Raw genomic sequence first — 55,921 nt, forward strand, 5'->3', positions numbered from 1 at the left:
AGATCCGGCCGCCGGGCAGCGGGCCGGTCGACCCGCTGCCCTGGTTCCTCTCGAACGGGCTCGATCCGCGCTAGCGGTTCAGACCCTCGCCACGCGGTTCAGAGCTTCTCGACGGGCGCGTAGCGCAGCAGCAGCTGCTTGCGCCCCTCGGTGCCGAAGTCGACCGTGGCCTGCGCCCGGTCGCCGACGCCCGTGACGCCCACCACCGTGCCCAGCCCGAAGGTGTCGTGGGTGACCCGGTCGCCGACCGCGAGCGAGACGGCCTCGCGCTCCACCACCTTTCCGGAGCGCCGCGCCGACTGGCCCCAGCCCGCCTTGGGCTGGGCGGCCGTCGACGAGGAGCGCGAACTCCCGCCCCCGGACGACGACTTGCCCCAGGACGAGCCCGAGGAGAAGCCGCGCTGGACCGGCGCCTGCGCCGCCCCCGTCCGCTTCCACTCGACCAGCGTCTCCGGGATCTCCTCCAGGAACCGCGAGGCCGGGTTGTAGGCCGGCTGCCCCCACGCGCTGCGCAGCACCGAGCGGGTCAGGTAGAGCCGCTCCCGGGCGCGGGTGAGCCCCACGTATGCGAGCCGGCGCTCCTCCTCCAACTCCTTGACCTGGTTGAGCGCCCGCATGTGCGGGAAGATCCCGTCCTCCATGCCGGTCAGGAAGACCACCGGGAACTCCAGGCCCTTGGCGGTGTGCAGGGTCATCATCGTGATGACGCCCTGCCCCTCCTCGTCCTCGTCCGGGCTTCCTTCTCCGGTCCCGTACTGCTTCGCATCCGGGAGCTGGTCGGAGTCGGCGACCAGCGCGACCCGCTCCAGGAAGTCGGCCAGCGAGCCGACCGGCGGCGCGCCCTCCTCCCCGGCGTCCGGCCGCTCGCCCGGGTCCTGCTCGTACTCCAGGGCGACCGAGGCGAGCTCCTGGAGGTTCTCCACCCGGGTCTCGTCCTGCGGGTCGGTGGAGGCCTGGAGCTCGGCCAGGTAGCCGGTCTCCTCCAGGACGGCCTCCAGCACCGCCGCCGGGCCCGCGCCCGACTCGACGACCTGGCGCAGCCCGGCCATCAGGGTGTTGAACTTCTTGACCGCGTTGGCCGAGCGCGCGGCCATCCCGTACGCCTCGTCCACCCGCAGCAGCGCCTGCGCGAAGGAGATCCGCTCCCGCGCGGCCAGCGCGTCGACCATCGCCTCGGCCCGCTCGCCGATGCCGCGCTTGGGCACGTTGAGGATCCGGCGCAGCGGCACGGTGTCCTCCGGGTTGGAGAGCACCCGCAGGTACGCCAGGACGTCCCGGACCTCCTTGCGCTCGTAGAAGCGCACCCCGCCGACCACCTTGTACGGCAGGCCGACCCGGATGAACACCTCCTCGAACACGCGGGACTGGGCGTTGGTGCGGTAGAAGATCGCGACGTCGCCGGGCTTGGCCTCGCCCTTGTCGGTGAGCCGGTCGATCTCGTCGGCGATGAACTGGGCCTCGCCGTGCTCGTCGTCCGCGACGTAGCCGACCACCTTCTCGCCGTGGTCGCCGGCCGTCCAGAGCTTCTTCTCGCGGCGGTTGGCGTTGCGCTCGATGACGGCGTTGGCGGCGCTCAGGATGGTCTGGGTGGAGCGGTAGTTCTGCTCCAGCAGGATCGTGGTCGCGTTCGGGTAGTCCTCCTCGAACTGGAGGATGTTGCGGATGGTCGCGCCGCGGAAGGCGTAGATCGACTGGTCCGCGTCACCGACCACGCACAGCTCGGCCGGCGGCACCTCGGCGAGGTGGGCGGCGGCCGGGTTCACGAAGTCGCCGTCCGCGGTGCGCTTCGGCGCGGCCGCGACGGACCCGCCGCTCAGCTCGCGCACCAGCATGTACTGGGCGTGGTTGGTGTCCTGGTACTCGTCGACCAGGATGTGCCGGAACCGGCGGCGGTAGTGCTCGGCGACGTCGGGGAAGGCCTGCAGCAGGTTCACCGTCGTCATGATGATGTCGTCGAAGTCCAGCGCGTTGGCCTCGCGCAGCCGCCGCTGGTACAGCGTGTACGCCTCGGCGAGCTTCTTCTCCATCGGGTTGGCGGCCTGGTCGGCGAAGGTCTCCTCGTCGATCAGCTCGTTCTTGAGGTTGCTGATCTTCGCGGTGAAGGACTTCGGCGGGAACTGCTTCGGGTCCAGGTCGAGGTCGCGGCAGACCAGCGACATCAGCCGCTGGGAGTCGGCCGAGTCGTAGATCGAGAAGCTGGAGGTGAAGCCCAGCACCTTGGACTCGCGGCGCAGGATCCGCACGCAGGCGCTGTGGAAGGTGGACACCCACATCGCCCGGGCGCGCGGGCCGACCAGCGCCTCGACGCGCTCGCGCATCTCGCCGGCCGCCTTGTTGGTGAAGGTGATCGCCAGGATCTCGCCCGGCTGCACCCCCCGGGCGCCCAGCAGGTACGCGATCCGGTGGGTCAGCACCCGGGTCTTGCCGGAGCCGGCGCCGGCCACGATCAGCAGCGGCGAGCCCGCGTGCAGCACCGCCTCGCGCTGCGGGTCGTTCATCCCCTCCAGCAGCTGCGCCGGGTCCACCACCGTCCGGGCGGCGCCGTTGCGGTACCAGGCGTCCCGCTCGGCCTGGGCAGCGTGGTCGGTCTGGAACAGCCCCTCCGGGATGGCCTCCTCGTAGGCGTCGTACGGGACGTCGTCCTCGTACGGCGGGGGCTCCTCGTCGACGGCGTCGATGGGTGCTGCGGGCTGCTTCGACCCGGCGGCGGGTGCCTCGAAACCGGGGAGCGGGAGGTCGTCAAAGAGGCTACTCATGGCACATCGAGTCTATGGCCACCCACCGACAAGCCCGCCCGGTCCGAGGAATCGGACCGGACGGGCTTGCCCCGGGATTCGAAGACGCCCGGCGCAGCGGCTCAGACCAGGCGGCGGGCGGTGGCCCAGCGGGTGAGCTCGTGGCGGTTGCTGAGCTGGAGCTTGCGCAGGACGGCGGAGACGTGGCTCTCGACGGTCTTCACCGAGATGAAGAGCTGCTTGGCGATCTCCTTGTAGGCGTAGCCGCGGGCGATCAGCCGCAGCACCTCGCGCTCGCGCTGGGTGAGGCGGTCGAGGTCCTCGTCCACCGGCGGGGTGTCGGTGGCGGCGAAGGCGTCCAGGACGAAGCCGGCCAGCCGGGGCGAGAAGACCGCGTCGCCGTCGGCGATCCGGAAGACCGCGTCGACCAGGTCGGTGCCGGTGATGGTCTTGGTGACGTAGCCGCGCGCGCCGCCGCGGATGACGCCGATGACGTCCTCGGCGGCGTCCGAGACGGACAGCGCCAGGAACTTCACTCCTCCCTCCCGTCGCCCACCACCACCCTCGTCCGAGGTGCTGCGCGCCACCCCTCCCGAGCCCATCACGCCGACCGAGCGGCGCAGCACCTCGACGCCGCCGCCGCCGGGCAGGTGGACGTCCAGCAGCACCACGTCCGGCCTGGTCTCGGCGACCACGCGGACCGCCGAGTCCACGTCGTCGGCCTCGCCGACCACGTCGATGCCGGTCACCTCGGTACGGCCGATCTCGGCCCTGACCCCCGTCCGGAACATCCGGTGGTCGTCCACCAGGACGACCCTGACCGTGCGCTCCGGCGCTGCCTCAGTCATTCGTTCTCTCCATCTCCAGCTCGACCTCGGTGCCGCCGCCCGCCGCCGGCCGCACCCGAGCGGTGCCGCCGTGGCGCTTCATCCGGCCGATGATCGACTCCCGTACGCCCATCCGGTCCTCGGGCACCGTGTCGGGGTCGAAGCCGGGGCCGTGGTCGCGGATGAACACCGACACCGTCCTCCCCTCCACCTCGGCGTAGACCTGGACCGGTCCCCCGCCACCGTACTTGGCCGCGTTGACGGTCGCCTCCCTCGCGGCCTGCATCTGTGCCGCGATCTTCTCGTCCATCGGGCAGTCGCCGACGATCACCAGCTCGACCGGGACGCCGTGCCGGTCCTCGACCTCGGCGACGGCGGCGCGCAGGGTCTCCGCCATGGTGTCCGGCGCGGCCTCGGCGGCGGCCTCAGGGCGGTACAGCCACAGCCGCAGCTCGCGCTCCTGGGAGCGGGCCAGCCGGAGCACCTCCTTGGGGTCCTCGGCCCGACGCTGGATCAGGGTCAGGGTGTGCAGCACCGAGTCGTGGATGTGCGCGGCGATCTCGGCGCGCTCCTGGGCGCGGATGCGGGCGGTGCGCTCGGCGCCGAGGTCCTGCCACATCCGCAGGCCGTACGGACCGAGCAGCACCAGCACCCCGGCCAGCACCGCGAGCGAGGCCTCGATCACCGAGCCGAGTGTGGAGCCGCTGCCCTGCATGGCGAGCAGCGCGATGGTGCCGGCCACCGCGAGCAGCACGCCGGCGCCGACCCGGGTGTAGGCGGCGCGCCGCTTCTCGCCCTCCTCGATGCCGAACCAGCGCTGCCAGCGCGAGTCGTCGGCCTGCCGCCAGACCAGCGCGACGCCGACGCCGATCGCCAGCAGCGGCCAGGTGTATGGCTTGGCGGTCTGCCAGCCGAGCACGTTCAGCAGGGCGATCAGGCCGATCACGAGCATGACCAGGGCGGCGAGCTGGCCGATGCCGCCCTGCCCGTTCTTGCCGGCGGGCCGGGCGGCGGTCTCGGCGGCGCCCGCGGCCCCTGCGGCCCCTGCGGCCTCGCCCGGGGCGGCGGGCGGGGTGACCGGCTCGCCCTGGAGGGCGTGCTGGAGCAGTTCGCGCAGCCGGCCGACCCAGCCGCCGCCGGACTTGGTCAGCGGGGTGCCCGGCCGCAGCCAGGGCGAGGTCGGGATGTAGACGCCGTTGACGTTCACCCAGTGCGTGCCGCCGCGCTGCGAGGGCTCGCCGATGCCGATCGGCACCACGAACCAGAACGCGGCGTACAGCAGCGCGCCGATCCCCTGCGCGAAGAACAGCAGGACGAAGGCGAGCCGCACCCAGCGGACCGGCAGCCCGAGGTGCACCGCCAGACCGTGCGCGACGCCGCCCAGCATCCGCCCCTGCGGGCTGCGGTAGAGCCGGCGGTACGGCGGCCGCCCGCCGTCGGGCGCGTTCGGGTCACTGCCGGCCGACGACGCGGTGTCGGGGGCGAGGGGTCGGGGATCGGTACCGGGTGCTGCCACGGCACCGATGGTTCCACGCGGGGGCCCGCGGGCGCATCAGGGTGTGTCCCCCACGCTTATCAGGGACAAGTCAGGGTACGGGCAGGGCCGGACCCGGTTGGGCCGGACCACCACCTGCCGGAAGGATGGTGCCCATGACCGAGGACCACCGCATCCAGGAGGCCGGGCCCGCCGCCCCGCCGGAACCGGACCGCCCGCCGCTGACCCGGGCCGAGCACCACCGCGTGGTGGCGGGCGTCTGCGGCGGTCTCGGGCGGCATCTGGACATCGACCCGGTGGTCTTCCGGGTGGTCACCGTGGTGCTCTGCCTCTCCGGCGGTCTCGGACTGTTCCTGTACGGCCTGGCCTGGCTGATCGTCCCGACCGAGGGCGCCGCCGACGGCAGGGGCCGGGGCGCGCGCACCGAGCTCCAGCGGGTGCTCACCGGCCGGGTCGACGGCCAGTCGGTCGGCGCGGTGCTGCTGACCGTGATCGGCACCGGGGTGTTCTTCTCCTCGATGGGCGACGGCGACCAGTTGTTCCCGCTGCTGCTGCTCGGCGGCCTGGTCTTCCTGGCGGTGCGCTACGACCCGGACCGCCGCCGCGGCCGGATCCGCGGCCGGCGCGGCGGCCCGTACGACCGCCACTTCCCCGAGGGCGAGGGCCACGGCTGGCCGCGCCCGCCGCAGGACGAGGCGGCCCGCGCCCAGCACGCCGCCGACCAGGCCGCCGGGAGGATCCCGGCCGACTCCCCCGCCCCCGGCCCGAGCGGCTACCTGTGGGACCCGCGCCACCCCGAGCGCAACCCGTACGGCGACACCGCCCCCGCCTCCTCGGCCACCACGCCCCCATGGGGGTCCCCCCGGCCGGAGGCTGGGGGAGGCACGAAGGTGCCGCCGCCCGGCAGCCCGGCCCAGCCCTGGTGGCAGCGCGCCGACCTGCCGGAGGGCGACCCACTGCGCAAGGAGCGCCCGGAGCGCCGCCGCGATCCGGTCGTGGTCCGGCACCCCAAGGAGCGCTCGGCGCTCGGCTTCTTCGGCTTCCTGCTGGCGATCGGCGCGGCCACCGCGGCCTGGTCCGCCTCGGTCGGCCACACCGACGTCACCAAGCTGAGCACGGTCGTGCTGGCCACCGGCCTGCTGGTGATCGGCCTGACCCTGCTGCTGGCCGCGAAGTTCGGCAAGGCCCGCAAGCTCGCGGTGCTGGGCCTGCTGGCCACCCTGGCACTGGCCTTCGTCGGCCGCGCCCCGCACAGCGTGCAGGACGCCATCGGCGACCGTTCGTGGACGGTCACCTCGGCCGCCGACCTGAAGGACCGCTACAACCTCGGCGCCGGCGACATCCGGCTGGACCTGGCCGGGCTCGACCTCACCGGGAGCACCCTCACCACCAAGGTCGACCTCGGCGCCGGTCAGCTGACCGTCACCCTGCCGCCGGACGTCACGGTGAACCTGGTGGCCCGGGTCGGCCTCGGCAGCATCAACGTCCCCGGCGACCGCGACAGCAGCACCGGGCGGCACACCTACGTGCTCGACCCGCCGGCCGGTCATCAGTCCAAGGGCACGCTCGACCTCGAACTCGGCATCGGCATCGGCGACATCAAGGTGGTCCAGCAGTGAGGAAGCACCGGCTCGACCTGTTCTCGCTGATCGCGGGCGGACTGTTCACGGTGATCGCCGTGCTCTACCTGGTGGCGGCGCTCAACGACCAGTCGGTGAACGGACGGATCGTCGTCCCGGTCACCTTCATCGTGCTGGGCGTGGGCGGCCTGGCCGGCGCGGTGGTGGCGGTAGCCCGGCGCAACCGGCCCGACCGCGAGGACTAAGGCCTGTCCGGCCCAGCACCCGTCCGGCGGATCTTGCCGGGCCCGGCCCTCAGCTCTGCAGCGGGCCCAGGGTCAGCTTGTCCCCGTCCTTGCTGACGGTGTACTTGGGCAACGGCTTGACCGCCGGTCCGTTGACCACCGCGCCGGTCGCGGCGTCGAACCGGGAGCCGTGACACGGGCAGTACAGCTGGCCGTTCTTCGGCGCGTCCACCGCGCAGCCGGAGTGGGTGCACACCGAGGAGAGGGCGCAGTACTGGCCCGCCTTGGGCTGCACGATGTAGACGGCGTCCCCGGTGGCCGGGTCCTTGACCTGCGCCGAGCCGCCGACCGGCACGTTCGCCACGGGCACCGAGGGGCCGTGCGCCGAGGGGGCGGGCGCCGTCACGGCGGAGGCGGGGGCCGCGGACTGCTTGGGGGCGGTCTGCTTCCTCCGGCCGAAGGTCCGGGTCAGCGAGCCGGTCAGCAGCCCGGCGCCGCCGATCGCGACCGCCGCGATCCCGCCGTCCACCAGCGCCCGGCGCTTGACGTGGCCCTCGGCCAGCCCGCGCTCCCGGTCCCGCCCCGCCCGGCGGGCCAGGTAGCCGTCCACCGACAGGCACGGCGTGCCGGCCAGCAGCAGCGGGGTCCAGGCCATCAGGTAGCCGAGGTCGTTGCCGAGGTAGTACGGCGAGACGCTCCAGCTGACGGTGAGCCAGAGGCTCAGGTTGATCAGCGCGCCGCCGAGCGCCGCGATCCGGCCCCACAGGCCGAGCAGGGTGCCGAGGCCGACCGCCAGCTCGCCGAAGGCGACCGCGAGGGCGAACAGGGTGGGCGCGTGGAGGGCCGGGCCGAGCAGGAAGGAGATCGGGCTGCCGCCGGCCTTGGCCGCCTGGGTCTGCGAGACGAAGGAGGCCGGATCGCCCGCGCCGGCCAGGAAGTGGGAGTCGGAGAGCTTGTCCAGGGCGGCGTAGACGAAGGTGACGCCGAGGAACAGCCGCAAGGGCAGCAACGCGTACGTGGAGGCGGACGCCCGCCACTGGGCCGCCCGGTCGGCTCGGCCGGGCGCGTCCCCGTCGACCGCCACGGAGTCACTGGCCTCCGACATCCCTCACACCTTCCTTTTCCTTCGCGGCCTGCCACTCCCTGACAGGTCCAGTCCGCATTCTGCCCGCTCCTGCACGGTTTCGGTGGGACGTCCCACCCGGGCAGACCAAGAGGTCCCACCCGGGGGAGCGAACGGCCGCGCCGCCGCTCCCCCATACGGGAACGACGGCGCGGCCGTTCAGCACCGGCTCAGCGGCGCGGGAGTGCTACTCCCACTCGATGGTGCCCGGCGGCTTGCTGGTGACGTCGACGACGACGCGGTTCACGTCGCTGACCTCGTTGGTGATCCGGGTGGAGATCCGGGCCAGCACGTCGTACGGCAGGCGCGACCAGTCGGCGGTCATGGCGTCCTCGGAGGAGACCGGGCGCAGCACGATCGGGTGACCGTAGGTGCGGCCGTCGCCCTGGACGCCCACGCTGCGGACGTCGGCGAGCAGCACGACCGGGCACTGCCAGATCTCGCGGTCCAGACCGGCCGCGGTCAGCTCCTCGCGGGCGATCGCGTCGGCGTCGCGGAGCAGGTCCAGCCGCTCCTTGGTGACCTCGCCGACGATCCGGATGCCCAGGCCCGGGCCCGGGAACGGCTGGCGCTGGACGATCTCCTCCGGCAGGCCCAGCTCCTGGCCGACCATCCGGACCTCGTCCTTGAACAGCTTGCGCAGCGGCTCGACCAGCTGGAACTGCAGGTCCTCGGGCAGGCCGCCGACGTTGTGGTGGGACTTGATGTTGGCGGTGCCGGTGCCGCCGCCGGACTCCACCACGTCCGGGTACAGGGTGCCCTGGACCAGGAAGTCGACCGACTCGCCGTGGGCGCCGGCCTCGGCGACGATCTCGGCCTGGGCCTGCTCGAAGACCCGGATGAACTCGCGGCCGATGATCTTGCGCTTCTCCTCGGGGTCGGTGACCCCCTTCAGCGCGTTCAGGAAGCGCTCGGAGGCGTCGACGACCTTCAGCTGGACGCCGGTGGCGGCCACGAAGTCCTTCTCGACCTGCTCAGTCTCGCCCTTGCGCATCAGGCCGTGGTCGACGTAGACGCAGGTCAGCCGGTCGCCGATGGCCTTGTTGACCAGGGCGGCGGCGACCGCGGAGTCCACCCCGCCGGACAGGCCGCAGATCGCGCGCTTGTTGCCGACCTGCTCGCGGATCAGGGCGATCTGCTCGTCGACCACGCTGCCGGTGGTCCAGGTCGGGGCGATGCCGGCGCCGCGGTAGAGGAAGTGCTCCAGGACCTGCTGGCCGTGGTCGGAGTGCAGCACCTCGGGGTGGTACTGGACGCCGTACAGACGGGCCTCGTCGTTCTCGAAGGCCGCGACCGGGACCAGGTCGGTGGAGGCGGTGACGGTGAAGCCCTCCGGGGCGGCGGAGCAGGCGTCGCCGTGCGACATCCACACCGAGTGCTGCGCCGGGACGCCCTCGAACAGGGTGGAGCCGGTGCGGGAGACGGTCAGCGGGGTGCGGCCGTACTCGCGCGCGCCGTTGTTGTCGACGGTGCCGCCCAGCGTCTTGGCCATCAGCTGGAAGCCGTAGCACATGCCGAAGACCGGGACACCGGCCTCGAAGATCGCGCGGTCGAGCTGCGGCGCGCCCTCTTCGTAGACCGACGACGGACCGCCGGAGAGGATGATCGCCTTGGGGTTCTTGGCGAGCATCTCGGCGACCGGCATGCTGCTCGGCACGATCTCGCTGTAGACCCGCGCCTCACGCACCCGACGGGCGATGAGCTGGGCGTACTGGGCACCGAAGTCGACCACCAGGACGGTGTCGTTGTCCGGTGCGGACTGGACGGGAATTGCAGAGGACACAGACGGCCTTCCGGCAGCGGTATCGAGGTGTCGCGCTGAACCGCCTCCCCGGCGGGGGCTGCGGCGGCGGACGGGTGTGGGGTGTCTGGACACCGATTCTACCGGGCTGTCCGGTTTCACTCGTCTGCCCGTCCAAAGAACCGTGACCGGTCGGGCCCGCGCTTCGTTGCTTCTGACGACCGCACGGCCACGCCGCGTCCGCCAGACGCGCCGCCAGCGCCCCCGACCGGGGGCACGCCGTACGGGCTGCAGGACCACGCGTGGAGCTTCACCCCAGTCCACCGGCGCATGTGGCGCCGCCGCCCCGGCCCGCCGGGGAGCGCGGCTCCGTGGGACCGTGCGCGGGTGCCGCGGCCGGCCAGCAGGGGACAGCGACCCCGGCCGCGACTGGGCCGAGAGGTGGGGCGGCCGGCCCCGGGGACGCCCGGGGCCGGCCGTCGCACCGACGGTTCACTCCGGGGCACGCCCCGGGCGCACACCCCTCACCGTCCCGCACCGCTACGCGCGTCCCCGTGCGCCGCAGCCACTTCGACCACTACTCACCGTGATCATTCGGCGCGGTGCCCGCCGTAAATGGACTGTGCCGAACTGTGCCGAATCGGTTGCAGAGCAAGCCCTCCGTCCAGCACGATGCTCGGTGTGAACGGTTCTCCCGGCGGCCGGCAGGCTGATCGCGGAGGTCCGGACCGATGTCTCCGCCGCCGCCGCGCAGGAAGGCGACAGCGGTTTTCACTTCACGCTCCGTGAGCGGGGGCCCGGCGCAAACCTGCGCGCCGGCCCGCCGTCGCACGGGCGTGCGCGACCCGCTCCGCCGGCCACCCACGCCGGAGCCGCGAGGACGCGACCCGAAGCCAACCGACACGACGGCGCTCCTCCCCCGGCGCCGTCACCTCCAGCACCGGCGCAGCCCTGACGCCGAGTGCTGAACGACAAAGGGCCCCGTTCCCCCGCGGGGCCCTTTGCCCGTTCCGCCGCCGCGGTCCGGGGCTCGCGTCAGGGGTGGTCGCGCCAGACGCTCGGGTTCACCGGCTCCTCGGGCGGCCGCGGCGGGTGGCCGGGCAGCGGTGTGCCGGCGGGGGGCGGCGGCGCCTCGTGCGAGCCGATCACCTCGCTGACCCCGGCCCCGGGCGCCTCCGGCGGCGCGTCCTGCGGTGCGGGGCCCTGTGGCGGCGCCCCGTACGGTGCGGGGCCCTGCGGCGGCACGCCCTGGGGCGCAACGCCGTACGCCGGACCGCCCGGGTACGGCACCTGCGGCGGCACCGCCCCGTAGGGCCCGGGCGGCGCACCGTACGGCGCGGCGCCGGACGCGTACCGGACGACCCGGCCCCGGCCGCTGAGGGCGGAGAGCACCGCGGGCACCACCAGCGCGCCGACCACCGCCCAGACCGCACTGGCCACCAGCACGCTCGGGAACGCCAGGCCCACCGTGGCGTCCTGCGAGGTGCTTCGACTGCCGGACCCGCCCCAGCCCCCGACCGACGGCATCACGTACGACATCGAGGTGGTCATCAGCCCGCCGGACGCCGCCGAGAGCAGGGTGAGCAGCCCGGCGTACACGGTCGCCAGCCGCAGCCGGTCGGCGGCGTCCAGCTGCCGCCGGTACGCCGTCCAGCCGAGGAAGCCCGCCGCGGCGAGCGCCAGCAGCCCCGTCCAGCGCCAGTCGGCGGTCTGGTCGTGCAGGTCGAAGAAGGAGAACTCCGCGCCGTCGCCGCCCCGGCCGCGCCAGTCCGGCACGTCCCCGCTCAGGTCGCTGTGGCCCCGGAAGGTGGCGCCCGAGCCGATGCCCAGCAGCACCAGGCCGAGGTTCGGCAGGAAGGCCAGCGAGCTCGCCGTCAGCCAGCCGTTGTCGCCGTTGACCGCGACCAGCACGAAGGCCGTCACCGAGGCCAGGCCCAGGGTCAGCGTCAACGCCCGGCCCGCGCTCAGCGCGGCCACCGCCCAGCCGCGCACCGCCCGGCTGCGCCAGGCGGCCCAGCGCAGCGCGTCGGTGCCGTACACGGCGAAGGTCAGCAGCCCGCCCAGCACCACGGCCCAGCCGACCGCCCACAGCCAGGTGGAGTCGGCGGTGAAGCTCGCCTTCGCGAGATCGGCGGCGTTGGAGCCGTAGTAGTCGGGGTCGAGTTCACGGCGGCCCGGCTGCCAGGTGGTGCTCCCGACCGCCCCGAGCAGCAGGGTCGCCAGGCCGAGGATCAGGGCGGTGCGCAGCGCCTCGCCGGCCGCCTGCGCCCTCGTCAGCTGGGAGCCGTCGGCCTTGCGCCGGCGCAGCCCGGCCCGCAGACCGAGCCAGAGCGCCAGGCACCACAGGACGGTGACGGTCATCGGCACCACCCAGAAGGTGATGTCCATGCGCTCCGCGCTGCCCCGGGACAGCGGGCTCTGGTAGCCGAGCCGGAACGGCGCGCCGAGCGCGTTCAGCGCCATCGACAGCATCGCGCCGAAGCGGTAGCCGAAGTCGGGCGCGGGGAAGGCGCCGTCGTAGGTGTAGTCGCTGGGGATGGCCACGGCCAGCGCCACCAGCAGCAGGACCAGCGTCGGGGCGATGGCCGCCAGGAAGGCGGGGCGCCAGCCCAGCCCGGTGAGCAGGCGCTGCGGCTTCTCGTACGGGACGCCGGCGCCCCAACCGCCCATCGCGGGCGGGCCGCCGACCGGCGGCTGCTTCACGTACGGCTGGCCGGCGCCCGGGCCGGGCGGCGGGTAGTAGCCGGGCGGCGCGGTGGGCGGCGGCGGCCCGTACCCGGGGGCGGGCGGCGGCACGGCGGGCAGGGCCGCGGTCGGGGGCGGGGGAGCCGGCGGCCGGCCGCACGAGCCGCAGGCGGGCGCCCCCTCCACCGAAGTCGCGCCGCACGATGCACAGTTGGCCATGGACCGCATTCCCCCCGCTCGACGAGTTCCTGGTCCCCCCAGGGAGCCCGTTTATCCCATCGGATCCGAACGGATGTCAACCGCGAAAGACACCAGGCGGTTCGGCCCCGACCGGGCGGGTCCGGGGCCGGCCCCCGGGCCCTAGTCGCGCTTCTTCGGGACCTCCGGGACGGGCAGCAGCGGCAGCCGCAGCGCGCCGAACGCACCCTCCGGCACGGCCGGTCGGACCGGCGCGACGGCGGCGACCGGGCGGTAGGCCTCGCCCGGGGCCGGGCGCGGGTCCTCCTCGCCCTTGTTGGGCCACATCGACAGGGCGCGCTCGGCCTGGGCGGTGATGGTGAGCGAGGGGTTCACGCCGAGGTTGGCGGAGACGGTCGCGCCGTCCACCACGCTGATCCCGGGGTGCCCGTACAGCCGGTGGTACGGGTCGACCACGCCGGTCTCGGGGGCGTCGCCGATCGGGCAGCCGCCGAGGAAGTGCGCGGTCATCGGGATGTCGAAGATCTCGCCGACGGTGCTGCCCGGGAAGCCGTTGATCTCCTCGGCCAGCGCCTGGGCGCCCTGCTCGGCGGCCGGGATCCAGGTCGGGTTGGGGGTGCCGTGGCCCTGGCTGGAGGTGAGCCGGGGCTTGCCGAGCGGGCCCTTCTTGAGCGAGACGGTGATCGAGTTGTCCAGCGACTGCATCACCAGGCCGATGATCGTCTTCTCGGACCAGCCGCGCTGGTCCATCGAGCGGGCGAAGGTCACCGGGTGGAGCGCCGAGTTGCCCAGGTAGCGCAGCCAGCGCGGGACCTTCCCGCCGCCCTTGACCTGGGCGACGGACAGCGCGCCCATCGCGTTGGAGCCCTTGCCGTAGCGGACCGGCTCGATGTGGGTGTTGGCGTCCGGGTGGATCGAGGAGGTGATCGCGACACCCTTGGTGAAGTCCGCCTTGCCGCCGTAGCGCCGGTCGGTGGTCTGCGCGCCCACCAGCGCCTCGGAGTTGGTGCGGGTCAGCTCGCCGAGCCGGGGGGAGATCCGGGGCAGGTGGCCGGCGTCGCGCATCCGGTGCAGCAGCGACTGGGTGCCGTAGGTGCCGGCCGCGACGACCACCCGGGCGGCGGTGATGGTCCGCGCGCCCGCCTTCACCCGGTCGGTCCTGGAGCGGGAGTCGGTGCGGCGCACGTCCACCGCGAAGCCACGATTCCCGTCGGCTTCGCCGTACTCCCGGATCCGGGCCACCGTGGTGAGCGGGAGGATCTCGGCGCCGCCCCGCTCCGCCAGGTACAGGTAGTTCTCGGTGAGCATGTTCTTGGCGCCGTGCCGGCAGCCGGTCATGCACTCGCCGCACTCCACGCAGGCCTTGCGGGCCGGGCCGGCCCCGCCGAAGTACGGGTCGGCGACCTCGCCCCCGGGCGCCGCCTTGGTGGTGCCGTCGGTGTCCTTGCCGTCGCCGAAGAAGACCCCGACCGGCGCCATGTGGAAGGTGTCGCCGACGCCCATCCGCTCGGCGGCCGCCTTGAGGTGGACGTCCGAGGGGGTGACGGTCGGGTTGAGCCGGACCCCGAGCATCCGCTGCGCCTGGTCGTAGAACGGCGCCAACTCCTGCTGCCAGTCCGTGATGTGGCACCACTGACGGTCTTCGAAGAAGGCCTTCGGCGGCACGTACAGGGTGTTGGCGTAGTTCAGCGAACCGCCGCCGACCCCGGCGCCGGCCAGGATCAGCACATTGGCCAGCAGATGGATCCGCTGGATGCCGTACAGCCCGAGCCGCGGCGCCCACAGGTAGTTCGGCAGGTCCCAGGAGTTCCGGGGCAGTTCGTCCCGCTCGAAGCGCCGCCCGGCCTCCAGGACGGCGACCCGGTAGCCCTTCTCGGTCAGCCGCAGCGCCGCGACCGAACCGCCGAAGCCGGAACCGACCACGACCACGTCGTAGTCGAATTCCGCCGCACCGCCGGACTCCACCATCTGCCACTGCTCCTTCGAGGGTTGAACCTGCCTGTGGGAAAAGCCGGTTGGACGCCAATCGGGCCCGGGAGCCACGTGGACCCGGAGTCACCTGAGTCCGGGAGCCACGTGCGCCCGGACGTCACCCGGGCCCGGGGGTCACTTGAGCCGCAGCGCCTTGAGCACCCGCAGCCCGCCGGTCATCACGGCGGCGAACTGCCGGTCGTCCAGGCCGAAGGAGGGCGCCAGCGGCATCACCCGCTGGGTCGCGATGGTCTGCGCCTCGGTGAAGCGCAGGATGCCCTCGGCGCCGTGGCGCCGGCCGAGCCCGGAGTCGCCCATGCCGCCCATCGGCGAGGCGACCGAGCCGTACGCGGCCGCGTACGCCTCGTTGACGTTGACCGTCCCGGTGCGCAGCCGGGCCGCGACCGCCCGGCCGCGCCGCAGGTCCCTGGTCCAGACGCTGGAGTTCAGGCCGTACGGCGTGGAGTTGGCGGCCGCGACCGCCTCCTCCTCGGTGTCGAAGCGGTAGACCGCGACGACCGGGCCGAAGGTCTCCTCGCCGCAGACCGACATCTCCGGGGTCACCCCGTCGAGGACGGTCGGCTCGTAGAAGTACGGGCCGAGGTCCGGCCGGGCCCGCCCGCCGGCCAGCACGGTGGCGCCCGCCTTGACCGCCTCCTCCACGTGCCGGGTGGTGGTGTCCAGCTGGCGCGCCGAGACCAGCGAGCCCATGTCGGCGCCGTAGGCGAGGCCGCCGCCCAGGCGCAGCGCCCGGGTGCGGGCGACGAAGCGCTCCAGGAACTCGTCGGCCACCGAGCGGTGCACCAGCAGCCGCTCGATCGAGATGCACAGCTGCCCGGCCGAGGAGAAGCAGGCCCGGACGGCGCCCGCGGCGGCCGCGTCGAGGTCGGCGTCGGAGAGCACCAACATGGCGTTCTTGCCGCCGAGTTCGAGCGAGGCGCCGACCAGCCGGGCGGCGGCGCGCTGGGCGACCTCGCGGCCGGTGCGGGTCGAGCCGGTGAAGGAGACGTAGTCGGCGTGCTCCACCACGGCGGGTCCGATCACCGGGCCGTCGCCGATCACCACCTGCCACAGGTCGGCCGGCAGCCCGGCCTCGATCAGCAGCTCGCGGGCCCACAGCCCGGTCAGCGCGGTCTGGGTGTCGGGCTTGTTGACCACCGCGTTGCCGGCCACGAAGGCGGGCAGCAGGTCGCCGATGCACAGCTCCAGCGGGTAGTTCCACGGCGAGATGTGGCCGACCACGCCCTTGGGGCGGCGGGCCTCGACGGTGTGGGTGAGCACCGGCAGCGCCCCGCCGCGGCGGCGGTCCCGGAGGTAGCCCTGCGCGCCGCGCCCGTAGTGCCGGGCGGCCATGGCGACGGCGAGCACCTCCTCGAAGGCGTGCAGGCGGGCTTTGCCGGTCTCGGCCTGGATCAGGTCCAGCACCTCGTCCTGCCGCTTGAGCAGCAGGTCGTGGAAGCGCAGCAGGACGGCGGCGCGGCGGCGCACCGGCAGCGCGGCCCAGGCGGACTGGGCGCGGCGGGCCAGCTGGAAGGCGACCTCGACGTCGGCCGGGGTGGACCGCGGCAGGCCGGCCAGCCGCTCGCCGGTCAGCGGGGCGACGGTCTCCACCACACTGGGCTCACCGGTCGCGGTGACCCCGGCGGCCAGCCGGGCCACCAGGGACGGCGGGACGGCGGCCGCGACGGTCCGGCCGCCCCCGGGAGCTGCCGGGTTGCCGCTCGCGGGACCGGCGTCGGGGTGTTCGGCGGCCGCTGCATCTGCTGTGAGGTCCGACATACGGCGCAGCCTAGGCCTTCGGGGGCCGGTGCGGTACCCGTCGGTAACAAGAATCTGCCGCAGTCGGGCGAAAGCGGGGCGCTCCGCCCGTCGGCGTGCCCCTCAGCGCGTCGGGGTGAAGGCGTTGAGCACCGTGGTGAAGCGCTGCAAGGCCTCGTTCCAGTCATTGCCCTTGTCCGGGCTGGACGAGTAGATCGCGTAGGCGGTGCCGTCCTCGTCGATGAACTCGGTCTCGATCGCGCGCCGGCGGCCGCCCTCCTTGGCCGCGTAGCTGAACTCCCAGACCGCCGCCTCGTGGCCGTTCACGGCGGAGCTCGCCATCCGGTGCTGCTTGTAGTCCTTCTGCACCTTGGAGACGCTGGCCTCCATCTGCTTCATGTGGTCCAGCGGCTTGATCGACTGGCCGACGGTGACCGCGAACTGCAGGTAGTGCACCTTGCCGTCCGGGCTGTAGAAGATCTGGGTGTTGTCCGTCCCGGTGATCCGCTGCCAGGTCGGGCCGGCGGTCGGCAGCGGGAAGCGGAAGCCGGCCGGATCGTCGACCCAGTGGTAGCCGTTGGGCGCGGACGTCTCGGGGCCGGCGCTGCCGCTCGGCTCCGGCTCGGTGGTCTCGGCCGGCCCGGTCGGGGCGGGGTCGGCGCCCAAACCGCCGACCACGTGCCGGGTGGCGAGGTAGGTCGCCCCGGCCGCCAGCACCCCGACGGCCACCGCGATGGCGACCAGCTTCAGTCGGCTGCGGCGCTTGGCCGGTCCGCGCGCGGGCGCGGCGGTGTGCGCGACCGGCGCGCTGACGGCGGTGTGAGCCTGCGGTGCGACGGGCGCGCCCCCGGCGGTGTCCTCGGCGACGGCCGGGACGGCGGACGAACCGGCGGAGGTGGCGGCCGTCCCGGCGCCGACCGGACGCGGCTCGGTGGGCTCCTCCGAGCCCTCCTGCGGCGGCGTCGCGGTCCCCTCCGGTGCCTCGCTGCGGTCCACCACCGGCACCGACCGGGTCGGCGTACGGACGGACGCGACGGACTTCAGGCCGATGGTGTGCCCGGCCTGCACCTCGGCCAGCATCCGGGCCGCCTCGTCCGCGCTCGGCCGGTCGGCCGGGTCCTTGGCCATCAGCGCGGCCAGCACCGGCCCCAGCGGCCCGGCCCGGTGCGACTGCGGCAGCGGCTCGTCGACCACCGCGGCCAGCGTGGTGATCGGCGAGTCCCGGCGGAACGGCGACTGCCCCTCGACCGCCGCGTACAGCGTGGCCCCCAGGCCCCACAGGTCGGAGGCCGGGCCGGGCCGCTCGCCCTGGGCGCGCTCGGGCGCCAGGTAGTCCGGCGAGCCGACCAGGTCACCCGGTCGGGTCAGCTCGGTCGAGCCCTCGTAGGTCGCGATGCCGAAGTCCAGCAGCACCACCCGCCCGGTGCCGCGCTCCAGCAGGACGTTGGCCGGCTTGACGTCCCGGTGCAGCACGCCGAGCTGGTGGCCGCGGTGCAGCGCGGCCAGCACCTGGCTGCCGACCTCGGCGGCGGCGCGCGGCTGGAGGATGCCGTCCTGACTGATCACGTCGGCCAGCGAGCGGCCGTCGACCAGCTCCATCACGATCCAGGGCCGACCGTCCTGCTCCAGCACGTCGTGCACGGTGATCACACCGGGGTGCTTGATCCGGGCAGCCGCGCTGGCCTCGCGCTTCATCCGCGCGTGCAGGATCTGCAGGTCCTCCTCGGGGAGGTGGTTGACGGTCAGCTCCTTGACCGCGACCTCGCGGTCGAGCATCCGGTCCCAGGCCCGCCAGACCGTACCCATCCCGCCCCGGCCGAGCCGCTCACCGAGCTCGTACCGCCCGGCCAACAACCGCTCCGCGTCGGCCGCCTCCGGCCGGTCCTGCACGCCCATCGGCGACCGCTCCCCCTCTCGACTTCCACCTGCCGTCACCGCGGCGAATCGCCTGGTGCGGACCGCTGTTCGAACTGATCCCACGCACACATTAGGCGCACCTTGCCCACCCCGGTAATCACGCCCGCCCGCCGGACCGAGGAGGTGGTGCGCACCGGGGCCGTCAGCCTGCGAACAGCACCACGGCGACCATTCCCACCACCAGCAGCAGGAACACGCCCCCGACCAGCAGTGGCCCCAATAGGGCGGGGGGTATCCGGGGGGCTCTGCCGCCGCCCGTACCCGCCCCGTCGAATTCCGTACCGACCTCCGGCCGGCCGCCCCGGCCCCGCCGAGGCGGCCGCTGCCGCACCAGCGGCGCGTCCGGCTTCAGCTCCACCGCCCGCGCCGCCCGCTCCCCGTCGGCCGGTTCCGGCGCGCCCACCAGCAGCGCGGCCAGCTCCCGCCGCGCCGCCTCCGCGGTCGGCCGCAGGGTCGGATCCGGCTGCAGCAGCCGTTCGACCAGCGGTGCCAGCGGCCCGCAGACCACCGAGGGCTCGCGCCGCCCGTCCCGGACCGCCGTCACCAGCTCCGGCACACCGCCCTCCGGGTACGGCGCCCGGCCGGTGAGCATCCGTTGCAGCAGCACCCCGAGCGCCCAGCAGTCGCCCGCCGGACCGCCGTCCAGCGGCCAGCGCTCAGCCACCGGGCCGACCAGGGTGGCCCGCACCTCGTAGCGGCGGCGGCCCCCCGGCCCGCCGAGGTCCTCGGCCAGCGCCTCCTGCGCCACCCCGGAGAGCAGCCCGCCGAGCATCGCCGCGCCGTCCTCGCAGACCAGCACCGACTCGGCGGTCAGATTGCCGTGGGCGAGCCCGGCCTCGTGCAGCGCCCGCAGCGCGCCGGCCAGGTCCGCCGCCAACTCGGCCGCCCGGTACGGCGGCACCGGCCCGCCGGCGAGCAGTTCGGCCAGCGTCTGCCCGGTCGGCCGCTCCTCCGCCGTCCACAGCAGCTCGCCCTCGACGAAGGCCCCGACCCCGCGCAGCAGCCGCGGGTGCCAGGACGGCGCGGCCGAGCCGACCGCTGCCACCCGCCGCACCAGCCGGTCCCCGTGCGCGGGGTTCGGCTCGTCCGGGTCCTGACCGGCGGTCAGCAGCGCGGGCAGCTCCACGGCGCGCAGCAGCACCGACTCACCGGTCCGCTCGTCGACCGCGAAGGCGCGCAGCAGTTCCGGACGGTCCGTCAGCCGGTACCGCCCCGCCAGCAACTGCCCAGGGCCGCCTCGCATGCCAGTTCCTCTCGCTCACCGAGCAGCCTACTGAGCGGCTCCTTCACGCTCGATCCCATGACCGGGCCGATCTGGTCGACACCGCCTTCAAGATGGCGGGCGACCACAGCCAAGCCGACCAGGTCGAAGCCGCCGTCATCGACGGCGGGAAGCCGGTCGCCTCGCCCGCCGCGCGCCACCCCGACCACTCCCGCAAGGGGGTGCTGGCGCTCGCCACCCACCGCATGCTCTTCCTGAAGGACGGAAAGCCGCCGGTCCCGGTTCCGCTCGCGGCCGTCACCGACGCCACCATGCCCCAAACCAAGCTCAACGGCGACGTGCTGACGGTCGTCGCGCTGACCGGCGGGCCTCCGGGGCCCTCACCGAGGAGGAGTTCAGCCGGGCCAAGCAGCGCCTGCTCGGCTGAACCCGCCTGCGGACGGGGCCTACGGCGCCGGCTGGAAGCTGTTGAACACCACGTCCCGGACCGGTGCCTGCGCGGCCCACTTGTCGTCCGGGACGATCCAGTAGATCGAGTAGCCGTACTTGGCCGGAGTGCCGGTCACGAAGCCGCGGTTGAGCGAGTGCATCTTGGGCGTGCCGTTGGTCCACTCCCAGTCAGCCGCGTTGGTCCACTGCCGGTAGGTGATCGCCGACAGGTTCAGCCGCTGGTAGTTGCTCACCTGCGCGCGCAGGTCGGGCTCGGAGTCCTGCCAGTCGGCGACGGCGCTCGCGTGCGGCGAGGTGCTCCACTCGATCCGCAGCTGACTGCCGTCCGCGTTCTTGAAGATCCGCCGGTTGGAGTCCGACCCGGCCGGCTGCAGCCCGTCCGGCAGGAAGACCGAGAAGCCGCTCGGGTCCTTGTACTCGTGGTACCCGGCCGGCGCCGCCCCGCCCGGCGCGGGCTGGGCCGGGGTCGGCATCGGGGTGGGCGTGGCCGCCGGGGTCGGGGTCGGGGCCGGAGTACCGGCGGCCGGCGGCGGCGCGGCGGCCGAGGAGGCGGCCGTGGTGGCCGGCTCGGCGGGGGTCCCGGCGGGCGTCCCGGCGGGCGCGGGCTCACCGGACGGGACCGCCGGAGCCTGGCTCGGCACGGCCTCGGAGGTCGCCGCCCCCGGCGAGGTGGCGCCCGCGCTGTGGGTGCTCTCGCTCTTCGAACCGCTGTCCCCGCCGCCCACGGCCTGGACCACCGCGACCAGCCCGGCGATCAGCAGCAGCACGACCACCACGGTCGCGATGGCCAGCCGACGCCGGCCCGTGCGCGGGTCGGCCCCGGCCGCCTGGGTCGCGCCCCTGGTCCACTCGCTGGTCACCGGCCGGATCGGCTCACCCCCCGGAGCGGGCTCCGACTCGACGGCGGCCTTCCCGGCGGGCTCCGCCGTCGGCTCCTCGTCCCGGGCCCGGCTGCCCACCCGGACCGTCCCCAGCAGCCCGCCCACGGTCCGCTTGGGGGCGGGCTCGGCAGCCTGCTCCTCCGCCTGCTTCTCCGCCTGCTCCTCCGCCTGCTCCTCCGCCTGCTTCTCCGCCTGCTTCTCCGCCTGCTTCTCCGCCTGCTTCTCCGCCTGCTCCTCGGCCGACTTCACGGCCTTCCCGGCCGGCGTCTCGACCGGCTTCTCGACCGGCTTCTCGACCGGCTTCTCGACCGGCATCGCGTGCTCGGTGGTCGACTCGGCCTTCACGGTCGCCTCGGCGACCACCCGCCTGAGCATCGACCGGGTCTGCGAGGCGTCCAGGCGCTTGGCCGGGTCCTTCTCCAGCAGTCCCTCGATCACCGGCAGCAGCGACCCGGCGTTCGCCGGCGGGGCCAGCTCCTCGGTCATCACCGCGGTCAGGGTGGCCAGCGCCGAACCCCGGTCGTACGGCGGCCGCCCCTCGACCATCGCGTACAGCGTCCCACCCAGCGACCACAGGTCGGCCGGCGGCCCGGGCTTCTGCCCGCGCGCCCGCTCCGGGGATATGTACGAGGGCGCGCCGACCAGCATGCCGGTGGAGGTGACCGAGGCGTCGCCCTCCACGCTGGCGATGCCGAAGTCGGTGAGCACGACCCGGCCGTCCTCGCCGATCAGCACGTTGGACGGCTTGACGTCCCGGTGCAGGATGCCCAGCGCGTGCGCCGCGCTCAGCACGCCCAGCACGTCCAACGCGATCTCCGCCGCCCGGCCGGGCGACAGCGGCCCGTCCTCCCGGACCACGTCGGCCAGCGAGCGGGACTCGACCAGCTCCATGACGATCCACGGCCGGTCGTCCTCGTCGACCACGTCGAAGACGGTCACCGCCGAGTTGTGCCGGATCCGCGCGGTCGCCTTCGCCTCGCGCAGCGTCCGGACGATCAGCCGGTGCTTCTCCTCCTCCTCGACGCTGGCGTTCATCCGCAGTTCCTTGACCGCGACGGTCCGGCCCAGCATCTCGTCCTCGGCGCGCCAGACGGTGCCCATGCCACCGCGCCCGAGCACGCCGTTCAGCCGGTAGCGGCCGGCCAGGAGGCGGCCGGTGGAACCCTGCGCCTGGGTCATTCGGAACGTTCCCCCATGTGCTGCCGGCGGTCGTGGTGACGGCGCATCGGCCCGGCCCCAGGCCCGAACGCCCAAGCCTCCATCATCCCCTGTCCCCGGGGGTCGCGACCACCCACCCCCCGGCCCAAGCCGGGACGAACCGGAACGGGTGCGGCGCTCCGTGCCCGATCTGTGATCGAAAACTCGCCAAGATCTGTCCGAAGCGCTGCTACCGTTCGGCAGCTCATCGTCTTTTCCGGGGGGACTCGACGCCCATGACCGTACCCGCACCGGGCGCTGACGGCCCATCGACCCGGCCGCGCACCGCCCAGCACTACTCGGTCGCACCCGCCCTCGACACCCCCGACGGGTACGTCGCCCCCGGCATGCCCGGCGTCCCGGTCACCGGCTACGACCCCGTCGCCCCCACCGCCCACCGAAGGGCCCCGCGCCGCCGCCGCACCGCCCTCGCCCTCACCCTCGCCCTGCTCGCCACCCTGCTCGGCGGCCTGGCCTACGGCTGCGCCCCGCTGCGGGCCGCCGACAGCCTCGGCTGGCTGGCCATCGCCCAGGCCGGGCTGGTCGCACTCCCCCTCGGCCTCCTCGGCGGCCGGAACCGGTTGCTCCCGCCCCTCGGCGCCCTCCTCGCGGCCACCGCCCTGCTACTCGGCCAGCTCACCCAGCAGCTCCGCCTGGTCCACGCCACCGGCCCCGGCCCCCGCGGCCTCCTCTCCGACACCCTCACCTCCTGGCGCGGCGACCTGCGCACCCTCGACCTCGCCTTCTACGCGATCGCCCTGATCGGCGGCTTCCTCCTCACCCGCCGCACCACCAACCGCACCTGACCCCCACCAACCCCAGCACCCCATCACCCCCGCACCCGCACCCGCACCCGCACCCGCACCCGCACCCGCAGCAACCCCCACCCACCCCGCACCTCCCGCCAGCGAGAGGGACGCGCTGCGGGAGGGGGCGGCGCAGGGGGTGGCCCGGAGAGGGGCGTGACGGGTGATTTTCAGACTGCCACCGCACCCAACGCCCCACCCAACCGAATGGGCAGTCTGAAAATCACCCAGCCCCCGGAGCGGCCACCCCCGGAGCCGCCCCCGGCCACCCACCCTCCCGAAAGCCACCCCCACAACAGACACCCCCACCAACACGGAAACCCCCACCCGACAACCCGGGCAGGGGCCTCCGTCACTCCGTCAGCACGCCACTCAGCGGTGATCCAGCGCCGGGTTGACCGTCACCTCAACCCGCTGGAACTCCTTCAGCTCCGTGTACCCCGTGGTAGCCATCGCCCGCCGCAGCGCACCGAACAGGTTCATGGTCCCGTCCGGCGTGTGCGAAGGACCGGTCAGGATCTCCTCGGTGGTGCCGACCGTACCGAGGTCCACCCGCTTGCCGCGCGGCAGCTCCTCGTGGACGGCCTCCATGCCCCAGTGGAAGCCCTTGCCCGGGGCGTCGGTGGCGCGGGCCAGCGCGGCACCGATCATCACCGCGTCGGCGCCGCAGGCGACCGCCTTCGGGATGTCGCCGCTGTAGCCGACGCCGCCGTCCGCGATCACGTGCACGTAGCGGCCGCCGGACTCGTCCATGTAGTCGCGGCGGGCGGCCGCCACGTCGGCGACGGCGGTGGCCATCGGCACCTGGATGCCGAGCACGTTGCGGGTGGTGTGGGCGGCGCCGCCGCCGAAGCCGACCAGCACGCCGGCCGCGCCGGTCCGCATCAGGTGCAGCGCGGCGGTGTAGGTGGCGCAGCCACCGACGATCACCGGGACGTCCAGCTCGTAGATGAACTGCTTGAGGTTGAGCGGCTCGGCGGCGCTGGAGACGTGCTCGGCCGAGACGGTGGTGCCGCGGATGACGAAGACGTCGACGCCGGCGTCCACGACGGCCTTGGAGAACTCGGCGGTGCGCTGCGGCGAGAGCGCGGCGGCGGTGACCACGCCGGAGTCGCGGACCTCCTGGATCCGCTGCTTGATCAGCTCGGCGCGGATCGGCGCGGCGTAGATCTCCTGCAGGCGGCGGGTCGCGGCGGCGGCGTCGGTGATCGAGGCGATCTCGTCCAGCAGCGGCTGCGGGTCCTCGTAGCGGGTCCAGAGGCCTTCCAGGTTCAGCACGCCCAGACCGCCCAGGCGGCCGATCTTGATGGCCTGCTCGGGTGAGACCACGCTGTCCATCGGGGCGGCCAGGAACGGCAGCTCGAAGCGGTAGGCGTCGATCTGCCAGGCGATCGAGACCTCCTTCGGGTCACGCGTACGGCGGCTGGGGACGACGGCGATGTCGTCGAAGGCGTACGCCCGGCGGCCGCGCTTGCCTCGCCCGATCTCGATCTCAGTCACTTCGAGCCCTTCTGCTGTGTTGCTCATGCCCGCCGGGTCACCCCGGCCGCCCCCAGTATCCCGTACCGGGGCTGGTCCCGCCCCGACGGCCCGGCCGCCGGACACGACGAGGGGCCCGCCGTCGCGGTGCGACGGCGGGCCCCTCGGTGGTCCGGCCCTGGTCCCTCAGCCGTTCAGGCCGTCCAGGCCGTTCAGCGGGACGAGTAGTTCGGCGCCTCGACGGTCATCTGGATGTCGTGCGGGTGGCTCTCCTTGAGGCCCGCCGAGGTGATCCGGACGAAGCGGCCCTTGCTCTCCATCTCGGCGATGGTGGCGGCGCCGACGTAGCCCATGGTCTGGCGCAGGCCGCCGACCAGCTGGTGCAGCACGGCCGACAGCGGGCCGCGGTACTGCACCTGGCCCTCGATGCCCTCGGGGACGAGCTTGTCGTCCGAGGCCACCTCGGCCTGGAAGTAGCGGTCCTTGGAGTAGGAGCGGCCCTGGCCGCGGGACTGCATGGCGCCCAGCGAGCCCATGCCGCGGTAGGACTTGAACTGCTTGCCGTTGATGAACAGCAGCTCGCCCGGGGACTCCTCGCAGCCGGCCAGCAGCGAGCCCAGCATCACGGTGTCGGCACCGGCGGCCAGCGCCTTGCCGATGTCGCCGGAGTACTGCAGGCCGCCGTCGCCGATGACCGGCACGCCGGCCGCCTGGCAGGCCTGGGCGGCCTCGTAGATGGCGGTGATCTGCGGGACGCCGATGCCGGCGACCACGCGGGTGGTGCAGATGGAGCCGGGGCCGACGCCGACCTTGACGCCGTCCACGCCGGCGTCGATCAGCGCCTGGGCGCCGTCGCGGGTGGCGACGTTGCCGCCGACCACGTCGACCTTGACGGCCGACTTGATCTTCGCGATCCAGGCCAGCGCGTTGTGGCTGTGGCCGTGCGAGGTGTCGACGACCAGGAAGTCCACGCCCGCCTCGACCAGGGCCTGGGCCCGGTCGAAGGCCTCGGCGCTGGCGCCGACCGCGGCCCCGACCAGCAGACGGCCCTCGGCGTCCTTGGCGGCGTTCGGGTACTGCTCGGCCTTGACGAAGTCCTTGACGGTGATCAGGCCCTTGATCCGGCCCTCGTCGTCGACCAGCGGGAGCTTCTCGATCTTGTGGCGGCGCAGCAGCGCCATCGCGTCCACGCCGGAGATGCCGACCTTGCCGGTGATCAGCGGCATCGGGGTCATGATCTCGCGGACCTGGCGGCTGCGGTCCGACTCGAAGGCCATGTCACGGTTGGTGACGATGCCCAGCAGCTTGCCGGACTCGTCGGCGATCGGCACGCCGGAGATGCGGAACTTGGCGCACAGCGCGTCGGCCTCGGCCAGCGTGGTGTCCGGGCCGACCGTGATCGGGTCGGTGACCATGCCGGACTCGGAGCGCTTCACCAGGTCGACCTGGTTGGCCTGGTCCTCGACCGACAGGTTGCGGTGCAGCACGCCGACGCCGCCCTGGCGGGCCATCGCGATGGCCATCCGCGACTCAGTGACCTTGTCCATCGCCGCGGACAGCAGCGGGATGTTGACGCGGACGTTCCGGGAGACCCGCGAGGAGGTGTCGACCTGGTTCGGCAGCACCTCGGAGGCCCCGGGCAGCAGCAGGACGTCATCGAACGTGAGCCCGAGCATGGCGAACTTCTCGGGTACGCCTGCGGCGTTGTAAGACATTTGGGGGGTACCTTCCGTGGCCGGCCTTATCCGCTCACGCCCTGAGGGAGGGGGCGCGTTCATCGCTCACTCGCGCAGACCGCCGAAAGCCGGGTGGGTTCGGAGGAACCTCCAAGGGAACCCCGTGCGCACCCGCGAAACTTTGGCAACCTGCCCAGGCGCCGATACCCCATGGTACTGGCACCGCGAATGTGCCCTCGTGTGCCCTTGACAACAACCCCCCACCGTGAGTCATTCCGCCCGGTCGACGTGGGGGTGTCCGACAACTCCCGCCGGGCGTCCGACGCGAATCGTCGGACGCGCCCTAGGACGATTCCTCGGCGAGCGCCCGCAGCCGGCTGAGCGCCCGGTGCTGGGCCACCCGGACGGCGCCCGGTGACATCCCGAGCACCTCGCCGGTCTCCTCCGCCGACAGCCCGGCGGCCACCCGCAGCAGCACCAGCTCGCGCTGACGGGCCGGCAGGTTGGAGAGCAGTTCCTTGGCCCAGGCCGCGTCGCTGCTGAGCAGCGCCCGCTCCTCCGGGCCGAGCGCCTCGTCCGGCACCTCCGGCAGGTCGTCCTGCGGTACGACGGTCGAACCGGGCCCGCGCATCGCGGCCCGCTGCAGATCGGCGATCTTGTGCGCGGCGATCCCGTAGACGAAGGCCTCGAACGGCCGCCCCTGGTCCTTGTACCTGGGCAGCGCGCACAGCACCGCGACGCAGACCTCCTGGGCCACGTCGTCCACGTGGTGCCGGGCCCCGCCGGGCAGCCGGACCAGCTTGGCGCGGCAGTAGCGCAGCGCGAGGGGGTGGACGTAGGCGAGCAGGGCGTCGATGGCCGGGCCCTCGCCGCGGACGGCGGCCGCGACCAGTTCGCCCACCAGGGGCGAGCCGCCCGTGCCGAGCACCGGCGGGCGGCCCGGTCCGGCCCCGGCACCGGGGCCGCCGGAGTCGGCGTACGACGGATCGTGCCCCGGGCCGGAGGGCTGGGCCTCACCCGGGTCCGCCTGGCCGGCCGCACCGGCGACGTCGTCGCGCATCGGTCCATGGTGCCTGGTCGATCGGGAAAACGCGGCACCGCGTCCGGAGTTGTGCACCGGAACGTTATGCGCTGCGGCACCGCGCGGTGTGCCGCGCACCACCGGCCCCTCCTGCACCGTGCTGCCTCCCGCCCCGCCGCCGTGGGTGGTCCCGTCCGTCGCGCCGTCCGCCGAGTGTCCTGCGGCTGCGTGGTTCGCCGCAGTGCCTGTCCGCTGGTCCCCGAGGTGCTCCACTCCTCCATGGTGCAACCTCGGGACCGTAACGTCACACGCCCGTGCGACACCCGCTCCGGGAATCGACGGCGGCGCGCCTGGGCCGGCGGCGCCGGCGGCGGTCAGCGGACCAGGCCCCAGCGGAAACCCAGCGCCACCGCGTGCGCGCGGTCGGAGGCCCCGAGCTTCTTGAACAGCCGTCGGGCGTGGGTCTTGACGGTGTCCTCGGACAGGAACAGCTCGCGGCCGATCTCGGCGTTGCTGCGGCCGTGGCTCATGCCCTCCAGCACCTGGATCTCACGCGCCGTCAAGGTCGGCGCCGCCCCCATGTCGGGGCTGCGCAGCCGGCGCGGGGCGAGCCGCCAGGTCGGGTCGGCGAGGGCCTGGGTGACGGTGGCCCGCAGTTCGGCGCGAGAGGCGTCCTTGTGCAGGTACCCGCGGGCACCCGCGGCCACCGCGAGGGCGACACCGTCGAGATCCTCGGCGACGGTGAGCATGATGATCCGGGCGCCCGGGTCGGCGGACAGCAGCCGCCGGACCGTCTCGACCCCGCCCAGGCCGGGCATCCGGACGTCCATCAGGACGAGATCGGAGCGGTCGGCCACCCAGCGGCGGAGGACCTCCTCCCCGTTCGTCGCGGTGGTGACCCGGTCCACACCGGGTACGGTCGCGACGGCGCGGCGAAGCGCCTCGCGGGCGAGCGGGGAATCGTCGCAAACGAGAACGGAAGTCATGACCGTCGTCCTCCGCAGCTGATCCGCGTCACGTTGAGCCTCCTGGCTGGTACGAACCTCTCCGACACGGCCGATCGGCGACGGACTTCGTCCTGATCGCCCCGACTTGCCCGCGATCGTTCCCGACGTCCGGCGCCCGCTAACCGCCTCCGCACTTCCAACGACCGTCACTCGAATGAGTTACGGCCTTCAGGCCATCTCCACCACTGTACGTGGCCAACCCGTTACCGATCAGCCGCATCGCGGTGCACACGCCGCACTTTTGCGCAGCTCGCGCGCGGTCGGCGTACGACCCGCACACCGGTGCGGCGTGTCATGCGCCCGTCGGCCACCCGATTGCCGTACCTGCGCCCGTCGAAACCTCTTGCCCACTTTGCCCGTTTTTATAGCTTTCTCATGGTCATTGACTGTTGTGCCCGTGTGTGGGTGACTTGTCCATGGAGTTGCCTTAAGTCATATTTCCAGGTGTCCATACCAACGCGGGTCGCGCCGCCGGGCACCGCTCGGCCGCAGCCCGCCGAGCACGCCCGACCGACGGCCGATCGCATCCGAAGGGAATGAGCCATGGCAGATTTCTCCCGCCTCCCCGGCCCCAACGCGGACCTCTGGGACTGGCAGCTCTCGGCAGCCTGCCGCGGTGTGGACAGCTCGCTCTTCTTCCACCCCGAGGGCGAGCGCGGGGCGGCGCGCAGTTCGCGCGAGGCCAGCGCCAAGGAGGTCTGTATGCGCTGTCCGGTGATCGCCGAGTGCGCCGCGCACGCCCTGGCGGTCCGTGAACCGTACGGCGTCTGGGGCGGGATGACGGAGGACGAGCGCGAGGAGATGCTGGGCCGCTCGCGCCACCGCCTGGTAGAGGTCCCACTGACCCCGCCGGCGGTCGCGCGGCACTAGACCCTCCTCCATGGTGCGCCGTGAAGAAACGTTTCTTCGCGGCGACTCGTGCTGCTCACAGTCGGTACCCGCTCAGCGGGACCCCGGTCACCGACCGTCAGCGATCGGCGGCCGCACCCGCCAGCCGCTCCAGCATCAGCGCGACGGCCGGCACCTCGGCCAGGTCCGGCAGGGTCAGCGCCACCACCTGGCGCACCGCCGGCGCCCCGGTGGCCGTCCGCACCGGCACCGTCGACACGCCGTCAGGACGCACCGACTGCAACGCCAGCCGGGGCAGCACCGCCACCCCCAGTCCGGCCGCCACCAGGCCGACCACCGCCGGGTAGTCGTCGGTCGCGAAGTCGATCCGGGGCTCGAAGCCCGCGCCGGTGCACAGCTCCACCAGGTGCCCCCGGCACTGCGGGCAGCCGGCGATCCACTGCTCCCCCGCCAGCTCGACCAGCCCCACCGGCCCGCCGCGCCCGGCCAGCGAGTGGGCGGCGGGCAGCAGACCCACCAGCGGGTCGTCCAGCAGCGGGGTGACCACCAGATCGGACCAGTCAGTACCGGCCGACAGCTGCTGCGCCTCCAGGTTGGCCTCGGCCCGCGCCTCGCGCGGGGTGCCGTGCGCGGCGGCCGGCAGTGCGACGGCGCCGTCGGACTGCGGGTAGCGGAAGGCCAGGGCGATCTCGCACTCGCCGCCGCGCAGCATCGCCAGCGACTCCGGCGGTTCCGCCTCGACCAGCGACACGCGCACCCCCGGATGGCTGTCCCGCAGCCGGGCGACCGCGGGCGGCACCAGGGTGGAACTCGCGGTCGGGAAGGAGACCAGTCGCACCCGCCCGGCCCGCAGCCCGGCGATCGCGGCCACCTCCTCCTCGGCAGCGGAGAGCCCGGCCAGGATTCCGGTGGCATGCTTGAGCAGGACCCGCCCGGCCTCGCTGAGCTGCATCCCACGGCCCGAGCGGACCACCAGCGGGGTGTCGACCGACTTCTCCAGAGCCTTCATCTGCTGGCTGATGGCAGGCTGCGTACACCCCAGCTCACGGGCGGCGGCGGAGAAGGAGCCGGTACGGGCGACGGCACGCAGGACGCGCAGATGGCGGGCCTCGATCATGCCTCAGTTATAAGGCAATCTTTGCATTCCGCAAAATTCTACTGATAGTTGAAGTCTGAAGAACGGCTGCCGGAGGCGAGCGGGCGAATCCCCGCCCCGAGCCAAAGGGGCGCGCCGGTGCCGAAAGGGAGAAGCGACCAGCGAGGCACGAGCGCCGGAGCGCCGACCGTCGACACCGGACCCAGAGCGCCCCGGAGGCGAGCGGGCGAATAACAGCCCCGGAGGCGAGCGGGCGAATAACAGCCCCGGAGGCGAGCGGGCGAATAACAGCCGGAGGCCCGGCCCGCCTCCCCGAGGGAGCGGACCGGGCCTCCGGTCAGGCGTCGGAGCCTCAGTGCGAGTGGCCGTGGCCGTGCGAGTGGCCGTGACCGTTCTCGGCCTCCTCCTCCTTCTTCTCCACCACGAGGGTCTCGGTGGTGAGGAGCAGGGAGGCGATCGAGGCGGCGTTCTCCAGCGCGGAGCGGGTGACCTTGACCGGGTCGATGACGCCGGCCTTCACCAGGTCGCCGTACTCGCCGGTGGCGGCGTTGTAGCCCTGGCCGATCTCCAGCTCGGAGACCTTGGAGGTGATGACGTAGCCCTCCAGGCCGGCGTTCTGGGCGATCCAGCGCAGCGGCTCGTGCAGCGCCTTGCGGACCACGGCGACACCGGTGGCCTCGTCGCCCGACAGGCCCAGGCCGTCGTTCAGCACCTTGGCGGCGTGGACCAGGGAGGCGCCACCACCGGCGACGATGCCCTCCTCGACCGCGGCGCGGGTCGCCGAGATGGCGTCCTCCAGGCGGTGCTTGCGCTCCTTCAGCTCCACCTCGGTGGCGGCGCCGACCTTGATGACGCAGACGCCGCCGGCCAGCTTGGCCAGGCGCTCCTGCAGCTTCTCGCGGTCCCAGTCGGAGTCGGTCGCGGCGATCTCGCCCTTGATCTGGGCGACGCGGCCGGCCACGGCCTCGGCGTCACCGGCACCGTCGACGATCGTGGTCTCGTCCTTGGTGATGGTCACGCGGCGGGCGGTGCCCAGCACGTCCAGGCCGACCTGGTCGAGCTTGAGGCCGACCTCCTCGGAGATGACCTGGCCACCGGTCAGGACGGCCAGGTCGCCGAGGATCGCCTTGCGGCGGTCGCCGAAGCCCGGGGCCTTCACGGCGACGGCGTTGAAGGTGCCGCGGATCTTGTTCACGACCAGGGTCGACAGCGCCTCGCCGTCGACGTCCTCGGCGATGATCAGCAGCGGCTTGGAGGCACCGCCCTGCAGGATCTTCTCCAGCAGCGGCAGCAGCTCCTGGATGGAGGAGATCTTGCCCTGGTTGATCAGGATGTACGGGTCCTCCAGGACCGCCTCCTGCCGCTCCGCGTCGGTCACGAAGTACGGCGACAGGTAGCCCTTGTCGAACTGCATGCCCTCGGTGAAGTCCAGCTCCACGCCGAAGGTGTTCGACTCCTCGACGGTGATGACACCGTCCTTGCCGACCTTGTCGATCGCCTCGGCGATCAGCTCGCCGACCTGGGTGTCCTGGGCGGAGAGGGACGCGACGGCGGCGACGTCGTCCTTGCCCTCGATCTCGCGGGCCACCGACAGCAGGTGCTCGGAGACGGCGGCGACGGCCTTGTCGATGCCCTTCTTCAGGGCGGCCGGGCCGGCACCGGCGGCGACGTTGCGCAGACCCTCGTTGACCAGGGCCTGGGCCAGCACGGTGGCGGTGGTGGTGCCGTCACCCGCGACGTCGTTGGTCTTGGTGGCGACCTCCTTGACGAGCTGCGCGCCAAGGTTCTCGTACGGGTCGTCCAGCTCGACCTCGCGGGCGATGGTGACACCGTCGTTGGTGATGGTCGGAGCGCCGAACTTCTTGTCGATGACGACGTTGCGGCCCTTGGGGCCGATGGTCACCTTGACGGTGTCGGCCAGCTTGTTGACACCGCGCTCCAGCGAGCGGCGGGCGTCCTCGTCGAACTGCAGGATCTTCGCCATGTTCCCTATTCCCTCGGGGCTGCGGCCGGCCCAGCGGCCGCCGAACTACGTGAACCAACAACCACGCCCCGGGCCCCTGTCACTTGGGACACGGATCCGGGGCGGGTCGGGACGTCTTACTTCTCGATGATCGCGAGAACGTCGCGGGCGGAGAGCACCAGGTACTCCTCGCCCTGGTACTTCACCTCGGTGCCGCCGTACTTCGAGTACAGGACGATGTCACCGACGGCGACGTCGAGCGGCAGACGCTGGCCGTCCTCAAAGCGGCCCGGGCCGACGGCCAGGACGACGCCCTCCTGGGGCTTCTCCTTGGCGGTGTCCGGGATAACCAGGCCGGAGGCCGTGGTGGTCTCGGCGTCGAGCGGCTGGACCACAATGCGGTCCTCAAGCGGCTTGATGGCAACCTTGCTGCTGGTGGTCACGTCCGAGCTCCCCTTCGGAGATTACGGGGTTTTCTAACGGGTAGGGGCGAACCTGCGAGCCTGCCGTCGCGGGGGTCAGACACGCGTCTTCGCGTTAGCACTCCCCCAGTGGGGAGTGCCAAGGACGACCATAGGGCCGTGTTAGCACTCAGTCAACCAGAGTGCCAACGGCGCGCCCGGGAGTCTCGCGCTGCGGATGAGTGGTCGCACTCGTGTGTGCCTGATCCGCCCTTGGGTCACTCCCGCCCGGCTGCGGCCGGGCGACCTCCTCCCACGTCCTCTGACCGGTCAGAATGGCCCCGTGGACACCGAGAACCTCCAGCCCCTGCTGACCCCCGAGGGTCAGGCCCTGCTCGCCGAGTTGCGCGAGTTCACGCCCGAGGAGGAGTTGGCGCTCGCCACCCGGCTGCGGCGGGAGCATCCGGCGGAGCTGGTGTCGGCGGCGTTCGGGCAGGCGCGGTTGCGGCAGCGGGCGCGGGCGAAGTTCGGGGCGGACGCGGACCTGATGTACTTCACGCCCAACGGGGTCGAGCAGTCCACCCGGCGCAGCGTGGCCGAGTGGCGGGCGCGCCGGTTCGCCGGGTTGGGGGTGCGGCGGCTCGCCGACCTGTGCTGCGGCATCGGCGGGGACGTGCTGGCGCTGGCCCGGGCCGGGATCGAGGTGCTGGCCGTCGACAAGGACCCGGCGGCCTGCGCCGCGACCGCGGCCAACGCCGCCGCGCTGGGCCTGTCCGAGCTGGTCGAGGTGCGCTGCGCGGACGTCGCCGAGGTGGACGTCACCGGCTACGACGCGGTGTTCACCGACCCGGCCCGCCGCACCTCGCGCGGCCGGGTGTTCGACCCCGAGGCGTACGCCCCGCCGCTGTCCTGGGCGATCGAGGCCGGACGGCGGACCCCGATCGGCGCGCTGAAGGTGGCGCCGGGCATCCCGCACGAGGCCGTCCCGGCGGACGCCGAGGCGGAGTGGGTCTCCGACCACGGGGACGTCAAGGAGGCGGTGCTCTGGTTCGGCACCGAGTCCGCCCGCCCGCACCGCGCCACCCTGTTGCCGCAGGGCGCCAGCCTGACCGGCGGCGACCTGCCCGACCCGCCGGCCGGCCCGGTCGGGCGGTACCTGTACGAGCCGGACGGCGCGGTGATCCGGGCGCACCTGGTGGCCGAGGTGGCCGAGCAGGTCGGCGGCCGGCTGATCGACCCGAAGATCGCCTACCTGACCTCGGACGAGCTGGTCGCCACCCCGTACGCGCACGCCTTCGAGCTCACCGACGTGCTGCCGTTCCACATCAAGAAGCTGAAGGCGCTGCTGCGCGAGCGCCAGGTCGGCACGGTGGTGATCAAGAAGCGCGGGATGGCGATCACCCCGGAGGAGTTGCGCCGTCAGCTCAAGCCCTCCGGGCCGAACACCGTCACGGTGATCCTCAGCCGCACCGACCACGGCCCGCTGATGATGCTGGGCCGGCCCGTCCAGGCGCCCTGAGGGACGTCCTAGGAGGCGGGCGGCTGGATGTAGTCGTCCAGCCTGGCCACCGAGAAGCCCTGCTCCTGGATCCGGGCCAGCAGCTCGCCGAACATCTGGGTCATCGTGGCGCCCTTGAGCTCCTTGGGGCCGCGGAAGTGCGCCAGGATGATGTCGCCGGGCTTCAGCTTCTTGTCGGCGGCCTGGTACTGCATGTCGTGGATCTGCATCGACTCGCGCCAGAGCACGATCGCGCGCGGGCCGCACTGCTGCACCGAGGTGTTGAGCATCGGGGTGTTGGCGCCGTCGCCGAACGGCGGGCGGAACAGCAGCGGGGCGGTGCCGTACTGCTGGGTGAGCGCGGCCTGGTCGTCGCAGATCTCGGACTTCTGTTTCTCCGCCGAGAGCTTGCTCATCACCGGGTGGGTGACGGTGTGGTTCTGGATATGGTTGCCGAGCGCCTGGAGCGGCTTGAAGTAGCCGTAGTCGTCCTTGACGATGTCCTTGGTCAGGAACATCGTGATCGGCACCTTGAGGTCGGTCAGCATTTCGACGAACTTCGGGTCCTTCTCGGCGCCGTCGTCGATGGTGATGAAGACGACCTTGTCGCTCGTCTTCACATCGCTGAACACCGGTACGGTGCCGGTGCGTTCGAGCTTGATCGGCTTGTCCGTGGGCGGCGCGGGGGCCGGGGCGAGCGGCTTGAGGTTCCACTTCGCCCAGGCCGCGGCGTCGCCCTCGGCCGGGGCCGCGCCGGGGGTGGTGGCCGCGGCCGTCGGCGCGGCGCCGCCGGACGGCTGGGGCGCGGCCGAGGCGTTCTTCGTCGCGGCGGGGGCGGCGCTGCCGCCGCCCCCGTTGTCGCCGCACGCGGTGGCGAAGGCCAGCAGGGCCAGCGCCCCCGCCGCGTACGTCCTGGTCCTGCTTCGCCCGTCCCTGTTCACCGCACCGCGCTCCCGGTCCCGTCCAGCTTTCTCTCAGCTATGCACGGTAGCGGCCGGGGCGGCGGTTCCCGACCAGCGCCTACTCGACGTGGTCGCTGGTGAAGGACCAGCGGTGCACCGGGCGGCCGAGCAGCTCGGCCGGCGGGTCGGCGACCGGGGCCGGCTCGCCGCTCCACCAGGTGATCAGCAGCACCCTCCCCCAGCCTTCGGCCGGGGGGACCCCCATGCCCGGGGCGGAGAGCAGTTCGAGGCGCTCCAGCCCGGCCGCGCCGCGGACCGCAGGCAGCGCGAACTCCCGCACCCAGGCGGCGAGTTCGGCCCCACGGCCGTCCGCCGCCCGGGCCTCCCACATCGCGGCGACGGTCACGCGGCACCCCCGCCGAGGGCGTCGTAGGCCTGGCCGTGGAAGTCCCCGTGCCCGATGTCCGCGGTCGGCACGTGGACGTCGGTCACCGGCAGCGAGGAGTCGGCGGACAGGTCGAGGGCGGAGGGCGTGCGGTTACGCCACACCATCTCGGAGCCCAGCGCCGCCACCATCGCGCCGTTGTCGGTGCACAGGCCGGGCCGGGGCACCCGCAGCCTGATCCCGGCGCGGTCGCAGCGCTGCTGGGCCATCTCGCGCAGCCGGGAGTTGGCCGCGACGCCGCCGCCGATCATCAGGTGGTCGACGCCGTTGTCCTTGCACGCCTTGACGGCCTTGCGGGTGAGCACGTCGGTGACCGCCTCCTGGAAGGAGGCCGCGACGTCGGCGATCGGCACCTCCTCGCCGGCCCGGCGCTTGGCCTCCACCCAGCGGGCGACGGCGGTCTTCAGTCCGGAGAAGGAGAAGTCGTACTCGGGGTCGTTCCTGCCGCTCAGGCCGCGCGGGAAGTTGATCGCCTTGCGGTCGCCCTCGCGGGCCGTCCGGTCGACGATCGGCCCGCCCGGGAAGCCCAGGCCGAGCACCCGGGCGACCTTGTCGAAGGCCTCGCCGGCCGCGTCGTCGATGGTCGCGCCGAGCGGGCGGACGTCCGTGGTGATGTCCTCGCTGAGCAGCAGTGAGGAGTGCCCGCCGGAGACCAGCAGGGCCATCGTCGGCGAGGGCAGCCGGCCGTGCTCCAGCTGGTCGACGCAGATGTGCGAGGCGAGGTGGTTGACCCCGTACAGCGGCTTGTCCAGCGCCCAGGCGTACGCCTTGGCGGCGCTGACGCCGACCAGCAGCGCGCCGGCCAGGCCGGGGCCGGCGGTGACGGCGATGCCGTCCAGGTCGCTCGCCTTGATCCCGGCGGTGTCCAGGGCGCGCTGGATGGTCGGGACCATCGCCTCCAGGTGGGCGCGGCTGGCGATCTCCGGGACGACGCCGCCGAAGCGGGCGTGGTCGTTGACGCTGGAGGCGACCGCGTCGGCCAGCAGCGTGGTGCCGCGCACGATGCCGACGCCGGTCTCGTCGCAGGAGGTCTCGATGCCGAGGACGAGCGGTTCGTCAGCCATGGCGGGTGTCCTCAATGTCCTTCGGGTCAGTGCTGTCAGTGCTCGGGTGGTCGAGGCGCATCACCAGCGCGTCGACGTTGGCGGGCTGGTAGTAGCCGCGCCGGATGCCCACCGGTTCGAAGCCGTAGCGCTCGTACAGCCGCTGGGCGCGCGGGTTGTCCACCCGTACCTCCAGCAGCAGCTCGGCGCAGCCGCGCCGGGCGGCCTCGCCGATCAGGTCGGTGAGCAGCGCCGCGCCGAGGCCGGCGCCCTGGTGGCGCTCGTCGACGGCGATGGTCTGGACGTCGCCCTCGCCGGCGACTGCCATCAGCCCGGCGTAGCCGACGATGGCGCCGTCCCCGGTGGTGGCGACGGTGTAGTGGCGGGTGCCGCCGGGGTGGGCCTCGGCGAGTTCGGACCAGTACATCCCGTGGGACCAGGCGTCCTCGGGGAAGAGCTTGAGCTCCAGCTCCATCACCGGCTCGATGTCCCACCAGCGCATCGGGCGCAGGGTGGTGCCGTGGTTCACGCCGGGAGCACCGCCTTGCCCCCTAGAACGGTCTTGTAGCCGGCGGGGACCTGGGCGTCCGGGCGGCGCAGGTACAGCGGGAGGTTCGGCAGCAGCTCGCGGCCGGCGGCCAGCTCGGTGGCGGCGAAGCCGGCCAGGGAGCCGGCCGAGACGTGCTCGGGGCCGTGGGCGCCGGGGAAGGCGTCGGGGTAGAGCAGCGCGCCGGCGCCCACCGAGCGGGCCTCGGGCGTCAGCTCGGCCGGGCGGTCCACGCCGGGGCCCTCGGTGCGGCGGCCCTCGGCGTCGTAGGAGGCCCAGTAGACCTCCTTGCGGCGCGCGTCGGTGGCCACCGTGAACGGCTGCCCGGCCAGGCCCTCGGCGCGGGCCTGGAAGGCGATCGCGTCCAGGGTGCAGACGCCGTGCACCGGCAGCCCGAGGGCGTGGCCGAGCGCGGCGGCGGTCACCAGGCCGACCCGCAGGCCGGTGTACGGGCCGGGGCCGACGCCGACCGCGATGCCGGTGAGCCGGTGCTTGTCCACCCCGGCCGCCCGCAGGACCTGGTCGATCGCGGGCAGCAGCAGTTCGCCGTGCCGTCGGGCGTCGACCTGGTGGGTCTCGGCGAGGACGGCCGTGCCGTCGTGGACGGCGGCGGTGACGGCGGGGGTAGCGGTGTCGAACGCGAGCAGCAGCACGGGGTCAAGGTTAGACCGACGTTGGGCCGACCGACTGATCGAGCTGGTGTCCCCATCCGGAACACACGTACTGGGCGCTGCCGACCGGCCGAGGGGACCTGGCACGATAAGGGCGGTACGTACAGAGGACGGCGGCGGGAGCGGCACGTGGCGAAGATGGGTCCTGGAGTGGTGGTCACGGGGTTGACCCTGGGGGCCCTGGCGGTGGTGAGCCTGCTGGCCTTCCAGGCCAACGGCGCGCAGGACCGCGCGGGCGGAGCCCGTCCCACCACCGCCGCGACGTCCGTCGGCCCGGTCGCCTCGGCGACGCCGAGCGCCTCGGCCACCCCGACCGCCCCGCCGCTGCCGACCAGCTCGGGCAGCGGCACGCGGGTGGTCTACTCGGTGAGCAGCCACTACGTCTGGCTGGTCGACCCGAAGAAGAACCCGCAGGTCGCGGCCACCTTCCAGGTCGCCCCGGGCACGGTCGAGCCGACCCCGGGCAGCTACTCGGTGTACAGCCGCACCCCGGTCGGCACCGGTACGGACGGCCGGCAGATCGAGCACGTGGTGCGGTTCGCGCAGCAGAACGGCGTGGTGTTCGGCTTCAGCTCGGCGATGGACGGTACGACGCCGACCGCCGACCCGAAGACCAAGACCGGCGGCATCCGCAGCGGCCGCGCCGACGGGCAGCTGCTCTGGGACTTCGCGCCCAACGGCACCAAGGTGGTCGTGGTCGCCTGAGCCACGTTCTAGGCGGCCCGGGGTGTCTCCGCCTCGGGCTCCTCGGCCTGCTCCGGCCGCGGTTCGGGCGGGGTGGACACCGCCTCGGCGGCCGCACAGGCGGCCAGCAGCGCCCGCATCGGCGCTCCCGGAGCGCGGCGGGCGGACTCTCCGGCCCCGGTGTCGCGCGCGGCGCGCTCCGGGGCGGGGGTGGTGCTCGACATGGCGCCTCCCTAGTTAGGCAGACCTAACCGCAGCACCCATCCCACCACGCCCGGCCCCCCGCCCGCAACACCATGCCGACAGGCTGTCGGTAAAACCGGGAACGCCTACCCGAGCTTCTCCAGCTCCACACCCGACCAGCGCGCTCCGATGCCGGTCAGCACCACCCGGCGCGGGTCGTGGTCCTCCCCGGCGGTGTCGCCGATCGCCCTCTCGATCCGGACCTCCAACCGGTCCTCGGACAGCCGCTCGACCTTGCCCTCGCCCCACTCGACCACGACCACCGACTCCGGCAGCGAGACGTCCAGGTCGAGGTCCTCCATCTCGTCCAGGTTCCCGCCCAGCCGGTACGCGTCCACGTGCACCAGGGCCGGGCCGCCGACCAGCGAGGGGTGCACCCGGGCGATCACGAAGGTCGGCGAGGTCACCGCCCCGCGGACCTGCAGCCCCTCCCCCAGGCCCCGGGTCAGCGTGGTCTTCCCCGCCCCCAGTTCGCCGGAGAGCAGCACCAGGTCACCCGGCCGCAGCAGCGCGGCCAGCTCCCGGCCGAGCCGGCCCATCCGCTCCGGAGTGGGGACGGTGATGGTGGCGTGCGAGCCCATGCGCGTGTCTTGCCCTTCGGTCCGTAGCGGCGCGCCGACCACCGGCCCGCCACCGCTACCGTGCCACACCGCCGCACCCCGCCGCGGCGGGCGGGGGGTCGGGCTGGAGTCAGGCGGGGTCGACGACCGGGTTCGGCTCCGGCTCCCGGGGCCGCTCGCTGGCGAGCTCCAGGACGGCCGCCGGCAGCGGCGCGGCGCCGGCGAAGTCGGCGGCACGGCGCAGCAGCCGCGCCAGCTCGTGGTCGACCAGCTCGGGGCGCTCCAGCAGCACCAGGTGCCCGGCGCCCTCGACCAGCACCAGCTCGGCACCGGGCAGCCGCTCGGCCATCTCCTCGCTGTGCGACGCGGGCGTCAGCAGGTCCTTCGTCCCGGCCAGCACCAGGGCGGGCAGACCGCGCAGGGCGTCCAGCGCCGCGTACTTCTCGTGCGCGTCGAACGCCGGGTAGAACTCGGCGACCACGTCGATCGGCGTGGCGTCCAGCAGCTGCTCGGCGAAGCGCACCACACCGGGGTCGACGTCCCGGCCGCCGAAGGAGAACTTCCGGTAGAAGACGGCGGCCACGTCCGAGCCGACCCGCCTGGTCGCCTCCACCAGGTCCACCTGACGGCCCAGCAGCCGCATCACCCCGGGCGCGACCTTCTTGAACAGCTTCGCCCCGGCCTTCGGCAGCCCGAGGCTCACCTCGTCCCAGTCCCCCGCCAGGGTGCCGACCAGCGCGACCCCGGCGACGCGCTCCCGGAACAGCTCCGGGTGCTGCTCGGCCAGCGCCATCACCGTCATGCCGCCCATCGAATGGCCCACCAGCACCAGCGGCCCGGTCGGCGCGACGGCGTCCAGCACCGCCTTGAGGTCGCCGCCCAGCTGGTCGATGCTCGCCGGATCACCGGCCAGGTACGAGCGGGAGCGCTCGGAGCGGCCGTGGCTGCGCTGGTCCCAGAAGACCAGCCGCATGCCCTCGCGCAGCGCGGCGCGCTGGAAGTGCCAGCTGTCCTGGTTGAGGCAGTAGCCGTGGCAGAACACCAGGGTCAGCGGCTCGGCGCCGTGACTCGCCCGCTCGCCTCCGGGGCGCTCGGGGCGGTGGCCGTCCGGCTCGGCCCAGCTGTCACTCGCCCGCTCGCCTCCCGGGCGCAGGCCGTCCAGCTCCACGTACAGCTCGGTGCCGTCCGGCGCGGCCACCGTCAGCGGGCGCCCGCGCAGCGAGCCGTACGGGGCAGCCGCGTCCAGCTCGGCCCGGGCCCGGCGGCGCATCGCCCGGCCGACCGTCAGCCGCTCGATCGCGACGCCTGCGGCCGCGCCGGCCGCCAGCACGCCGACGGAGATCCCGATCACACCGGCCCGGCTCACCCCGGACGCCGCGCCGGCCGCCTTGGCCACCGCCGCGACCGGGTTGCTCTCGGCCGGTGTGCCGGTCATGCCGGCAGGCCCTCGCGGTGGCTGCCGCCCAGGTAGCGGCGGGGCACCCGGGCGCCGATCCGGGTGATGACCTCGTACGAGACGGAGCCGCAGGCGCGGGCCCAGTCCTCGGCGGTCGGCTCACCGCGCTCGCCGTTGCCGAACAGCAGCACCTCGTCGCCGATCTCGGGGGTGTCGCCACCCAGGTCCACCACGAACTGGTCCATCGCGACCCGGCCGGCCACCGTGCGCCACTTGCCGCCGATCTGCACCGGGCCGGTGCCACTGGCGTGGCGCGGGATGCCGTCGCCGTAGCCGACCGGAACGAGCCCCAGGGTGGTCGGGCCGGGCGTCACGTAGTGGTGGCCGTAGCTGACCCCGTGCCCGCCGGGGACGTGCTTGACCAGCGCCAGCCGGGCGGTCAGCGCCATCACCGGGCGCAGCCCGAAGTCCGCCGGGGAGCCGACCGCGGGCACCGGCGACAGTCCGTACGCGGCCAGGCCGGTGCGGACCAGGTCGAAGTGCGTCTCGGGCAGCAGCAGGGTGGCCGGGGAGTTCGCCAGGTGCCGGACCTCCGGGCGCAGCCCGGCGGCCTCGGCGTGCGCCAGCGCGGCGCGGTAGGAGTCCAGCTGGGCCTGGATCGACGGGTGGCCGGGCTCGTCGGCGGCGGCGAAGTGCGACCAGATGCCGACGACCTTCAGCAGCCCCTCGGCCTCGGCGCGCCGGGCGTTCGCCACCAGCTGCGGCCAGTCGTGCGGCTGGCAGCCGTTGCGGCCCAGGCCGGTGTCGGCCTTCAGGTGGACCCGCGCCGGGATGCCGGTCTCCCGGACGGCCGGCAGCAGTTCCTCCAGCGCCCACTGGCCGCTGACCGAGATGTCCAGGTCCGCGCGCAGCGCCTCGCGCCACGGCCCGCCGGGCGTCCACAGCCAGCACAGGATGCGGGCCCGCTCCGGGCGGATGCCCGCGGCCCGCAGCGCCAGCGCCTCCTCGGGCATCGCGCAGCCGAGCCAGCCGACCCCGTTCGCGACCGCCTCCCGGGCGCACTCGACCGCGCCGTGGCCGTAGGCGTCGGCCTTGACCGCGAGCATCACGGCGGAGCCGCCGACGCGCTCGCGCAGCGCGGCGAGGTTGCCGCGCAGGGCGGCGAGATCGATGGTCGCCTCAGCCCGTACGCCGTCGGTGAGGGTGGCTGTGCCGATCGTGTTCGCAGTTGTCATCAGGGTCAGTCTCCCAGACGTCCCGGAGTCCTCGCCGAACGGCCCATCGGCGCGGCGGTCGGCACCGGGGCGCCGGGCACCCAGCCGACCTGCGGCGGACGACTGTTCCGCCGTGTCTGGGACGCCCCGAACGGACGGTTCGGTTCCGTTCGACTAGCCCTGACGCACCGCCCGCCAGACCGCCGGGAGCGCCCCGGCGACGCCCGTCGCCGTCACCGGCGCGCCCGGGGCGCCCGCCGCCTCGCGGCCCGCCAGGCCGTGCAGGTAGGCGGCCACCGAGGCGGCGTCCAGCGGCGTCAGGCCCGAGGCCAGCAGCGAGCCGGCCAGACCGGCCAGCACGTCCCCGCTGCCCGCGGTGGCGAGCCAGGAGGTGCCGGTCGGGTTCACCCGGACGGCCCCGCCCGGGTCGGCCACCACTGTGGTGGAGCCCTTCAGCAGCACGGTGGCCCGGTAGGCGGCCGCCAGCCGCCGGGCGGTGGCCAGGCGGGCGGCGGCCAGCTCCCCGGCGGCGGGCGGCGCGGTGCCCTCGGCGCCCGCGAGCAACCGGGCGGCCTCGCCGGTGTGCGGGGTGAGCAGGGTCGGCGCGGTGCGGCCGGCCAGCGCCCGCGGGCCGAGCCGGCCCAGCTCGGTCAGCCCGTCCGCGTCCACCAGCACCGGGACGTCAGCTGCCAGTGCCTCGGCCAGCGCCTGCCGCGCCCCCTCACCGCCGCCCGGCCCGACCACCCAGGCCTGCACCCGTCCGGCCCCGGCCGGCCCGCCCTCGGTGACCAGCGCCTCCGGGAAGCGCCGCACCACCTCCTCAGCCGCCGTACCGACGTACCGGACGGCGCCCGCGCCACCCCGCAGCGCCCCGGCGACCGCCAGCAGCGCCGCCCCCGGGTACGTCGCCGAGCCGGCCGCCACCCCGACCACGCCGCGCCGGTACTTGTCGCTCTCCGCGCCCGGCAACGGCAGCAGCGCCGCCACGTCCGTGTGCTGCAGGACCGTCACCTCCGGCTCCGGCAGCTCCAGCCCGATGTCCACCAGCTGCACCGCGCCCGCGTACGAGGCCCCCGGGTCGACCAGCAGTCCCGGCTTGTACGTGCCGAAGCAGACCGTGACGTCCGCGCGCAGCGCCGCCCCCGGCACCTCGCCGGTGTCCGCCTCGACCCCGCTGGGCAGGTCCACCGCCACCACCGCGCCGCGCCGCTCGGCCCGCGCGTACGGCTCCGCCTCAGGGCGTAGCCCGCCCCGGCCGCCGATGCCGACGATCCCGTCCAGCACCAGGTCCGCGCAGGAGAAGTCGGCCAGGCCGACTTCCCGCTCCGCCGTCACCCGTCCGCCCGCAGCCCGCAGCGCGGCCAGCCCGCCCTGATGCGCCTTCCGCGGCGCCAGCAGCACCGCCGTCACCCGCGCCCCGCGCCGCGCCAGTGCCGCCCCGGCGTACAGGGCGTCACCCCCGTTGTCCCCGCTGCCCGCCAGCACCACCACCCGGCTGCCGTACACCCGCCCCCGACACCGCGTCAGCAGCCGGGCGCACGTCGCCGCCAGCCCGGCCGCCGCCCGCTGCATCAGCGTGCCTTCCGGCAGCCGCGCCATCAGCGCGGCCTCGGCGGCCCGAACCACGTCAACCCGGTGCGCGTGACGCATATGAAAGCTCCTCCAGCAGTCGGCTACCGCCGACGCTAGCCCGCGCCGGCCCCACGGGAGCCGGGCCTGCGGCACACTTTCGAGTGACAACCACTTCGATCCCCCGCCGGTGTCGGTCCGTGCACCTACCTTGTGGCTCGGCACGGACCCACAGGAGGGAGAAGGGCCATGGTCGCTATGCCGGCAGTCGAGCACCCGCTGGAGCAGGACAGCGTCCTCCAGGCGTTTCTGGAGCTGGACACCCCGCTGGGATTCAAGGCTGAACTCATCGAAGGGGAGATCGTCGTGACGCCACCACCGGACGGGGCCCACGAAACCGCATTCTCGCTGCTCACCCGCCAGTTCATGCGCAGGGCCGAGGTCGAGCTGGACATCTCCGGCAACAAGGGTCTGATCACGCCCAAAGGACGGTTCATCCCCGACGGGACCCTGAGCCCGGTTGGCCATTTCGAGCACGCTGATTCGTGGGCCTCCGCCGCGGGGGTCCTGCTGGTCTTCGAGATCACCTCGACCAACCCGCACAAGGACCGCGAACCCAAGCGCAGGGGCTACGCCGCCGCCGGCATCCCCTGCTACCTCCTGGTCGACCGCACCGCAGGCAAGGTCACGCTGTTCACCGACCCCGAGAACGGCGACTACACGGCCCACACCCAGACCGACTTCGGCAAGCCGATCGACCTGCCCGCGCCGTTCTCCTTCACGCTCGACACGGCGCCCCTGCGGTAGGACGCAGCCACCGCAGGGGCGCCGTGAAAGGCCGAGCGACTACTCGACGGTGACCGACTTCGCCAGGTTGCGCGGCTGGTCGACCTCGTGGCCCTTGGCCGTGGCCAGCTCGCAGGCGAAGACCTGGAGCGGGACGGTGGAGACCAACGGCTGCAGCAGGGTCGGGGTCGCCGGGATGCGGATCAGGTGGTCCGCGTACGGGACGACCGCCTCGTCGCCCTCCTCGGCGATCACGATGGTGCGGGCGCCGCGGGCCCGGATCTCCTGGATGTTGGAGACGATCTTGTCGTGCAGGATCGACCGCCCGCGCGGCGAGGGCACGACCACCACGACCGGCAGCCCCTCCTCGATCAGCGCGATCGGGCCGTGCTTGAGCTCGCCCGCCGCGAAGCCCTCGGCGTGCATGTAGGCGAGCTCCTTGAGCTTGAGCGCGCCCTCCAGGGCCACCGGGAAGCCGACGTGGCGGCCGAGGAACAGCACCGAGCGGGCGTCGGCCAGCGAGCGGGCCAGCTCGCGCACCGGCTCCATGGTCTCCAGGACCTGCTCGACCTGCTTCGGCGCGTCGCCGAGCTCGCGGATGATGGTGAAGATCTCGTCGCCCCACTTGGTGCCGCGCACCTGGCCCAGGTAGAGGGCGACCAGGTAGCAGGCGACCAGCTGGGTCAGGAACGCCTTGGTGGACGCGACCGCGACCTCCGGGCCCGCGTGGGTGTACAGCACCGCGTCCGACTCGCGCGGGATGGTGGAGCCGTTGGTGTTGCAGATCGCCAGCACCTTGGCGCCCTGCTCCCGGGCGTGCCGCAGGGCCATCAGGGTGTCCATGGTCTCGCCGGACTGCGAGATGGCGATGACCAGCGTGCCCGGGCCCATGATCGGGTCGCGGTAGCGGAACTCCGAGGCGACCTCGACCTCGCAGGGGATGCGGGTCCAGTGCTCGATCGCGTACTTCGCGATCATGCCCGCGTGGAACGCGGTGCCGCAGGCGACGATGACGACCTTGTCGACCGAGCGCAGGTCCGCGTCGGAGATGCGCAGCTCGTCCAGGGTCAGCCGGCCGTCGGCGCCGATCCGGCCCAGCAGGGTGTCGGCGACGGCCTTCGGCTGCTCGGCGATCTCCTTGAGCATGAAGTAGTCGTAGCCGCCCTTCTCGGCGGCGGAGGCGTCCCAGTCCACGTGGTACTCGCGCACCTCGGCCGGGGTGCCGTCGAAGTTGGTCACCGTCACGCCGCCCTCGCGCAGCTCGACGACCTGGTCCTGGCCCAGCTCGATCGCCTCGCGGGTGTGCGCGATGAAGGCGGCGACGTCCGAGGCCAGGAAGTTCTCGCCCTCGCCGCGGCCGACCACCAGCGGCGAGTTGCGGCGGGCGCCGACCACCACGCCGGGCGCGTCCGCGTGCACGGCGACCAGGGTGAAGGCGCCGTCCAGGCGGCGGCAGACCACCCGCATGGCCTCGGCGAGGTCGCCCTCGTACGCCTCGCCCAGCAGGTGGGCGACGACCTCGGTGTCGGTCTCGGACCGGAGGGTGTGGCCGCGCTCGGCGATCTCGGCGCGCAGCTGGGCGAAGTTCTCGATGATGCCGTTGTGGACCACGGCCACCCGGTTGTCGTCGTCCAGGTGGGGGTGGGCGTTGGCGTCCGTCGGACCGCCGTGGGTGGCCCAGCGGGTGTGGCCGATGCCGGTGGTGCCGCCGGGCAGAGGGGACTCGGCGAGCGACTTCTCGAGGTTGGCGAGCTTCCCGGCCCGCTTGTCCGTGACCAGACCCCACTGCCCCTGGGAGTCCTGGGCCTGCACCGCGACACCGGCCGAGTCGTAGCCCCGGTACTCCAGTCGCTGCAGGCCCGCGATTACTACGTCGAGGGCGGACTGCGCGCCCACGTATCCAACAATTCCGCACATGCGTGCCAGCATAAGGGCGGTTCTGTGGCCGTTTTCCCGCCTCGGCCCAACTCTGCGTGACCGACACCACAGCCACCGTGAACACCGCCACGGCTCACAATGGAGCATGTGCTGACCGAACTCTGTACGCGGGGCGCCGCCACGCCCGGCCCGTCGCCGTCCCCTTACGTGGACCTCAGCCGGGCCGAGTGGAGCGCGCTGCGCGAGCGTACGCCGCTGCCGCTGACCGCCGAGGAGGTGGAGCAGCTGCGCGGCCTCGGCACGGCGCTCGACCTGGACGAGGTCCGCGACGTCTACCTGCCGCTGTCCCGGCTGCTCAACCTGTACATCCACGCCACGCACGAGCTGCGCGGCACTCTGGGCACGTTCCTGGACACCCCGGACACCGAGCGCACCCGCACCCCGTTCATCATCGGCGTGGCGGGCTCGGTCGCGGTCGGCAAGTCCACCACGGCCCGTCTGCTGCAGGCCCTGCTGGCCCGCTGGCCCGAGCACCCCCGGGTCGAACTGGTCACCACCGACGGCTTCCTGCTGCCCAACGCCGAGCTGCGCCGCCGCGGTCTGATGGCCCGCAAGGGCTTCCCCGAGTCGTACGACCGCCGGGCGCTGACGCGCTTCGTCGCGGACGTGAAGGCGGGCAAGGAGCGGGTCACGGCGCCGGTGTACTCCCACCTGGTGTACGACATCGTGCCGGACCAGCGGCTGACCGTGGAGCGCCCGGACATCCTGATCGTCGAGGGCCTGAACGTGCTCCAGCCGGCCCTGCCCGGCACCGACGGCCGCACCCGCCTCGCGGTGGCCGACTACTTCGACTTCTCGATCTACGTCGACGCCCGTACCGACGACATCGAGCACTGGTACCTGGACCGCTTCCGCAAGCTGCGGCAGACCGCCTTCCAGGACCCGAACTCCTACTTCCGCCGCTTCACCGAGGTGCCGGAGGAGGAGGCGATGGAGTACGGCCGCCAGGTCTGGCGCACCATCAACAAGCCCAACCTGCTGGAGAACGTGCTGCCGACCCGCGGCCGGGCCACCCTGATCCTGCAGAAGGGCCCGGACCACAAGGTCCGCCGGGCGCTGCTGCGCAAGCTCTAGCAAGCCCCCGCGAAGCCCGGGAAGGCCCCCGGAGGCCCCCTGGAGCCCTGGAAACGCCCGCAGGCCCCCACTGTCTCCAGTGGGGGCCTGCGCCGTACGAGGGGGCCGTCAGCCCAGGTGGGTGCGCACCGCCTCGGCCAGCCGCTGCCCGACCGCCTCGGCCTGCGCCGGGTCGGCGGCCTCGACCATGACCCGGACCAGCGGCTCGGTGCCGGACGGGCGCAGCAGCACCCGGCCGGTGGAGCCCAGCTCGGCCTCGGCCGCGGCGACCGCCTCGGCCAGCTCGGCGCTGGTCTTCACCCGGCTCTTGTCGACACCCTTGACGTTGATCAGCACCTGCGGCAGCCGGGTCATCACGGCGGCCAGGTCGGCCAGCGGCTGCTTGGTGGCGGCCAGTCGGGCGCCCAGCATCAGGCCGGTCAGGGTGCCGTCGCCGGTGGTGGCGTGGTCCAGCAGGATGACGTGGCCGGACTGCTCGCCGCCCAGCGCGAAGCCCTGCTCCTTCATCGCCTCCAGCACGTAGCGGTCGCCGACGGCGGTCTCCACCAGGTCGATGCCCTCGCGCTCCATCGCCAGCTTGAAGCCGAGGTTGGACATCACGGTGGCCACCGCGGTGTTGCGGCGCAGGGTGCCGGCCTCCTTCATGGCGACGGCGAGGATGGCGATGATCTGGTCGCCGTCCACCTCGTCTCCCTCGGCGTCGGCGGCCAGGCAGCGGTCGGCGTCGCCGTCCAGGGCGATGCCGAGGTCGGCGCGGTGCTCCTTCATCGCGACGCGCAGCCGGTCCAGGTGGGTGGAGCCGACGCCGTCGTTGATGTTGAGGCCGGTGGGCTCGGCCCCCAGGGTGTGGACGACCTCGGCGCCGGCCCGGGCGAAGGCCTCGGGGGCGACGTACGCGGCGGCGCCGTGGGCGCCGTCGATGACGACCTTGATGCCGTCCAGGCGGTTGGGCAGCACGCCGATCAGGTGGGCGACGTACTTGTCGAAGCCCTCGGTGTACTCGCGCACCCGGCCGACGGCCGCGCCGGTGGGACGGTTCCAGTCCTCGCCGCCGACGGTGTGCTTGCGGTAGTGCGCCTCGATCGCGTCCTCGATCCGGTCGTCCAGCTTGTGGCCGCCGCGGGCGAGGAACTTGATGCCGTTGTCCGGCATGGCGTTGTGGCTGGCGGACAGCATCACGCCGAAGTCGGCGCCGAGCGCGCCGGTGAGGTAGGCCACGGCCGGGGTGGGCAGGACACCGACCCGCAGGACGTCGACGCCGGAGCTGGCCAGACCGGCGATGACCGCGGCCTCCAGGAACTCGCCCGAGGCACGCGGGTCACGGCCGACCACCGCGACCGGCCGGTGCCCGTCGAAGGCGCCGGCCTCGCCGAGCACATGGGCGGCCGCGACCGACAGGCCGAGCGCCAGCTCCGCCGTCAGGCCCTCGTTCGCCACCCCGCGTACGCCGTCCGTACCGAAGAGTCGTCCCACTGTCCCGTCCTCCATCACCATGCTCGGAACCCACCGATGATCCCGGCCGCCGCACGTTGGCCGGGGAACACGTCGCCCCGGAGTACACGAGGTACTCCGGGGCGACGGTTTGCGCAACCAGGGGGTACGCCGCCAGGGCGGAACGCACCCCCGGGGACGCGATTAGCGCTTGCTGTACTGCGGCGCCTTGCGGGCCTTCTTCAGACCGGCCTTCTTGCGCTCGACGGCGCGGGCGTCACGGGTCAGGAAGCCGGCCTTCTTGAGGGCGCCGCGGTTGTTGTCCACGTCGGCCTCGTTCAGGGCACGGGCCACGCCGAGGCGCAGCGCGTAGGCCTGGCCGGAGACGCCGCCACCGCTGATGCGGGCGACGACGTCGTAACGGCCGTCCAGCTCCAGGAGCTTGAAGGGCTCGTTCACGGTCTGCTGGTGCACCTTGTTGGGGAAGTAGTCCTCAAGGGTGCGACCGTTGATCTTCCACACGCCCGTGCCGGGGACGATGCGCACGCGGGCGATCGCCTCCTTGCGACGGCCGAGGCCGGCGCCGGGGACGGCCTCGCCGAAGCGGCCGGCCAGGGACTCGGAGGTGTAGGTCTCCTCGGAGGTGTACTCGCCCTCGACGACGGTCTCGTCGAAGTCGACCTCAAGGGTTTCAGTGGTCTCGGCCACGGTGTTCCTCAGCTCTTTTCAGTGATGGGGGGCTTGGTGGCCGGAATTACTGCGCGACCTGGGTGATCTCGAACGGCACCGGCTGCTGGGCAGCGTGGGGGTGCTGGTCGCCCGAGTAGACCTTCAGCTTCGAGAGCATCTGACGGCCCAGGCTGTTCTTGGGGATCATGCCCTTGATGGCCTTCTCGACGGCCTTCTCCGGGTTCTTGTCCAGGAGGTCGTCGTAGCGCACCGAGCGCAGACCGCCCGGGAAGCCCGAGTGGCGGTAGGCCAGCTTCTGGGTCTTCTTGTTACCGGACAGGTGCACCTTGTCGGCGTTGATGATGATGACGAAGTCACCAGTGTCAACGTGCGGCGCGTAGATCGCCTTGTGCTTGCCCCGGAGGAGGTTGGCGGCCTGGGAAGCCAGGCGGCCGAGCACGACGTCGGTCGCGTCGATGACGTGCCACTGACGCTGGACGTCGCCGGGCTTGGGGCTGTACGTACGCACGGTCGTAGCCTTCGCTTTTCAGTGAGTGAGTCCTGACAGGAGCACCCGGACGGAAGAGCAGCCTGGCCAACCTTGGACGCAATTCAAGGGGGACCGCTGGTCGTCGACCTGATGTCTCCGGCGTACCGACCTCTCACGTGAGATAGAGCGAGCCAATACGCACATCAAGCGTCCAGGTTACCGGGCGGGCGGGGAGGGGTCAAAAATCCCCTCCCGCCCACCGGGCCGTCACTCAGCGTTCGCGCTCCACCCGGGTGACGTCCCAGACCGGCTCGGGCGACTCGTACACCCGCCCGTCCGCACCGAACACCAGGAAGCGGTCGAAGGTCTTGGCGAACCAGCGGTCGTGGGTGACGCACAGCACCGTGCCGTCGAAGGCCTCCAGCCCGGCCTGCAGCGCCTCGGCGCTCTCCAGGTCCAGGTTGTCGGTCGGCTCGTCGAGCAACAGGGCCGTCACGCCGGAGAGTTCGAGCTTGAGGATCATCAGCCGGGCCTGCTGCCCACCGGACAGCGACTCGAACTTCTGCTCCTCCTGGCGGTCCAGCTCGTACCGGCGCAGCGCACCCATCGCGGCGCCGCGGCTGAGCGCGTGCTCCTCCTCGATGATCGAGCGGACCGTGCGGCCGAACAGCTCCGGGTGGGCGTGGGTCTGCCGGAAGTGGCCGGGGACGACCCGGGCGCCGACCTTCCAGTCGCCGGTGTGCTCGACCGTCCCGTCCCCCGCGAGCAGCCGCAGGAGGTGCGACTTGCCGGCGCCGTTGGCGCCCAGCACCGCGACCCGCTCGCCGTAGAAGACCTCCAGGTCGAAGGGCTGCATCAGACCGGTGAGCTCCAGCCGCTCCATGGTGAAGGCGCGCACGCCGGTGCGCCCGCCCTTGAGCCGCATGGTGATGGTCTGCTCGCGCGGCGGCGCCTCCGGCGGGCCGGCGTCCTCGAACTTCTTCAGCCTGGTCTGGGCGGCGGCGTAGCGGGAGGCCATCTCGTGGCTGACGGCGGCGGCCTGGCGCAGGGTGACCACCAGCTTCTTGAGCTTGGCGTGCTCCTCGTCCCAGCGGCGGCGCAGCTCCTCGAAGCGCTCGAAGCGGGCCTTGCGGGCCTCGTGGAAGGTGTCGAAGCCGCCGCCGTGCACCCAGACGCTGCTGCCGGCCGCGCCGGACTCGACGGCGATGATCTTGTCGGCGGTCCTGGAGAGCAGCTCGCGGTCGTGCGAGATGTACAGGACGGTCTTCGAGGTGGCCTTGATGGCCTCCTCCAGCCAGCGCTTGCCCGGGACGTCCAGGTAGTTGTCCGGCTCGTCGAGGAGGAGCACCTCCTCCGGGCCGCGCAGCAGCGCCTCAAGGACGAGCCGCTTCTGCTCGCCGCCGGAGAGGGTGTTCAGGCCGCGCCACTGGGCCTTGTCGAAGGGCACGCCGAGGGCCGCCATGGTGCAGACGTCCCAGTCGGTCTCGTAGTCGTAGCCGCCGGCGTCGGCCCAGTCGGAGAGCGCCTGGGCGTAGGCCATCTGGGTCTTCTCGTCGTCCTGCGCGATCATCGCGAGCTCGGCGGCGTCCACCGCGCGGGCGGCCACCGCTATCCGCTCGGGGGCGACGGACACCAGCAGGTCCCGGACCGAGGCGTCGGCCGGCAGCGCGCCGGGGGTGGACGCCTGGTCCTCGCGGCCGGTGGTGCCCACGAACTGGCGCATCACGCCGAGCCCGCCGCTGATCGTCACGGTGCCGCCGTGCGGCTGGATGTCGCCCGCGATCATGCGCAGCAGGGTGGTCTTGCCCGCCCCGTTGGCGCCGACCAGGGCGACCGCGGCGCCCTCCCCGACCCGGAAGGACGCGTCGTCGAACAGCACCCGCCCGTCCGGCAGGTAGTACTCCAGGTGCGAAATCTCGACGTGTCCCATGGGAGCGATTGTCGCAAGCGGACGCCTTCGGCCAAAACGGATTACCCGGCGGCCGGCTGTCCGGGCAGGGTCCGCAGCCTCCGGGCCTGGCGGTTCCGCTCGGCGAGCTGGTCGTTCGGCGGGTAGCCGACCTCCTCAAGGGTGAGCCCGTACGGCCGGATCACGTTGACCGCCGAGTTGCGGACCCCGCCGGCCAGCACCTCGCCGGGGAACTCCACCGGCCGGTGCCCGTCGCCGACCAGCAGCATCGCGCCGACCAGCGCCCGGACCATGTTGTGGCAGAAGGCGTCGGCCCGGACGGTGGCGACGGCCAGCGAGCCCTCCTGGGCCGCGTAGGTGTCCACCGGGACGCGGTCCCAGTGCAGCTCCAGCAGGGTGCGGATGGTGGTGGCGCCCTCGCGCTTCTTGCAGTACGCGGCGAAGTCGTGCTCGCCGAGCAGCAGCTTCGCGGCCGCGTTCATCCTGTCCAGGTCCAGCGGCCGGTCGTGCCAGAGCACGTGCCCGCGCAGCAGCGGGTCGACCCCGCCGGGGTGGTCGGCGACCCGGTACGCGTACCGGCGCCAGATCGCCGAGAAGCGCGCGTCGAACCCGGCCGGCGCCTCGCCGACCCGGTAGATCCGGACGTCCCCGGGCAGCCGCCCGGCCAGTCGGCGCAGCAGCTTCTCCCGGTGCGCCTCCCACAGCTCGGCCGGCAGGTCGACGTGAGCGACCTGGCCGCGGGCGTGCACCCCGGCGTCGGTGCGGCCGGCCACGGTGAGCGGGAAGAGCTCCTGGCTGCGGGTGACGACCTGCAGCGCGCTCTCGATCTCCTCCTGGACCGTCCGGCGGCCGCCCTTCTGGCGGGCCCAGCCGGAGAACTCGGCGCCGTGGTAGGCGAGGTCGAGCCGGACCCGGACATACCCGTCGGCCGGACCGTCCTTCACCGGCGGCTGCTCGGCGCAATCACTGACCACTGCTTCTCTTCTCCCGGGGACCTCGCGGACAAGGAACGGGCCCGCTCCCCCATCGCTGGGAAAGCGGGCCCGCGGCAACACCTAGAGGCGTCAGGCCTGCTCGGCCTCGGCGGCGTCGTCAGCCTTGGGGGCCTCGACCTTGGCCTCCTCGGCCTCCTTGACGGCGCGCTTGGTGGCGGCCTCGGCCTCGCCGACGGCGGTCTGCGCGACGGTCAGCGCCTCGACCAGCTCGATCACGGCCATCGGGGCGTTGTCGCCACGACGGGGACCGATCTTGGTGATGCGGGTGTAGCCACCCGGGCGGTTCTCGTAGCGCGGCGCGATCTCGGTGAAGAGGGTGTGCAGCACGGCGATGTCGGTGATCGTCTTGCGCACCAGGCGACGGTTGTGGATGTCGCCCTTCTTCGCCTTGGTGATCAGCTTCTCCGCCAGCGGGCGCATCCGACGGGCCTTGGCCTCGGTCGTGGTGATGCGGCCGTACTGGAACAGCTCCCGGCACAGACCGGCGAGCAGCAGCGGCTCGTGGTGCGGGCCGCCGCCGAGGCGGGCACCCTTGGTGGGACGCGGCATGGAATTACTCCTTGAATCTCCGACTGCGGCCGTACCAGGTACCGCAGCGGGCGTACGGGCACTGTGCCCGTACGGCTTTCATGACGACGGGGGCGGCTCCGTGGAACCGCCCCCGCGGCCAAATCTCTTAGTACTGCTCGGTCTCGGCGAAGTGCGAGTCGTCGAGGTCGTCGGCGCCGAAGGCGTCGGCGGCAGCGGTCGGGTCGAACCCGGGCGGGCTGTCCTTGAGGGCCAGGCCCATGCCGGCGAGCTTCGCCTTGACCTCGTCGATCGACTTCGCACCGAAGTTGCGGATGTCGAGCAGGTCGGCCTCGGAGCGGGCGACGAGCTCACCCACGGTGTGGATGCCCTCGCGCTTGAGGCAGTTGTAGGAGCGGACGGTGAGCTCCAGCTCCTCGATCGGCAGCGCCAGGTCGGCGGCCAGGGCGGCGTCCGTCGGGGACGGGCCCATGTCGATGCCCTCGGCGTCGATGTTCAGCTCGCGGGCGAGGCCGAACAGCTCCACCAGGGTCTTGCCGGCCGAGGCCATGGCGTCGCGCGGACGCATGGCGGGCTTGGTCTCGACGTCGACGATCAGCTTGTCGAAGTCGGTCCGCTGCTCGACACGGGTGGCCTCGACCTTGTAGGTGACCTTCAGCACCGGGCTGTAGATCGAGTCGACCGGGATGCGGCCGATCTCCTGGCCGGAGGCCTTGTTCTGGACGGCGGAGACGTAGCCGCGACCGCGCTCGACGGTCAGCTCCATCTCCAGCTTGCCCTTGCCGTTCAGGGTGGCGAGGACCAGCTCGGGGTTGTGCACCTCGACACCCGCCGGCGGGGCGATGTCGGCGGCGGTGACGACACCCGGGCCCTGCTTGCGCAGGTACATCACGACCGGCTCGTCGTGCTCCGAGGAGACGACCAGCTGCTTGATGTTGAGGATGAGGTCGGTCACGTCCTCCTTGACGCCCGGCACGGTGGTGAACTCGTGCAGGACGCCGTCGATGCGGATGCTGGTGACAGCGGCACCCGGGATCGACGACAGGAGCGTGCGGCGCAGGGAGTTGCCGAGGGTGTAGCCGAAGCCCGGCTCCAGCGGCTCGATCACGAACCGCGAGCGGAACTCGTCGACGACCTCTTCGGTCAGCGAGGGACGCTGAGCGATAAGCATGGGGTTTCGATCCTCCAGTCTTCGGCGCCCACTATTTGACGCCGAACGAATGGCCATGAGGCGGTGGCCTCATGCCAAGCGTACGGGGTCCCGCGAGCAGTGTCTGAATTGACTGCGGTGGGACCCCGTACCAGGTTTGAAGCAGAGACTGCGAGCCCGAAGGCGCTGCGTCAGACGCGGCGGCGCTTCGGCGGACGGCAGCCGTTGTGCGGGGTGGGGGTGACGTCCTGGATCGAGCCGACCTCCAGGCCGGTGGCCTGGAGCGAACGGATCGCGGTCTCGCGGCCGGAGCCCGGACCCTTCACGAAGACGTCAACCTTGCGCATGCCGTGCTCCTGCGCGCGACGGGCAGCGGCCTCGGCGGCCATCTGCGCGGCGAACGGGGTGGACTTGCGCGAGCCCTTGAAGCCGACGTGGCCGGCGGAGGCCCAGGAGATCACGTTGCCCGCGGGGTCGGTGATCGAAACGATGGTGTTGTTGAACGTGCTCTTGATGTGCGCGTGGCCGTGAGCGACGTTCTTCTTTTCCTTGCGGCGGATCTTCTTCGCGCCGGCAGCCTGACGACCCTTGGGGGGCATAAGTCTGTTCTCCTACTGAGGTGGTCGGTCCGCTGACCCGCGGGCCGGAGGGATGTCCGGTTACGGGACGGACTACTTCTTGCCCGGCTTCTTCTTACCGGCGATCGCGCGACGCGGGCCCTTGCGGGTACGCGCGTTGGTGTGGGTGCGCTGGCCGCGGACCGGCAGGCCACGGCGGTGACGCAGACCCTCGTAGCAGCCGATCTCGACCTTGCGGCGGATGTCGGCGGCCACCTCGCGGCGGAGGTCACCCTCGACCGTGAAGTTGGCGTCGATGTACTGGCTCAGCTTGACCAGGTCGTCCTCGGTGATGTCGCGAACGCGGACATCCGGGTTGACGCCGGTCTCGGCGAGGGTCTGCTGGGCGCGGGTACGGCCGATGCCGTACACGTAGGTGAGGGCGATCTCGATCCGCTTCTCACGGGGGAGATCAACGCCGGCGAGGCGTGCCATTCAAGGCTCCTGTGGTTCTTCAGAGGTCTTGCGTGCTACCTACTCCGACACCTCACGGTGAGGGAGCCCCGGCCTCTGACCGGGGGCGGCAGTCCGCCTGTTCCAGGACGGATCGGGTAGCCCGCTTATGACGTTTTCGCGTCGCGCGAAGTACTACGAGAAATGCTGGGGAGAGATCAGCCCTGGCGCTGCTTGTGGCGCAGGTTGTCGCAGATCACCATGACCCGGCCGTGACGGCGGATCACCTTGCACTTGTCGCAGATCTTCTTGACGCTCGGCTTGACCTTCATGTTCAGGTTCTCCGGGTCTAGATCTGACGTTCTTACTTGTAGCGGTAGACGATCCGGCCGCGCGTGAGGTCGTAGGGGCTGAGCTCCACGACGACCCGGTCGTCCGGCAGGATGCGGATGTAGTGCATGCGCATCTTGCCACTGATGTGCGCGAGGACCTTGTGACCGTTCTGCAGCTCGACCTTGAACATCGCGTTCGGAAGAGACTCGATCACGGTGCCCTCGATCTCAATGGCGCCTTGCTTCTTAGCCATGAACTGCGAGATCCACCTTCCGGGACCGGCTACCGTATGCGGAACGCTCGTGCGAACCTGGGTTCACCCCAGCCCCGAGGGGAAGAGGGCGTGCTGAAGCACGCTACGAGTGAGCCGACGGTCCATCCTACGCCAGCGCGCCCGATGGGCCAAAACCGGGGCCCGGAAGGCGGTACTCGTCACACCCGCGCCTCAGAACCCGGTGGAGACGGTCAGCGGCTCCACGTGGGCGGTGCAGGCCGAGCAGCGGCGGGCGGCCTCGGGGATCTCGGTCAGGCACT

51 protein-coding genes and 1 pseudogene (2 of these 52 running past the window's edge) are annotated in these 55,921 nt (G+C 72.9%); 10 read left to right on the top strand and 42 right to left on the bottom strand.

All coding sequences use genetic code 11. The annotated features are described in order from the left end of the window. Positions 1-74, top strand: partial view of a M23 family metallopeptidase gene (locus ACZ3UD_RS02900; protein WP_465581580.1) — the final stretch only. It extends 715 nt beyond the left edge of the window; only the last 74 of its 789 coding nucleotides appear in the window; its start codon lies off the left edge, out of view; its stop codon occupies positions 72-74. Positions 75-98: 24 nt separating this feature from the next. Here ACZ3UD_RS02900 and pcrA read toward each other — a convergent pair whose 3' ends face one another. The 3 genes from pcrA to ACZ3UD_RS02915 all read right to left on the bottom strand — a co-directional run bounded on the left by pcrA (position 99) and on the right by ACZ3UD_RS02915 (position 4,949). Beyond that, a complete protein-coding gene (pcrA, locus tag ACZ3UD_RS02905; protein WP_465581582.1) occupies positions 99-2,756 on the bottom strand; it encodes a DNA helicase PcrA in 2,658 nt (885 codons plus the stop codon). A gap of 101 nt (positions 2,757-2,857) precedes the next feature. Continuing rightward, the gene (locus ACZ3UD_RS02910; protein WP_465581584.1) at positions 2,858-3,583 is read right to left on the bottom strand and encodes a LuxR C-terminal-related transcriptional regulator; all 726 of its coding nucleotides are present in this window, start codon (positions 3,581-3,583) and stop codon (positions 2,858-2,860) included. Next, positions 3,576-4,949: an ATP-binding protein gene (locus tag ACZ3UD_RS02915; protein WP_465582053.1), complete on the bottom strand. Its 1,374-nt coding sequence runs from the start codon at positions 4,947-4,949 to the stop codon at positions 3,576-3,578. Before ACZ3UD_RS02915 ends, ACZ3UD_RS02910 begins: the two co-directional genes overlap by 8 nt. 263 nt (positions 4,950-5,212) lie before the next feature. On the opposite strand from ACZ3UD_RS02915, the gene ACZ3UD_RS02920 reads away from it, so the two are divergent. After that, positions 5,213-6,676 carry a PspC domain-containing protein gene (locus tag ACZ3UD_RS02920; protein ID WP_465581586.1) on the top strand — a complete coding sequence of 488 codons (1,464 nt, stop codon included), beginning with the start codon at positions 5,213-5,215 and terminating at the stop codon, positions 6,674-6,676. Then, the gene (locus ACZ3UD_RS02925; RefSeq protein WP_380613926.1) at positions 6,673-6,882 is read left to right on the top strand and encodes a hypothetical protein; all 210 of its coding nucleotides are present in this window, start codon (positions 6,673-6,675) and stop codon (positions 6,880-6,882) included. The genes ACZ3UD_RS02920 and ACZ3UD_RS02925 overlap by 4 nt, the downstream gene beginning before the upstream one ends. Before the next feature lie 49 nt (positions 6,883-6,931). Here the strand turns inward: ACZ3UD_RS02925 and ACZ3UD_RS02930 are convergent, their stop codons facing one another. The 8 genes from ACZ3UD_RS02930 to ACZ3UD_RS02965 all read right to left on the bottom strand — a co-directional run bounded on the left by ACZ3UD_RS02930 (position 6,932) and on the right by ACZ3UD_RS02965 (position 19,718). Beyond that, positions 6,932-7,966: a Rieske 2Fe-2S domain-containing protein gene (locus ACZ3UD_RS02930; RefSeq protein ID WP_465581588.1), complete on the bottom strand. Its 1,035-nt coding sequence runs from the start codon at positions 7,964-7,966 to the stop codon at positions 6,932-6,934. Between the two features lie 205 nt (positions 7,967-8,171). Further along, positions 8,172-9,767, bottom strand: coding sequence for a glutamine-hydrolyzing GMP synthase (gene guaA / locus ACZ3UD_RS02935; RefSeq protein WP_465581590.1), 1,596 nt, complete (start codon positions 9,765-9,767; stop codon positions 8,172-8,174). 993 nt (positions 9,768-10,760) lie between these two features. Then, positions 10,761-12,521, bottom strand: coding sequence for a hypothetical protein (locus ACZ3UD_RS02940; RefSeq protein ID WP_465581592.1), 1,761 nt, complete (start codon positions 12,519-12,521; stop codon positions 10,761-10,763). Between the two features lie 249 nt (positions 12,522-12,770). Continuing rightward, positions 12,771-14,576 carry a GMC oxidoreductase gene (locus ACZ3UD_RS02945; RefSeq protein WP_465581594.1) on the bottom strand — a complete coding sequence of 602 codons (1,806 nt, stop codon included), beginning with the start codon at positions 14,574-14,576 and terminating at the stop codon, positions 12,771-12,773. Between the two features lie 138 nt (positions 14,577-14,714). Then, complete coding sequence (locus ACZ3UD_RS02950) at positions 14,715-16,358, bottom strand: succinic semialdehyde dehydrogenase (RefSeq protein ID WP_465581596.1); 1,644 nt, start codon at positions 16,356-16,358, stop codon at positions 14,715-14,717. Positions 16,359-16,460: 102 nt separating this feature from the next. After that, positions 16,461-18,233, bottom strand: coding sequence for a serine/threonine-protein kinase (locus ACZ3UD_RS02955; RefSeq protein ID WP_465581598.1), 1,773 nt, complete (start codon positions 18,231-18,233; stop codon positions 16,461-16,463). 163 nt (positions 18,234-18,396) lie between these two features. Further along, positions 18,397-19,497: a protein kinase domain-containing protein gene (locus ACZ3UD_RS02960; protein WP_465581600.1), complete on the bottom strand. Its 1,101-nt coding sequence runs from the start codon at positions 19,495-19,497 to the stop codon at positions 18,397-18,399. Next, entirely contained in the window at positions 19,452-19,718 is a 267-nt protein-coding gene (locus tag ACZ3UD_RS02965; protein WP_465581602.1) for a hypothetical protein, read from the bottom strand. Before ACZ3UD_RS02965 ends, ACZ3UD_RS02960 begins: the two co-directional genes overlap by 46 nt. A gap of 119 nt (positions 19,719-19,837) precedes the next feature. Here ACZ3UD_RS02965 and ACZ3UD_RS02970 point away from each other — a divergent pair. Next, positions 19,838-19,903, top strand: a pseudogene (locus ACZ3UD_RS02970) (SHOCT domain-containing protein); the annotation flags it as partial. A 19-nt stretch (positions 19,904-19,922) separates the two neighbouring features. Here the strand turns inward: ACZ3UD_RS02970 and ACZ3UD_RS02975 are convergent. Continuing rightward, positions 19,923-21,986, bottom strand: coding sequence for a serine/threonine-protein kinase (locus ACZ3UD_RS02975; protein WP_465581604.1), 2,064 nt, complete (start codon positions 21,984-21,986; stop codon positions 19,923-19,925). Positions 21,987-22,240: 254 nt separating this feature from the next. On the opposite strand from ACZ3UD_RS02975, the gene ACZ3UD_RS02980 reads away from it, so the two are divergent. After that, positions 22,241-22,810 (top strand): hypothetical protein, encoded by a 570-nt coding sequence (locus ACZ3UD_RS02980; protein ID WP_465581606.1) that lies wholly within the window; start codon positions 22,241-22,243, stop codon positions 22,808-22,810. A 372-nt stretch (positions 22,811-23,182) separates the two neighbouring features. On the opposite strand, the gene ACZ3UD_RS02985 is transcribed toward ACZ3UD_RS02980, so the two are convergent. From ACZ3UD_RS02985 to ACZ3UD_RS03000, 4 genes are all read right to left on the bottom strand, one after another. Further along, on the bottom strand, positions 23,183-24,310 hold the full coding sequence (locus ACZ3UD_RS02985) for a GuaB3 family IMP dehydrogenase-related protein (protein WP_380613937.1): 1,128 nt from the start codon (positions 24,308-24,310) through the stop codon (positions 23,183-23,185). A gap of 191 nt (positions 24,311-24,501) precedes the next feature. Beyond that, entirely contained in the window at positions 24,502-26,004 is a 1,503-nt protein-coding gene (gene guaB, locus ACZ3UD_RS02990; protein ID WP_380613939.1) for an IMP dehydrogenase, read from the bottom strand. 304 nt (positions 26,005-26,308) lie between these two features. Further along, positions 26,309-27,025, bottom strand: coding sequence for a sigma-70 family RNA polymerase sigma factor (locus ACZ3UD_RS02995; protein ID WP_465581609.1), 717 nt, complete (start codon positions 27,023-27,025; stop codon positions 26,309-26,311). Positions 27,026-27,360: 335 nt separating this feature from the next. Further along, the gene (locus tag ACZ3UD_RS03000; RefSeq protein WP_014136228.1) at positions 27,361-27,972 is read right to left on the bottom strand and encodes a response regulator transcription factor; all 612 of its coding nucleotides are present in this window, start codon (positions 27,970-27,972) and stop codon (positions 27,361-27,363) included. Between the two features lie 564 nt (positions 27,973-28,536). On the opposite strand from ACZ3UD_RS03000, the gene ACZ3UD_RS03005 reads away from it, so the two are divergent. After that, positions 28,537-28,863: a WhiB family transcriptional regulator gene (locus tag ACZ3UD_RS03005; protein WP_380341270.1), complete on the top strand. Its 327-nt coding sequence runs from the start codon at positions 28,537-28,539 to the stop codon at positions 28,861-28,863. A gap of 97 nt (positions 28,864-28,960) precedes the next feature. Here the strand turns inward: ACZ3UD_RS03005 and ACZ3UD_RS03010 are convergent, their stop codons facing one another. The 3 genes from ACZ3UD_RS03010 to groES all read right to left on the bottom strand — a co-directional run bounded on the left by ACZ3UD_RS03010 (position 28,961) and on the right by groES (position 32,344). Next, positions 28,961-29,959 carry a LysR family transcriptional regulator gene (locus ACZ3UD_RS03010; protein ID WP_465581612.1) on the bottom strand — a complete coding sequence of 333 codons (999 nt, stop codon included), beginning with the start codon at positions 29,957-29,959 and terminating at the stop codon, positions 28,961-28,963. A 331-nt stretch (positions 29,960-30,290) separates the two neighbouring features. Continuing rightward, positions 30,291-31,922, bottom strand: a complete 1,632-nt coding sequence (groL, locus tag ACZ3UD_RS03015; RefSeq protein WP_465581614.1) for a chaperonin GroEL — start codon at positions 31,920-31,922, stop codon at positions 30,291-30,293. A 116-nt stretch (positions 31,923-32,038) separates the two neighbouring features. Beyond that, on the bottom strand, positions 32,039-32,344 hold the full coding sequence (groES, locus tag ACZ3UD_RS03020; protein WP_014136232.1) for a co-chaperone GroES: 306 nt from the start codon (positions 32,342-32,344) through the stop codon (positions 32,039-32,041). Between the two features lie 280 nt (positions 32,345-32,624). Here groES and ACZ3UD_RS03025 point away from each other — a divergent pair, with 280 nt between their 5' ends. After that, a complete protein-coding gene (locus tag ACZ3UD_RS03025) occupies positions 32,625-33,821 on the top strand; it encodes a THUMP-like domain-containing protein (protein WP_465582055.1) in 1,197 nt (398 codons plus the stop codon). An 8-nt stretch (positions 33,822-33,829) separates the two neighbouring features. Here the strand turns inward: ACZ3UD_RS03025 and ACZ3UD_RS03030 are convergent, their stop codons facing one another. The 5 genes from ACZ3UD_RS03030 to tsaB form a co-directional block, all read right to left on the bottom strand. Continuing rightward, the gene (locus ACZ3UD_RS03030) at positions 33,830-34,741 is read right to left on the bottom strand and encodes a polysaccharide deacetylase family protein (RefSeq protein ID WP_465581616.1); all 912 of its coding nucleotides are present in this window, start codon (positions 34,739-34,741) and stop codon (positions 33,830-33,832) included. 79 nt (positions 34,742-34,820) lie between these two features. Then, on the bottom strand, positions 34,821-35,108 hold the full coding sequence (locus ACZ3UD_RS03035; RefSeq protein ID WP_465581618.1) for a hypothetical protein: 288 nt from the start codon (positions 35,106-35,108) through the stop codon (positions 34,821-34,823). After that, positions 35,105-36,211 (bottom strand): tRNA (adenosine(37)-N6)-threonylcarbamoyltransferase complex transferase subunit TsaD, encoded by a 1,107-nt coding sequence (gene tsaD / locus ACZ3UD_RS03040; protein WP_465581620.1) that lies wholly within the window; start codon positions 36,209-36,211, stop codon positions 35,105-35,107. The genes ACZ3UD_RS03035 and tsaD overlap by 4 nt, the downstream gene beginning before the upstream one ends. Further along, entirely contained in the window at positions 36,204-36,692 is a 489-nt protein-coding gene (gene rimI, locus ACZ3UD_RS03045; RefSeq protein ID WP_465582057.1) for a ribosomal protein S18-alanine N-acetyltransferase, read from the bottom strand. Before rimI ends, tsaD begins: the two co-directional genes overlap by 8 nt. A 23-nt stretch (positions 36,693-36,715) precedes the next feature. After that, positions 36,716-37,390, bottom strand: coding sequence for a tRNA (adenosine(37)-N6)-threonylcarbamoyltransferase complex dimerization subunit type 1 TsaB (tsaB, locus tag ACZ3UD_RS03050; protein ID WP_465581622.1), 675 nt, complete (start codon positions 37,388-37,390; stop codon positions 36,716-36,718). A gap of 156 nt (positions 37,391-37,546) precedes the next feature. Here tsaB and ACZ3UD_RS03055 point away from each other — a divergent pair, with 156 nt between their 5' ends. After that, positions 37,547-38,113, top strand: a complete 567-nt coding sequence (locus ACZ3UD_RS03055) for a hypothetical protein (RefSeq protein ID WP_465582059.1) — start codon at positions 37,547-37,549, stop codon at positions 38,111-38,113. Between the two features lie 8 nt (positions 38,114-38,121). Here ACZ3UD_RS03055 and ACZ3UD_RS03060 read toward each other — a convergent pair whose 3' ends face one another. The 5 genes from ACZ3UD_RS03060 to ACZ3UD_RS03080 all read right to left on the bottom strand — a co-directional run bounded on the left by ACZ3UD_RS03060 (position 38,122) and on the right by ACZ3UD_RS03080 (position 43,155). Beyond that, on the bottom strand, positions 38,122-38,316 hold the full coding sequence (locus tag ACZ3UD_RS03060; protein WP_380608238.1) for a hypothetical protein: 195 nt from the start codon (positions 38,314-38,316) through the stop codon (positions 38,122-38,124). A 105-nt stretch (positions 38,317-38,421) separates the two neighbouring features. Continuing rightward, positions 38,422-38,916 carry a tRNA (adenosine(37)-N6)-threonylcarbamoyltransferase complex ATPase subunit type 1 TsaE gene (gene tsaE / locus ACZ3UD_RS03065; protein WP_465581625.1) on the bottom strand — a complete coding sequence of 165 codons (495 nt, stop codon included), beginning with the start codon at positions 38,914-38,916 and terminating at the stop codon, positions 38,422-38,424. 109 nt (positions 38,917-39,025) lie between these two features. Continuing rightward, complete coding sequence (locus ACZ3UD_RS03070) at positions 39,026-40,330, bottom strand: alpha/beta fold hydrolase (RefSeq protein WP_465581627.1); 1,305 nt, start codon at positions 40,328-40,330, stop codon at positions 39,026-39,028. Then, a complete protein-coding gene (gene alr / locus ACZ3UD_RS03075) occupies positions 40,327-41,526 on the bottom strand; it encodes an alanine racemase (RefSeq protein ID WP_465581629.1) in 1,200 nt (399 codons plus the stop codon). The genes ACZ3UD_RS03070 and alr overlap by 4 nt, the downstream gene beginning before the upstream one ends. 153 nt (positions 41,527-41,679) lie before the next feature. Beyond that, on the bottom strand, positions 41,680-43,155 hold the full coding sequence (locus tag ACZ3UD_RS03080; protein ID WP_465581630.1) for an NAD(P)H-hydrate dehydratase: 1,476 nt from the start codon (positions 43,153-43,155) through the stop codon (positions 41,680-41,682). 177 nt (positions 43,156-43,332) lie between these two features. Here ACZ3UD_RS03080 and ACZ3UD_RS03085 point away from each other — a divergent pair, with 177 nt between their 5' ends. Next, positions 43,333-43,881: a Uma2 family endonuclease gene (locus ACZ3UD_RS03085; protein ID WP_465582061.1), complete on the top strand. Its 549-nt coding sequence runs from the start codon at positions 43,333-43,335 to the stop codon at positions 43,879-43,881. Between the two features lie 39 nt (positions 43,882-43,920). On the opposite strand, the gene glmS is transcribed toward ACZ3UD_RS03085, so the two are convergent. Continuing rightward, positions 43,921-45,777, bottom strand: a complete 1,857-nt coding sequence (glmS, locus tag ACZ3UD_RS03090) for a glutamine--fructose-6-phosphate transaminase (isomerizing) (protein WP_380608244.1) — start codon at positions 45,775-45,777, stop codon at positions 43,921-43,923. A 99-nt stretch (positions 45,778-45,876) separates the two neighbouring features. On the opposite strand from glmS, the gene coaA reads away from it, so the two are divergent. Beyond that, positions 45,877-46,872, top strand: a complete 996-nt coding sequence (gene coaA / locus ACZ3UD_RS03095) for a type I pantothenate kinase (RefSeq protein WP_465581632.1) — start codon at positions 45,877-45,879, stop codon at positions 46,870-46,872. A gap of 108 nt (positions 46,873-46,980) precedes the next feature. Here the strand turns inward: coaA and glmM are convergent, their stop codons facing one another. The 12 genes from glmM to mscL form a co-directional block, all read right to left on the bottom strand. Continuing rightward, positions 46,981-48,345 (bottom strand): phosphoglucosamine mutase, encoded by a 1,365-nt coding sequence (gene glmM / locus ACZ3UD_RS03100; protein WP_465581634.1) that lies wholly within the window; start codon positions 48,343-48,345, stop codon positions 46,981-46,983. A gap of 162 nt (positions 48,346-48,507) precedes the next feature. Continuing rightward, positions 48,508-49,011 (bottom strand): 30S ribosomal protein S9, encoded by a 504-nt coding sequence (rpsI, locus tag ACZ3UD_RS03105; RefSeq protein WP_465581636.1) that lies wholly within the window; start codon positions 49,009-49,011, stop codon positions 48,508-48,510. Positions 49,012-49,057: 46 nt separating this feature from the next. After that, positions 49,058-49,501: a 50S ribosomal protein L13 gene (gene rplM, locus ACZ3UD_RS03110; RefSeq protein WP_035848207.1), complete on the bottom strand. Its 444-nt coding sequence runs from the start codon at positions 49,499-49,501 to the stop codon at positions 49,058-49,060. Between the two features lie 232 nt (positions 49,502-49,733). Next, on the bottom strand, positions 49,734-51,392 hold the full coding sequence (locus ACZ3UD_RS03115; protein WP_465581639.1) for an ABC-F family ATP-binding cassette domain-containing protein: 1,659 nt from the start codon (positions 51,390-51,392) through the stop codon (positions 49,734-49,736). Between the two features lie 41 nt (positions 51,393-51,433). Next, positions 51,434-52,345: a tRNA pseudouridine(38-40) synthase TruA gene (truA, locus tag ACZ3UD_RS03120; RefSeq protein ID WP_465581641.1), complete on the bottom strand. Its 912-nt coding sequence runs from the start codon at positions 52,343-52,345 to the stop codon at positions 51,434-51,436. Positions 52,346-52,435: 90 nt separating this feature from the next. After that, on the bottom strand, positions 52,436-52,915 hold the full coding sequence (rplQ, locus tag ACZ3UD_RS03125) for a 50S ribosomal protein L17 (RefSeq protein ID WP_465581643.1): 480 nt from the start codon (positions 52,913-52,915) through the stop codon (positions 52,436-52,438). 127 nt (positions 52,916-53,042) lie between these two features. Further along, positions 53,043-54,065 (bottom strand): DNA-directed RNA polymerase subunit alpha, encoded by a 1,023-nt coding sequence (locus tag ACZ3UD_RS03130; protein WP_049649049.1) that lies wholly within the window; start codon positions 54,063-54,065, stop codon positions 53,043-53,045. A gap of 170 nt (positions 54,066-54,235) precedes the next feature. Next, positions 54,236-54,643, bottom strand: a complete 408-nt coding sequence (rpsK, locus tag ACZ3UD_RS03135; RefSeq protein ID WP_030232513.1) for a 30S ribosomal protein S11 — start codon at positions 54,641-54,643, stop codon at positions 54,236-54,238. A 72-nt stretch (positions 54,644-54,715) separates the two neighbouring features. After that, positions 54,716-55,096, bottom strand: a complete 381-nt coding sequence (gene rpsM / locus ACZ3UD_RS03140) for a 30S ribosomal protein S13 (protein WP_380608253.1) — start codon at positions 55,094-55,096, stop codon at positions 54,716-54,718. Positions 55,097-55,272: 176 nt separating this feature from the next. Further along, complete coding sequence (gene rpmJ, locus ACZ3UD_RS03145; RefSeq protein ID WP_003956441.1) at positions 55,273-55,386, bottom strand: 50S ribosomal protein L36; 114 nt, start codon at positions 55,384-55,386, stop codon at positions 55,273-55,275. 32 nt (positions 55,387-55,418) lie between these two features. Then, positions 55,419-55,640 (bottom strand): translation initiation factor IF-1, encoded by a 222-nt coding sequence (gene infA, locus ACZ3UD_RS03150; protein ID WP_003956442.1) that lies wholly within the window; start codon positions 55,638-55,640, stop codon positions 55,419-55,421. A gap of 192 nt (positions 55,641-55,832) precedes the next feature. After that, on the bottom strand, positions 55,833-55,921 hold the 3' portion of the coding sequence (mscL, locus tag ACZ3UD_RS03155) for a large conductance mechanosensitive channel protein MscL (RefSeq protein ID WP_465581646.1). 337 nt of this gene lie beyond the right edge of the window; only the last 89 of its 426 coding nucleotides appear in the window; its start codon lies beyond the right edge, outside the window; it ends in the stop codon at positions 55,833-55,835.

The organism is Kitasatospora sp. NPDC023118, assembly GCF_055560875.1.

Excerpts from the sequence above, each read along its gene's own strand:
- pcrA (WP_465581582.1), bottom strand. The coding sequence starts at position 2,756 with ATGAGTAGCCTCTTTGACGACCTCCCGCTCCCCGGTTTCGAGGCACCC.
- ACZ3UD_RS02910 (WP_465581584.1), bottom strand. The coding sequence starts at position 3,583 with ATGACTGAGGCAGCGCCGGAGCGCACGGTCAGGGTCGTCCTGGTGGAC.
- ACZ3UD_RS02915 (WP_465582053.1), bottom strand. The coding sequence starts at position 4,949 with ATGCTGGGCGGCGTCGCGCACGGTCTGGCGGTGCACCTCGGGCTGCCG.
- ACZ3UD_RS02920 (WP_465581586.1), top strand. The coding sequence starts at position 5,213 with ATGACCGAGGACCACCGCATCCAGGAGGCCGGGCCCGCCGCCCCGCCG.
- ACZ3UD_RS02930 (WP_465581588.1), bottom strand. The coding sequence starts at position 7,966 with ATGTCGGAGGCCAGTGACTCCGTGGCGGTCGACGGGGACGCGCCCGGC.
- ACZ3UD_RS02945 (WP_465581594.1), bottom strand. The coding sequence starts at position 14,576 with ATGGTGGAGTCCGGCGGTGCGGCGGAATTCGACTACGACGTGGTCGTG.
- ACZ3UD_RS02950 (WP_465581596.1), bottom strand. The coding sequence starts at position 16,358 with ATGTCGGACCTCACAGCAGATGCAGCGGCCGCCGAACACCCCGACGCC.
- ACZ3UD_RS02955 (WP_465581598.1), bottom strand. The coding sequence starts at position 18,233 with ATGGGCGTGCAGGACCGGCCGGAGGCGGCCGACGCGGAGCGGTTGTTG.
- ACZ3UD_RS02960 (WP_465581600.1), bottom strand. The coding sequence starts at position 19,497 with ATGCGAGGCGGCCCTGGGCAGTTGCTGGCGGGGCGGTACCGGCTGACG.
- ACZ3UD_RS02975 (WP_465581604.1), bottom strand. The coding sequence starts at position 21,986 with ATGACCCAGGCGCAGGGTTCCACCGGCCGCCTCCTGGCCGGCCGCTAC.
- ACZ3UD_RS02980 (WP_465581606.1), top strand. The coding sequence starts at position 22,241 with ATGACCGTACCCGCACCGGGCGCTGACGGCCCATCGACCCGGCCGCGC.
- guaB (WP_380613939.1), bottom strand. The coding sequence starts at position 26,004 with ATGTCTTACAACGCCGCAGGCGTACCCGAGAAGTTCGCCATGCTCGGG.
- ACZ3UD_RS02995 (WP_465581609.1), bottom strand. The coding sequence starts at position 27,025 with ATGCGCGACGACGTCGCCGGTGCGGCCGGCCAGGCGGACCCGGGTGAG.
- ACZ3UD_RS03000 (WP_014136228.1), bottom strand. The coding sequence starts at position 27,972 with ATGACTTCCGTTCTCGTTTGCGACGATTCCCCGCTCGCCCGCGAGGCG.
- ACZ3UD_RS03005 (WP_380341270.1), top strand. The coding sequence starts at position 28,537 with ATGGCAGATTTCTCCCGCCTCCCCGGCCCCAACGCGGACCTCTGGGAC.
- ACZ3UD_RS03010 (WP_465581612.1), bottom strand. The coding sequence starts at position 29,959 with ATGATCGAGGCCCGCCATCTGCGCGTCCTGCGTGCCGTCGCCCGTACC.
- groL (WP_465581614.1), bottom strand. The coding sequence starts at position 31,922 with ATGGCGAAGATCCTGCAGTTCGACGAGGACGCCCGCCGCTCGCTGGAG.
- tsaD (WP_465581620.1), bottom strand. The coding sequence starts at position 36,211 with ATGGCTGACGAACCGCTCGTCCTCGGCATCGAGACCTCCTGCGACGAG.
- rimI (WP_465582057.1), bottom strand. The coding sequence starts at position 36,692 with ATGCGCTGGTGGGACATCGAGCCGGTGATGGAGCTGGAGCTCAAGCTC.
- ACZ3UD_RS03055 (WP_465582059.1), top strand. The coding sequence starts at position 37,547 with ATGGGTCCTGGAGTGGTGGTCACGGGGTTGACCCTGGGGGCCCTGGCG.
- ACZ3UD_RS03060 (WP_380608238.1), bottom strand. The coding sequence starts at position 38,316 with ATGTCGAGCACCACCCCCGCCCCGGAGCGCGCCGCGCGCGACACCGGG.
- tsaE (WP_465581625.1), bottom strand. The coding sequence starts at position 38,916 with ATGGGCTCGCACGCCACCATCACCGTCCCCACTCCGGAGCGGATGGGC.
- ACZ3UD_RS03070 (WP_465581627.1), bottom strand. The coding sequence starts at position 40,330 with ATGACCGGCACACCGGCCGAGAGCAACCCGGTCGCGGCGGTGGCCAAG.
- alr (WP_465581629.1), bottom strand. The coding sequence starts at position 41,526 with ATGACAACTGCGAACACGATCGGCACAGCCACCCTCACCGACGGCGTA.
- ACZ3UD_RS03080 (WP_465581630.1), bottom strand. The coding sequence starts at position 43,155 with ATGCGTCACGCGCACCGGGTTGACGTGGTTCGGGCCGCCGAGGCCGCG.
- ACZ3UD_RS03085 (WP_465582061.1), top strand. The coding sequence starts at position 43,333 with ATGCCGGCAGTCGAGCACCCGCTGGAGCAGGACAGCGTCCTCCAGGCG.
- glmS (WP_380608244.1), bottom strand. The coding sequence starts at position 45,777 with ATGTGCGGAATTGTTGGATACGTGGGCGCGCAGTCCGCCCTCGACGTA.
- coaA (WP_465581632.1), top strand. The coding sequence starts at position 45,877 with ATGGAGCATGTGCTGACCGAACTCTGTACGCGGGGCGCCGCCACGCCC.
- ACZ3UD_RS03115 (WP_465581639.1), bottom strand. The coding sequence starts at position 51,392 with ATGGGACACGTCGAGATTTCGCACCTGGAGTACTACCTGCCGGACGGG.
- rplQ (WP_465581643.1), bottom strand. The coding sequence starts at position 52,915 with ATGCCGCGTCCCACCAAGGGTGCCCGCCTCGGCGGCGGCCCGCACCAC.
- ACZ3UD_RS03130 (WP_049649049.1), bottom strand. The coding sequence starts at position 54,065 with ATGCTTATCGCTCAGCGTCCCTCGCTGACCGAAGAGGTCGTCGACGAG.
- rpsK (WP_030232513.1), bottom strand. The coding sequence starts at position 54,643 with ATGCCCCCCAAGGGTCGTCAGGCTGCCGGCGCGAAGAAGATCCGCCGC.
- rpsM (WP_380608253.1), bottom strand. The coding sequence starts at position 55,096 with ATGGCACGCCTCGCCGGCGTTGATCTCCCCCGTGAGAAGCGGATCGAG.
- rpmJ (WP_003956441.1), bottom strand. The coding sequence starts at position 55,386 with ATGAAGGTCAAGCCGAGCGTCAAGAAGATCTGCGACAAGTGCAAGGTG.
- infA (WP_003956442.1), bottom strand. The coding sequence starts at position 55,640 with ATGGCTAAGAAGCAAGGCGCCATTGAGATCGAGGGCACCGTGATCGAG.